This window comes from Butyricimonas faecalis, assembly GCF_003991565.1.
Taxonomy (GTDB): Bacteria; Bacteroidota; Bacteroidia; order Bacteroidales; family Marinifilaceae; genus Butyricimonas; species Butyricimonas faecalis.
Genome location: NZ_CP032819.1, coordinates 346,029 through 403,699, shown reverse-complemented (window position 1 = coordinate 403,699; position 57,671 = coordinate 346,029). Strand labels below are relative to the sequence as shown.

48 protein-coding genes and 1 pseudogene (2 of these 49 cut by a window edge) are annotated in these 57,671 nt (G+C 39.6%); 32 read left to right on the top strand and 17 right to left on the bottom strand.

Annotated elements, in window-relative coordinates; all coding sequences use genetic code 11:
- The 6 genes from D8S85_RS01685 to D8S85_RS01660 form a co-directional block, all read left to right on the top strand.
- Nucleotides 1–367: the end of a hypothetical protein gene (locus D8S85_RS01685; RefSeq protein WP_127074742.1), read on the top strand. It extends 407 nt beyond the left edge of the window; the window shows 367 of its 774 coding nt (coding positions 408–774); its start codon lies off the left edge, out of view; the stop codon is at nucleotides 365–367.
- A gap of 99 nt (nucleotides 368–466) precedes the next feature.
- Nucleotides 467–841 (top strand): helix-turn-helix domain-containing protein, encoded by a 375-nt coding sequence (locus D8S85_RS01680; RefSeq protein WP_025867785.1) that lies wholly within the window; start codon nucleotides 467–469, stop codon nucleotides 839–841.
- 2 nt (nucleotides 842–843) lie between these two features.
- Nucleotides 844–1,914 (top strand): AAA family ATPase, encoded by a 1,071-nt coding sequence (locus tag D8S85_RS01675; RefSeq protein ID WP_025867786.1) that lies wholly within the window; start codon nucleotides 844–846, stop codon nucleotides 1,912–1,914.
- A gap of 314 nt (nucleotides 1,915–2,228) precedes the next feature.
- Nucleotides 2,229–2,648, top strand: a complete 420-nt coding sequence (locus tag D8S85_RS01670) for a plasmid mobilization protein (protein WP_025867787.1) — start codon at nucleotides 2,229–2,231, stop codon at nucleotides 2,646–2,648.
- A complete protein-coding gene (locus tag D8S85_RS01665) occupies nucleotides 2,645–3,856 on the top strand; it encodes a relaxase (RefSeq protein WP_127074741.1) in 1,212 nt (403 codons plus the stop codon). Before D8S85_RS01670 ends, D8S85_RS01665 begins: the two co-directional genes overlap by 4 nt.
- 4 nt (nucleotides 3,857–3,860) lie before the next feature.
- Complete coding sequence (locus tag D8S85_RS01660; RefSeq protein WP_025867789.1) at nucleotides 3,861–4,388, top strand: membrane protein; 528 nt, start codon at nucleotides 3,861–3,863, stop codon at nucleotides 4,386–4,388.
- Between the two features lie 97 nt (nucleotides 4,389–4,485).
- Here D8S85_RS01660 and D8S85_RS01655 read toward each other — a convergent pair whose 3' ends face one another.
- Complete coding sequence (locus D8S85_RS01655) at nucleotides 4,486–5,727, bottom strand: hypothetical protein (RefSeq protein ID WP_025867790.1); 1,242 nt, start codon at nucleotides 5,725–5,727, stop codon at nucleotides 4,486–4,488.
- Nucleotides 5,728–5,920: 193 nt separating this feature from the next.
- Here D8S85_RS01655 and D8S85_RS01650 point away from each other — a divergent pair, with 193 nt between their 5' ends.
- The 9 genes from D8S85_RS01650 to D8S85_RS01610 all read left to right on the top strand — a co-directional run bounded on the left by D8S85_RS01650 (nucleotide 5,921) and on the right by D8S85_RS01610 (nucleotide 19,531).
- Nucleotides 5,921–6,163 carry a helix-turn-helix transcriptional regulator gene (locus D8S85_RS01650; protein WP_025867791.1) on the top strand — a complete coding sequence of 81 codons (243 nt, stop codon included), beginning with the start codon at nucleotides 5,921–5,923 and terminating at the stop codon, nucleotides 6,161–6,163.
- Between the two features lie 27 nt (nucleotides 6,164–6,190).
- Entirely contained in the window at nucleotides 6,191–8,059 is a 1,869-nt protein-coding gene (locus D8S85_RS01645) for a site-specific DNA-methyltransferase (RefSeq protein WP_025867792.1), read from the top strand.
- The gene (locus D8S85_RS01640) at nucleotides 8,059–9,141 is read left to right on the top strand and encodes a virulence RhuM family protein (protein ID WP_025867793.1); all 1,083 of its coding nucleotides are present in this window, start codon (nucleotides 8,059–8,061) and stop codon (nucleotides 9,139–9,141) included. Before D8S85_RS01645 ends, D8S85_RS01640 begins: the two co-directional genes overlap by 1 nt.
- Nucleotides 9,138–11,501 carry a DEAD/DEAH box helicase gene (locus D8S85_RS01635; RefSeq protein WP_127074740.1) on the top strand — a complete coding sequence of 788 codons (2,364 nt, stop codon included), beginning with the start codon at nucleotides 9,138–9,140 and terminating at the stop codon, nucleotides 11,499–11,501. The genes D8S85_RS01640 and D8S85_RS01635 overlap by 4 nt, the downstream gene beginning before the upstream one ends.
- A 5-nt stretch (nucleotides 11,502–11,506) precedes the next feature.
- Entirely contained in the window at nucleotides 11,507–11,725 is a 219-nt protein-coding gene (locus D8S85_RS01630; protein WP_025867795.1) for a DNA modification system-associated small protein, read from the top strand.
- A 13-nt stretch (nucleotides 11,726–11,738) separates the two neighbouring features.
- Entirely contained in the window at nucleotides 11,739–13,739 is a 2,001-nt protein-coding gene (locus D8S85_RS01625; RefSeq protein ID WP_127074739.1) for an AAA family ATPase, read from the top strand.
- Between the two features lie 6 nt (nucleotides 13,740–13,745).
- Nucleotides 13,746–15,332: an ATP-binding protein gene (locus D8S85_RS01620; protein WP_025867796.1), complete on the top strand. Its 1,587-nt coding sequence runs from the start codon at nucleotides 13,746–13,748 to the stop codon at nucleotides 15,330–15,332.
- 14 nt (nucleotides 15,333–15,346) lie between these two features.
- A complete protein-coding gene (locus D8S85_RS01615) occupies nucleotides 15,347–18,595 on the top strand; it encodes a DEAD/DEAH box helicase (RefSeq protein WP_127074738.1) in 3,249 nt (1,082 codons plus the stop codon).
- Nucleotides 18,596–18,799: 204 nt separating this feature from the next.
- Nucleotides 18,800–19,531: a hypothetical protein gene (locus D8S85_RS01610; RefSeq protein ID WP_127074737.1), complete on the top strand. Its 732-nt coding sequence runs from the start codon at nucleotides 18,800–18,802 to the stop codon at nucleotides 19,529–19,531.
- A gap of 193 nt (nucleotides 19,532–19,724) precedes the next feature.
- Here the strand turns inward: D8S85_RS01610 and D8S85_RS01605 are convergent, their stop codons facing one another.
- The 7 genes from D8S85_RS01605 to D8S85_RS01575 form a co-directional block, all read right to left on the bottom strand.
- Complete coding sequence (locus tag D8S85_RS01605) at nucleotides 19,725–20,324, bottom strand: hypothetical protein (RefSeq protein ID WP_025867798.1); 600 nt, start codon at nucleotides 20,322–20,324, stop codon at nucleotides 19,725–19,727.
- 22 nt (nucleotides 20,325–20,346) lie between these two features.
- Nucleotides 20,347–21,609: a type II toxin-antitoxin system HipA family toxin gene (locus D8S85_RS01600; RefSeq protein ID WP_127074736.1), complete on the bottom strand. Its 1,263-nt coding sequence runs from the start codon at nucleotides 21,607–21,609 to the stop codon at nucleotides 20,347–20,349.
- 3 nt (nucleotides 21,610–21,612) lie between these two features.
- Complete coding sequence (locus tag D8S85_RS01595; protein ID WP_025867800.1) at nucleotides 21,613–21,933, bottom strand: helix-turn-helix domain-containing protein; 321 nt, start codon at nucleotides 21,931–21,933, stop codon at nucleotides 21,613–21,615.
- A gap of 145 nt (nucleotides 21,934–22,078) precedes the next feature.
- On the bottom strand, nucleotides 22,079–22,354 hold the full coding sequence (locus tag D8S85_RS01590) for a hypothetical protein (protein ID WP_081768148.1): 276 nt from the start codon (nucleotides 22,352–22,354) through the stop codon (nucleotides 22,079–22,081).
- 87 nt (nucleotides 22,355–22,441) lie between these two features.
- Entirely contained in the window at nucleotides 22,442–23,332 is an 891-nt protein-coding gene (locus D8S85_RS01585) for a HipA domain-containing protein (RefSeq protein ID WP_044158396.1), read from the bottom strand.
- Between the two features lie 46 nt (nucleotides 23,333–23,378).
- A complete protein-coding gene (locus tag D8S85_RS01580; protein WP_127074735.1) occupies nucleotides 23,379–23,717 on the bottom strand; it encodes a HipA N-terminal domain-containing protein in 339 nt (112 codons plus the stop codon).
- An 87-nt stretch (nucleotides 23,718–23,804) separates the two neighbouring features.
- Nucleotides 23,805–24,008 carry a helix-turn-helix transcriptional regulator gene (locus tag D8S85_RS01575; RefSeq protein WP_025867804.1) on the bottom strand — a complete coding sequence of 68 codons (204 nt, stop codon included), beginning with the start codon at nucleotides 24,006–24,008 and terminating at the stop codon, nucleotides 23,805–23,807.
- Nucleotides 24,009–25,191: 1,183 nt separating this feature from the next.
- Here D8S85_RS01575 and D8S85_RS01565 point away from each other — a divergent pair.
- Both D8S85_RS01565 and D8S85_RS01560 read left to right on the top strand, forming a co-directional pair.
- Nucleotides 25,192–25,586: pseudogene (locus D8S85_RS01565) on the top strand (hypothetical protein).
- Nucleotides 25,587–25,640: 54 nt separating this feature from the next.
- Complete coding sequence (locus D8S85_RS01560) at nucleotides 25,641–26,825, top strand: restriction endonuclease subunit S (RefSeq protein WP_127074733.1); 1,185 nt, start codon at nucleotides 25,641–25,643, stop codon at nucleotides 26,823–26,825.
- Here D8S85_RS01560 and D8S85_RS01555 read toward each other — a convergent pair.
- Nucleotides 26,809–27,429 carry a restriction endonuclease subunit S gene (locus D8S85_RS01555; RefSeq protein WP_127074732.1) on the bottom strand — a complete coding sequence of 207 codons (621 nt, stop codon included), beginning with the start codon at nucleotides 27,427–27,429 and terminating at the stop codon, nucleotides 26,809–26,811. The two genes, D8S85_RS01560 and D8S85_RS01555, sit on opposite strands and share 17 nt — an antisense overlap.
- On the opposite strand from D8S85_RS01555, the gene D8S85_RS01550 reads away from it, so the two are divergent.
- Complete coding sequence (locus D8S85_RS01550) at nucleotides 27,406–28,209, top strand: tyrosine-type recombinase/integrase (protein WP_106625282.1); 804 nt, start codon at nucleotides 27,406–27,408, stop codon at nucleotides 28,207–28,209. The two genes, D8S85_RS01555 and D8S85_RS01550, sit on opposite strands and share 24 nt — an antisense overlap.
- Before the next feature lie 30 nt (nucleotides 28,210–28,239).
- On the opposite strand, the gene D8S85_RS01545 is transcribed toward D8S85_RS01550, so the two are convergent.
- From D8S85_RS01545 to D8S85_RS01525, 5 genes are all read right to left on the bottom strand, one after another.
- Nucleotides 28,240–29,655 carry a restriction endonuclease subunit S gene (locus D8S85_RS01545; protein ID WP_127074731.1) on the bottom strand — a complete coding sequence of 472 codons (1,416 nt, stop codon included), beginning with the start codon at nucleotides 29,653–29,655 and terminating at the stop codon, nucleotides 28,240–28,242.
- 46 nt (nucleotides 29,656–29,701) lie between these two features.
- A complete protein-coding gene (locus D8S85_RS01540; protein WP_106624502.1) occupies nucleotides 29,702–30,835 on the bottom strand; it encodes a PDDEXK nuclease domain-containing protein in 1,134 nt (377 codons plus the stop codon).
- 3 nt (nucleotides 30,836–30,838) lie between these two features.
- A complete protein-coding gene (locus D8S85_RS01535) occupies nucleotides 30,839–32,257 on the bottom strand; it encodes a type I restriction-modification system subunit M (RefSeq protein ID WP_106624501.1) in 1,419 nt (472 codons plus the stop codon).
- A 4-nt stretch (nucleotides 32,258–32,261) separates the two neighbouring features.
- Nucleotides 32,262–34,967 carry a type I restriction endonuclease subunit R gene (locus D8S85_RS01530; protein ID WP_106624500.1) on the bottom strand — a complete coding sequence of 902 codons (2,706 nt, stop codon included), beginning with the start codon at nucleotides 34,965–34,967 and terminating at the stop codon, nucleotides 32,262–32,264.
- Nucleotides 34,968–35,056: 89 nt separating this feature from the next.
- Nucleotides 35,057–35,266: a helix-turn-helix domain-containing protein gene (locus D8S85_RS01525; protein ID WP_106624499.1), complete on the bottom strand. Its 210-nt coding sequence runs from the start codon at nucleotides 35,264–35,266 to the stop codon at nucleotides 35,057–35,059.
- Nucleotides 35,267–35,368: 102 nt separating this feature from the next.
- Here D8S85_RS01525 and D8S85_RS01520 point away from each other — a divergent pair, with 102 nt between their 5' ends.
- The 6 genes from D8S85_RS01520 to rhuM all read left to right on the top strand — a co-directional run bounded on the left by D8S85_RS01520 (nucleotide 35,369) and on the right by rhuM (nucleotide 40,418).
- Entirely contained in the window at nucleotides 35,369–35,938 is a 570-nt protein-coding gene (locus D8S85_RS01520) for a TIR domain-containing protein (RefSeq protein WP_106624498.1), read from the top strand.
- 25 nt (nucleotides 35,939–35,963) lie between these two features.
- Entirely contained in the window at nucleotides 35,964–37,040 is a 1,077-nt protein-coding gene (locus D8S85_RS01515; RefSeq protein WP_240648787.1) for a toll/interleukin-1 receptor domain-containing protein, read from the top strand.
- A 68-nt stretch (nucleotides 37,041–37,108) separates the two neighbouring features.
- Complete coding sequence (locus D8S85_RS01510) at nucleotides 37,109–37,690, top strand: SLOG domain-containing protein (protein ID WP_106624496.1); 582 nt, start codon at nucleotides 37,109–37,111, stop codon at nucleotides 37,688–37,690.
- Between the two features lie 6 nt (nucleotides 37,691–37,696).
- A complete protein-coding gene (locus D8S85_RS01505; RefSeq protein WP_106624495.1) occupies nucleotides 37,697–38,371 on the top strand; it encodes a TIR domain-containing protein in 675 nt (224 codons plus the stop codon).
- Nucleotides 38,372–38,646: 275 nt separating this feature from the next.
- Nucleotides 38,647–39,072: a YdeI/OmpD-associated family protein gene (locus D8S85_RS01500; RefSeq protein ID WP_106624494.1), complete on the top strand. Its 426-nt coding sequence runs from the start codon at nucleotides 38,647–38,649 to the stop codon at nucleotides 39,070–39,072.
- 29 nt (nucleotides 39,073–39,101) lie between these two features.
- Nucleotides 39,102–40,418 (top strand): RhuM family protein, encoded by a 1,317-nt coding sequence (rhuM, locus tag D8S85_RS01495; RefSeq protein ID WP_394345035.1) that lies wholly within the window; start codon nucleotides 39,102–39,104, stop codon nucleotides 40,416–40,418.
- Between the two features lie 1,004 nt (nucleotides 40,419–41,422).
- On the opposite strand, the gene D8S85_RS01480 is transcribed toward rhuM, so the two are convergent.
- Entirely contained in the window at nucleotides 41,423–43,261 is a 1,839-nt protein-coding gene (locus D8S85_RS01480) for a DUF262 domain-containing protein (RefSeq protein ID WP_106624492.1), read from the bottom strand.
- A gap of 1,010 nt (nucleotides 43,262–44,271) precedes the next feature.
- Between D8S85_RS01480 and D8S85_RS01475 the strand changes: the two genes are divergently transcribed.
- Nucleotides 44,272–44,622, top strand: a complete 351-nt coding sequence (locus D8S85_RS01475; RefSeq protein ID WP_106624491.1) for a carboxypeptidase-like regulatory domain-containing protein — start codon at nucleotides 44,272–44,274, stop codon at nucleotides 44,620–44,622.
- Nucleotides 44,623–45,270: 648 nt separating this feature from the next.
- Here the strand turns inward: D8S85_RS01475 and D8S85_RS01470 are convergent.
- A complete protein-coding gene (locus tag D8S85_RS01470) occupies nucleotides 45,271–45,492 on the bottom strand; it encodes a helix-turn-helix domain-containing protein (RefSeq protein WP_106624490.1) in 222 nt (73 codons plus the stop codon).
- A gap of 309 nt (nucleotides 45,493–45,801) precedes the next feature.
- Here D8S85_RS01470 and D8S85_RS01465 point away from each other — a divergent pair, with 309 nt between their 5' ends.
- Genes D8S85_RS01465 through D8S85_RS01450 form a run of 4 tightly spaced genes read left to right on the top strand, consistent with a single transcriptional unit; the run spans nucleotide 45,802 to nucleotide 51,708 of the window.
- Entirely contained in the window at nucleotides 45,802–49,122 is a 3,321-nt protein-coding gene (locus D8S85_RS01465) for a SusC/RagA family TonB-linked outer membrane protein (RefSeq protein ID WP_106624489.1), read from the top strand.
- A 4-nt stretch (nucleotides 49,123–49,126) separates the two neighbouring features.
- A complete protein-coding gene (locus tag D8S85_RS01460) occupies nucleotides 49,127–50,650 on the top strand; it encodes a RagB/SusD family nutrient uptake outer membrane protein (protein WP_106624488.1) in 1,524 nt (507 codons plus the stop codon).
- Between the two features lie 10 nt (nucleotides 50,651–50,660).
- A complete protein-coding gene (locus D8S85_RS01455) occupies nucleotides 50,661–51,275 on the top strand; it encodes a fasciclin domain-containing protein (protein WP_106625225.1) in 615 nt (204 codons plus the stop codon).
- Between the two features lie 10 nt (nucleotides 51,276–51,285).
- Complete coding sequence (locus D8S85_RS01450) at nucleotides 51,286–51,708, top strand: hypothetical protein (protein ID WP_228423312.1); 423 nt, start codon at nucleotides 51,286–51,288, stop codon at nucleotides 51,706–51,708.
- A 98-nt stretch (nucleotides 51,709–51,806) separates the two neighbouring features.
- Here the strand turns inward: D8S85_RS01450 and D8S85_RS01445 are convergent, their stop codons facing one another.
- Nucleotides 51,807–53,717 carry a RecQ family ATP-dependent DNA helicase gene (locus tag D8S85_RS01445; protein WP_106624487.1) on the bottom strand — a complete coding sequence of 637 codons (1,911 nt, stop codon included), beginning with the start codon at nucleotides 53,715–53,717 and terminating at the stop codon, nucleotides 51,807–51,809.
- 107 nt (nucleotides 53,718–53,824) lie between these two features.
- Between D8S85_RS01445 and D8S85_RS01440 the strand changes: the two genes are divergently transcribed.
- From D8S85_RS01440 to D8S85_RS01430, 3 genes are all read left to right on the top strand, one after another.
- Complete coding sequence (locus tag D8S85_RS01440) at nucleotides 53,825–54,664, top strand: peptidylprolyl isomerase (protein WP_106624486.1); 840 nt, start codon at nucleotides 53,825–53,827, stop codon at nucleotides 54,662–54,664.
- 112 nt (nucleotides 54,665–54,776) lie between these two features.
- The gene (locus D8S85_RS01435; RefSeq protein ID WP_106624485.1) at nucleotides 54,777–56,114 is read left to right on the top strand and encodes a peptidylprolyl isomerase; all 1,338 of its coding nucleotides are present in this window, start codon (nucleotides 54,777–54,779) and stop codon (nucleotides 56,112–56,114) included.
- 45 nt (nucleotides 56,115–56,159) lie between these two features.
- Nucleotides 56,160–57,671, top strand: partial view of an OstA-like protein gene (locus tag D8S85_RS01430; protein ID WP_106624484.1) — the 5' portion only. It continues 54 nt past the right edge of the window; only the first 1,512 of its 1,566 coding nucleotides appear in the window; its start codon is at nucleotides 56,160–56,162; its stop codon lies beyond the right edge, outside the window.

Sequence of the window (57,671 nt, the reverse complement as noted above, 5' to 3'; positions counted from 1 at the left end):
ATATGTAACTATTAAAACCGCACCTTATCTGTCCAAAGAAGCTATTGTAATCCTCATTTCTAATATTGAGTATATGGCCTGTGATAGATCCGATTTATACAAGCCCATTCGCTCCAATATAGATAATCCGCTGAGATCACCGGGACTTCGCCATCTGGCATGGAATGTAGGTGAACGCTTGGGAGTATCATTGGCAAAAAGAGCCGTTTTTATCAAGTCTTCATTTCCTCACGAACTCGAAAATGCGACTCTTGAATATCTCAAACTTAATTTGCGGGATCAAGTTCCTAGTCAGATTCCTATTGACGTGCCCGATAAAGGCGATTATCGCTTCCATTTAGAAACAAATAATAGTAACTCAGACTAAAAAAACGCATGCAGACGAAATAATTAATCCGGTCTGTATTGTTCTGCAAGGTTTCATTGAGTTGATTCGCAGCATATTAAACGATTAAAAGAGTATAATATGGAAAAAGACCAACTGACATTCAACGACCTGCCGACTGTGGTGGGCGAACTATGCGACAGAATCGCAAGTATGGAAAATCTGCTAACGGAGAAACTTTCCAAGCAGTACGAAACCAAAGAGAACACGCACGTCCCCATGACCGTACAGGAGGCTTGTGCCTATCTTAAAATGCCGTTGTCAACCTTTTATTACAAGGTCAAAAAGGACGATATTCCGGTTATAAAACAAGGAAAACATCTCTACATCTATCGTGATGAGCTGGACAGATGGTTGGAATCCTCCCGAAAAAATCCGGCTCCGCAAAGTTTCGAAGAAGAGAATAAGTCCATGCTCGCATCCCATCGTCGTAAACCGAACCTGAAAAACTGGTAACTATGGAGAAGGCGGACAATACGACTCCTTCACGTGAGGAATTAGCGGTTTATGTGGAGGAATCAATCGTGAGCGTAACAAATACCTACGAGCAGTCGCCAGTGGTGCTGATGGTAGACGATGCTGTTATCGGTACATTGGGAAACTTCAGTGCGTCCATCGGAAAAGCCAAAAGCAAGAAAACCTTTAACGTATCTGCCATTGTCGCATCGGCATTGAGAAACAGCACAGTTCTTCATTATCGATCCACTTTCCCCGAGAATAAGCGGAATATTCTGTACATAGACACGGAGCAAGGACGACATCATTGCCAGCAGATATTGAAACGAATCCTACGTTTGGCTGAATTGCCGGAAGACAAGAAGCCGGATAATCTGCTCATGCTGGCTCTGCGTAAGTTCTCACCTAAAATACGGCTATTGATAGTCGAACAGGCCATTGGCACAATACCGGATTTGGGACTGGTGGTAATTGATGGCATCCGTGATTTCCTGTATGACATCAATTCTCCTGGTGAATCTACCGATATTATCTCCAAATTCATGCAGTGGACGGACGACAGACAGATTCACATCCATACCGTACTGCATCAGAACAAGAATGACGAACATGCTCGTGGTCACATCGGCACTGAACTCAACAATAAAGCGGAAACCATTATGCAGATCGAGGTGGATAAAGAGGACAAGACTATAAGCGTGGTCGAAGCCGTGCATATCCGCGACCGTGAGTTTGAACCTTTCGCTTTCCGCATAAACGAGGAAGCCATGCCCGAACCGGTAGAGTCCTATCTGCCAAAAGAGAAGAAGACCGGACGACCAACCAAAGGACCGTTCGATCCGGACAAGGAGATTCCAAAGAATGTACATCGTCCAGCATTGGATGCCGTTTTTGCCAATGGCAACATCAACAATTACGATGATTATATAGTACGCTTGCAAGAGGGTTACGGATTACAGGGTATAAAACTCGGTTATAACAAGGCGGTAAAGGTCGCAACATTGCTCAGTGACAAACAAATGGTTATAAAAGAAGGGAAAGATTATGCCTTCAATCCAGAATACCATTATTGAGTTCAACTTTACTTTATTATTGGGGCGTATATATAAGAATAAAGCAAAGTCGGAGGAAGACATCATGTGAGATATTCATATTCTCCCCTCTTTTAGAGGCTAGTATCATCCTATGTTTCCTATCCGAGTGCCAGTTCACTATACGCAACCGATATGGCTTGCCGTGAAGCATCAACAGGTAACTGTTGCGAGATATGCCAATGTATAACCTCACTACGTTACGGTTTTACATTGGCGCTCTCGCCTGCTCAGTTCCTTTGCCGGTGCGGTACTCGCAAGCTCGCACCTATTCAACCATTATAAAAACGATTCAAATGAAAGAAGATATTGAAAAAACATTGGATTCCTCGAAAGAAACAAGAGACGTCTTCATCGGGGCGAAAGTAACTCCTACCCAGAAGGAGTATATAAAATCACTAGCTACAAAATGCGGCATGACCGTAAGCGATTACCTATTGTCGTGCGCCTATAACTTCAAGCCCAAAGCGAGGCTTACAAAAGAAGAAGCGGCACTGTTGCAGAATCTGGACGATTGTCGGTCAGACCTCGTAAAATACACCTCCGCACTGCACGGAATGTCCACAAAGCAACGTGTAGCAATGTTCAATCAGATTCCGTTCATGGTCAGCTGGCTCAAGGAACTTGGCAATGTGGCCGAAAGTGTCTGCCAGTTCCTGAATGCAGTAAAAGAGAAGAACAAGATTCCGTCTAACCCCAAAATCGAAGAAGAATGATTGCAAAAGCCAAAGCCATATCGCACGGAATAAACGACATCCGTTACATTACCGGCGAATCACAGCACAAGAAACATCCGGAGAAAATCTATCGGGTATTGGACAATCTGTTGCCTTCAGAACCGGATGCTATGGGGATATGGAACTCCATGCAATTGCCCATATCCCAACACCGGCCGATAAAGAACTCGGTAATCAGAATCGAGTTGAGTCCGTCTCCCGAACATACTCAGTTCTATGACATGGAGGACTGGCAAAAACTTTGGCACGACTTCGCAGAGGAGTTCGACAAACAAGTGATTACCGGCAAGGACGGAAAAGTCCGTTCTTGCCAGACTAATTTGGCTAACAGCAAATACTCGGTCTGGCTGCATACGGAATCCAAAGGCGAAGTTCCCCACCTCCATGCTGCGGTCTGCCGTTTGGATGAAAATGGCAATATCAACAATGACCACAACATTCATCTTCGGGCGCAACGTGCAGCGGAGCGAGTGGCAAAGAAACGTGGCTGGACGACTGCGGCACAAATCCGAAATCGCAACATCCCACAAGTGAATCGGGACTGCATGGAGGTGTTGAGGGCAATGCCATCGTGGTCATGGGATGAGTACAAGAATGCTCTTATACGGAAAGGTTATACCGTCCATGAAAGAGAGGACAAGCAAGGTATTCTCCATGGTTATGCACTCGTGCAAGGGAATACCAAATACAAAGCTTCCGAATTGGGAGTAGGCAGAAATCTGATGGTCTCGAAACTTCCTGCGACATGGGAGAAGCTGCATCATCAGCCGACCACAACCATTAGGAACAATACTACCCAAGTCATCCAGCTGCCAACAGAACATAAGGCTGCTCCTATTGACTATACCCAATATCTCGCAGACCGTTCAGACATGATTCCCTATACCCTTACCCATGAAGGCAAGGAACACAAGGTCTATATTCCGGAAAAAGTTCTCGACTGCTTCAATGACGAGTTCGATTACAGGTTTGTTGCCAACTGTCAGGAACTTACCGATATGGCGGTGGCTATTTTTGTAGGACTGCTTGAAACGCCGAATGTGGCAACTGGAGGTGGTGGCGGAGGTTCACAAAGCGACCTTCCGTGGAGAGACAAGGAAGACGACGATTTGCAATGGGCTCGCAGATGCGCTCGTGCCGCCAGCCGTTCATTAGGAAAGAAAACAAAAACAGGATTAAAACGATAAGCCTATGAAAAAGAAATTTGATTTTTCCGCTGAAATGAATGAAGCGGAATCCATAAAAGCCACTCCCAAGAATGAATATCTGGAGGAAGAAAAACGGCTACTCAATGTGAACATCAAGGAACTTGCCAGCCTGAATGACAATGTGCATTACATGATTACAAATCTGGTAAATCTGCTCGAATTCCTCCGGGAGTACAAAGTGGCTATTGCACAAGGAACACAGGAGCAAGCCGAGAAATTTGGGCAAACTGTCCTTGATAAGTTCCTTCATCAAATTCAAGACAAATGTAATGAAACTGAGCGAAAAATTCGCAAGATAGACAGCCATATTTTCATACCGCACACGATATTCTATATCTTGATTATCATACTGGTTGTACTATTCTCTTTTTTCGCCAGCATCATAGTAGCGAATGTGGAGATTTTGCACTCGGCATTGATTTGGAAAGCTGCTATTGGTTGCATTCTTATGGCTACTTTGGGAATTGGCATTGCGGTAGCAATACAGAAGTTTTTGGATAAGGGTAAATAAACGATAAAACTGAAAAACAACATATGGGGCTATCCTCAAAAAGAGGATACCCGACTTTGGGGACAGCCCCATTTGGAACTACTTATTTTTGTGCTTTTCAAATTCTTTTTTTATGCTCTTCCAACCAATTCTTTAACTCTTTCTCTTGCTTAATATATGATTCTTCAAATATCTTGGCGATATAGTTCAATATGGCTATTTCTGAATCATCAAGAAATGTATTGGTTTCTATGTAAGAGAATTTATCGCAAATTTTAATTCTCGAAATATACGAGCCATCTTTGAATGGAACATTAAAATTGTTATTACCTCTATTCGCGAAGAAATCTTCATAATATGAAGTACCAATAACCGTATCCGAATGTGTCGCCTTAACATCAGAAGTGTAATGGAAGCAACCTTCAATATACACTTGCAGAATTTTTGTAGATGTCATCATAATAACTACTGCTAATCTATCCGTATATGACAGTAAATGCATTTGTTTGGTTATATCTTCGAATTTGCATCTGTCTATTATTTGCCAATGAATAATATTAAAAACTGCTTCATTTTGTTTTTCATGAGACATTATACTTTCTTTAAATTCCTGATAGATATTAGTTTGTTTATATAATTCGATATTTTCCAAGCCGATATATTTATCTACAAATTCTTCTGAATATGGTCTCGTTAGAAAATCTCCGGAACGCATCATCAACTCTTCATCCATTAATATAATGGGTAAAGGGTCTATAGCCAAACGATACATGGCAACGGCACCAATCGCCACATTCAAAATTTCTTCAAAATCTGAAACTATATTAAGATAAACTTTATCTTCACGGTGATCCGACCATGAATATCTTTGTGTGGTATAAAAGGATGAATAGCCTTGTTTATGCACATATTTATTTGTCTTTCTCTGAACAGTACGTATATTGTCAAAGAAAGCAGGGATTTTGGCTCTTATTTCTTTGAAGACCGGTTCATGTTTTCGTAGAAAGTCAGCCATTTTACCAGATTCAAAGCCGGGCTCTAATTTCTTCCACTCTATCATCTTTTCCGGATTCGCTGTTAGATATAGTGTGCCAATTGAAAGCTCAATGGATTGGCGTAGTGAATAAAATGCTGTATCAAAAAATCCTTTCTGAAAAAGGTATATTGAATTAGCTATCATTTGAGAAGCTTCATCAAAAAATCTATTTGCCCCAAAAGCATCAATTAATACTGTTTGAGCCCATGTGATATTCTCTATGTCCCAAAGGTAATCGGATGCATTTGGTAATATAAATTTTCGAACCATCCAACGGCCTGTTTCAAAGTCATCATGAAAATTGTCCAATGTATGCACTTCCATATTTATCAATAAACCAAGTTCTTGTTTGTGATTTGTCAGTTACAAAGATACTGAAAACAATTGTTGTAAACTCCTATTTGTGATTATTCTTGAACTAATTCGCAATTTTAATGGAAAATCATATTATTTGAATGATGCTGGAATGGAGTAAAATCATTACTTTTGCAGTATAAGAGAAATAATATAATCCAAAATGGAAACTATAAAGGATATAAATCGAATTAAGGTGGTTCTTGTGGAGAAGAAACGAACCAACAAGTGGTTGGCTGAACAATTAGGAAAAGATCCTGCAACGGTGTCAAAATGGTGTACCAATACTTCGCAACCGGGACTGGAAACATTATTACAGATTGCCAATGTACTTGAAGTTGATGTCAAGGAGTTGCTGAACTCCTCTTTGGACGAAAGTATTCAAATTGTCAGACTTGTCAAATAACAACATCAATCTTTAATCTTAAAGATAATGAACAAAAAAGAATTATACAACAGGATATTGCAGCTTGATGGTTTGACCAACGAAGAGAAATCTGAGTTGTTAGGACTGTTGCGCAAGCAGAAGAGATACGGATTGGTGTGGGAAGATAAGCCGGAAGATGTGGAGGAACGTCTACGCGAAGAATTGCCCGTATTGGTTGAAGATGCATCAAAAGCCATCATCAGTCCCGATGGCGATGCACCAAACCATATCCTTATCGAAGGCGATAATCTCGAAGCCCTCACCACCCTTGCCTACACGCACGAGGGCAAGATTGATGTCATCTATATCGATCCTCCGTACAATACCGGCAATAACGACTTCGTCTATAACGACCGCTTCGTAGACAAAGAAGATTCTTATCGCCACTCCAAATGGCTGTCATTCATAAACAAGCGTTTGCGTATTGCCAAACAGCTGCTTTCAGATAAAGGAGTGATATTCATCTCGATTGACGATAACGAACAGGCGCAATTGAAGTTATTATGTGATGAAATATTGGGGGTTGAAAATTTTATAGCAATACTTCCAAGAATAACCAAAGCGTCAGGAAAAACCACTGATAAAATAGCTCAAAATCATGATTACTTAATGATATATGCTAAAAGTGAGTCCCAGTGTACTATTGCTGGTATTCCCCATAATGACGAAGGCTTTAAGAATATAGATGAATACTATAAACAACGAGGAAAATACAAGTTGAATCAAACATTGGATTATGACAGTTTGTCTTATAGTTCAAGTCTAGATTATCCCATAACCATCAATGGTGAAACATTCTATCCAGGAGGGAATTACGCTCAATATTTGGAACGTCTGAAAGGTAAGCATAAAAGAGCAGACTGGGCATGGCGATGGAGTGAAGATTTATTCAATTTTGGATATAACAATGGGTTTATTGTTGTTAAAAACGGGAAAAACGGAAAACGAATTTACACAAAAACCTACCAAAGGGTATCTATTGAAAAAGCAGGAAACAATTATGTTGTAATTGAAAAAGAACGAGTTAAACCAGTTCAATCAATTCAATTAGTAAATAATATTTTTTCAAACGACAATGCTAAAAAAGAACTAGGAAGTATATTTGAAGATATTCCGTTTGATTATCCCAAACCAACTTCCATCCTGCGTTATATGTTACAAACTATACCAGATTGTAAAACCATCCTCGACTTCTTTGCCGGCAGCGGCACCACTCTTCACGCTACCATGCAACTGAATGCCGAAGATGGCGGTCATCGTAAATGTATTCTTGTAACCAATAACGAGAATAACATCTGCGAAGAAGTAACCTACGAACGCAACAAACGTGTAATCAATGGCTACACCACTCCGAAAGGGGAAGAAGTTCCGGGCTTGACAGGTAACACATTGCGCTACTATCGCACAAGTTTTGTCGGCAGAGGCCGAAGCATGAAAAATATGCGTCAGCTGATGAGTCTCTCCACCGATATGCTTTGCATCAAAGAAGATCTTTATACCGAGCAGCAGAAATTTGGCGAGCAACAGACCTACAAAAATGTATTCCGCTACTTCGACAACGGCAAAAAGCGTATGATGATTATCTACCGCGAAGAAGCTGTGCAGCAGTTGGTAGACTTGATTCAGAATACAGATTACGAGGACAGGATGCTCGTGTATGTGTTCTCTCCAAGCGAAGACCCATGGGAAGGCGAATTTGAAGAAGTTCAAGACAAGGTGCAACTTTGTGCCCTGCCACAAGCCATATACAATGCCTACCGTCGCATACTACCTAAGAAAAAAGACGAGCTTATTATCTCTGACGATACAAAAACAACCGTTCAGGAGAATATGCCGAATGGAATGTTGAACTTTGATGAAGAGGAGGATTTGTAATGAGCGAGCAGGAGAAGCACAAAAAGAAAAAAGAACAAGTGACGGTACGCAGCAGTGCAGCCGAATACCTGAACTATGTGGCATCTGTCGGTAATGACGAGCAGCAGATAGAGATACGTTATGAAGATGAAAACATCTGGCTCACGCAGAAACTGATGGCGATGCTATACGGTGTGGAAGTACACACCATCAACTATCACATCAAGAAAATATTCTCGGACAGCGAGTTGCAGGAAACGGCAGTTATTCGAAAATTTCGAATAACTGCTCCTGACGGCAAACAATACACTACGAACCACTATTCATTGGAAATGATTATTGCTGTCGGCTTCAAAGTCAATTCCGAGAAAGCCGTACAATTCAGAAAATGGGTAAATGGCATTGCCAAGGAATACACCATCAAAGGCTGGGTAATGGATTCGGAAAGGCTGAAACGCGGAACTTTTCTGACAGATAAGTATTTCGAGGAGCAACTGGAACGCATCCGTGAGATACGCATCAGCGAACGCCTGTTCTATCAAAAGATAACCGATTTATACGCTACCGCCATAGACTACGACAAGACAGCATTGGCCACCCACCGTTTTTATGCTACCGTACAGAACAAGATGCACTTTGCCGTCCATGGTCATACAGCAGCCGAACTCATAGTGCAACGGGCTGATGCAGCCAAAGAACACATGGGACTGACAACTTGGGCAGATGCCCCCTATGGCAAAATCAAGAAAAGCGATGTGACAATAGCAAAGAATTACCTTTCTGATGTCGAAATGGGACAATTGGAACGTATGGTTACGGCTTATCTTGATTTTGCTGAAACAATGACCCTGCGCCACATTCCGTTGACAATGGCAGACTGGGAGCAACGTCTGAATAATTTTATCAATCTCTTTGAATACGGTCTGCTGAAAGATGCCGGGCGTGTAAGTGCAGAAATAGCACGATTGCACGCGGAAACGGAATTTGAAAAATACAGAATCATACAAGACCAACTGTTTTTATCGGACTACGACCGTTTCCTGTTGGAAATGAAAGAGATTGAAAACAAGAGTCATGGGAACAAAAAGGACAAGAAGCAATGAAGAATTTAGTATATCAGCAGAGAGCAGTAGCCGAATTGATTGACAAGACTATCCGTCTACTGAATGCAGGCGGACAACGTAATAAACTGGTGTTTGAAGCAACGACTGGTGCCGGAAAAACTGTAATGGCTTGTCAGATGCTTGCCGGTCTGATGGATGAACTGCACGACCGTGGTGACAGTCGTTATCAAGAAGTCGCATTTATATGGTTTGCCCCACGCAAGTTGCACATACAGAGTTACGAAAAACTGAAAGAGGCTTTTGAGGAGACACGTACACTGCGCCCGGTGATGTTTGACGAGCTTGACCAAAACGAGGGAGTCCGCCCCGGTGAAATACTTTTCGTAAACTGGGAAAGTGTGAACAAAGAGAGTAATGTAATGGTGCGTGAGGGTGATTGTTCGCTCTCGCTCTACGAAATAACCTATAAAACGAAAGAAGACTTCGGCCTGCCCATTGTAGCTATCATTGACGAGGAGCACATGTTCTGGTCGAAGACAGCCGACAAGTCTGCTGCCGTGCTTGACAGAATCAATCCTATGGTGGAAATCCGCATCTCCGCCACACCTAAAACCGCCAACCCAAAGGAAAAAGTAACGGTGTATCGTCAGGATGTGATAGCCGCCGAAATGATTAAGAAAGAGGTGGTACTCAACCCGGAGATAGAACTGAATTTCAGCGATGAGCTGGAACTTAATGCCAACCTTATCAAAGCGGCTTCGGATAAACGTAACCAAATAGCAGAAGCATATAAGTCAGTAGGTTCAGACATCAACCCTTTGCTACTCATTCAGCTGCCTAACGATACAAAAGAAAATATGACGACGGAAGATGCTGCCATAGCCGATCAGGTAAAGAAGTATCTTGAAGTGATGTGTGGTATTACCACCGACAACCACCGTCTGGCGATATGGCTTGCAAATGAGAAAGAGAATCTGACCGATTTAGAAAAGCCTGACAACTTGACTGAGGTACTGCTTTTCAAAGAAGCTATCGCCTTGGGTTGGGACTGTCCTCGCGCTGCCGTGCTACTTATATTCCGCAAGCTGCAAAGCGACCAGTTTACTATTCAGACTGTTGGTCGTATTATGCGTATGCCGGAACAGAAGCATTATCCCAAAGAGATGCTCAATGTGGGTTATGTGTTTACTGATATAGCTAAAGACAAGATACAAATCGTCACAGCCGATGCCGACTATATCCTGAACAACACTGTTACAGCCTACCGCCGTGAGAATTTGAAAAATGTATGGTTACCAGCCTGCTATGCGGAACGTCCCAATATAGAACGTAACTATTTGGGACCTGACTTTCGCAAAGTGCTCTATGATGAAGCGCGACATTTCTGGGACTTTGCAGAAGGCAATTTACTGTTCTCGTTAGAGGAATTGGCCAAGCTGGATAATACTAATGACGAAAGCGGTCCATTACCTGAGACTGATGACCTAAAAATCAATGAAAACAGGAAAAAGGTAACCAACTCTTTGCGCCTTGATGTCAAGAACATCAACATTGAGATACCGCAAGACGTACATTTCCAGAACGAGGAACAGATATTAGAAGTTGATACCGTAAAATACGCAAGAAAAGCTACTGAGATTGACCGCGTGTTTATGGCATACATCGCCACAAAAGGGCATCAATTCGAGAGTAAAGGTCGCGCTGACAAAATTGCAAGTTATCTGCTTGAAATATTGGCCGACTTCTTCGGTATCTTCGACACAGACGCAAAAAAGGTGGTGTTATATCATTTGAACAAGCCTAAGTTTGACCGCATTATAGACTCGGCGCTGGAAAAATATGCCAGACAGCGCGATAGAGCCAAGAAAGCATCTGCAGCCAAGAGAGTATTCAAAAAATACGATTGGGAGGTGCCTGAAGAACGTACTTACGACAATGACACCAATCATATAGAAGAAAGTCGGAATCACGCACTTCTGCCATTTGTACAACTCAATCAAGCATCAAATCCGGAAAAGAACTTCATAGCTTATTTGGAGCAAAATGAACAATATATAGATTGGTGGTACAAGAATGGAGACAATGGCAAACAGCATTACGCCATAGAATACAGCACCGACAATGAAAATGGTAAGTCGTTGTTTTACGTGGACTTTATCATCCGCATGAAAAACGGTCATATTTATCTGTTCGACACCAAAAGTGCAGGCAGTGACGCATTTGCGCACAACAAGCATAACGCATTGTTGCAATACATCAAAGAAAACACATCAGACGAAACACCATTGTCGGGCGGTGTGATCTTACAACAAGGCGAGAACTGGCTGTACTCTCCCCTTCCTATTGAGAATACCACAGATACATTGAACTGGAACTGTTTTTATCCACAAAACGCATAAGTATTATGGCAAAAGGAATAGACCCTAAATTTGTGCATTACGGCATCCGCAAGGATGATCTTGCAATGATAGAAGCTATCTGCGCTACCGAAGATATTGATTTTGATTGGCTGAGTGAGGACATTTTGAAAGCCTACCATGCCAAGAAAGTAGATGTAATAGAGATGAATGATGGCGATACGGAAGAGATAATCCGCAACGCCATACAGAAAATACGTCAATAAATGAATTTACGCCATGCTCATACAAAGAATAAAGATTAGCAACTTCAAGACCTACCTGTCGCTCGACCTCGACTTGACGGTAGATGACGACCGCCCGATTATACTCATCGGTGGTTCAAACGGTGGCGGTAAAACCACCCTGTTCGAAGCTATAAGCGGTGCATTGTATGGATTGAAAATAGAGAACAAGGAACACTTTATGGAATTGCTCAATCAAGGGGCAGTCAATCGGGTGAAGCCAGAAATCAGTCTGCAAATCACCTTTGTTGGCAAAGTGCTTGGTCAGCAACAGAAGTATATCCTAAAACGCATATACCAGCTTAATCCACAAGGTCGTCCGCTTGAAAGTGTATCGCTGAACATGAACGGCAATATGTATGTGTATGGCACAATGACTGCACCCAAAGAGAGGGTGCGGGCTGAACAGGAAATCAGCAAGATAATCAAGGCCAACCTGCCGCAGGAATTGAGCCAGTATTTTCTGTTTGATGCGATGCAGTCAAGCGAGTTACTGAAAAAGAATGTCTTTCAGCAGACCATACGCGACAACTTTGAGAATGTGCTTGGCTTCAAAAAGTATCTGCAACTGAAACGTGCAGCAGAGAAATTACAACAGGAGTGGGCAGAGCAACGATTAGAAGCAGAAAAAGAAGCCAAAGAATACAACTCGTTATGCAATCAGAAAGAGCAGTTGGTAATTGATTTGAACACTTGCCTTGCAGAGCAAGACAGGTTGTATAAATATATGTCATCGGTGGAAGATGAATACCAGCGAGCTAAAGATGGTGCACAACAGGCTGCCAACCTAAGCAAACGTATACAGGACGTTGACGGTAAGATACGAGCCATAACTGAGGAAGCTGCCACTTATGCAGAAAACTTAAAGGCATTTATAGACAACATAGAAATCAATGTGTTCCTTCCCAAATTGGCCTCCAACCTTTCTCAGGAAATCAACAATATATTACGAATAAAGGAACAACTCCAAAAACAGAGCACCGGTGCCTATCCGATTGAGACACTTCGTGATGTAACGTCAAAAATTATAGATTATTTAAAAGAACTGTCGCTATGCAGTCAAGCGGTGGATGAAGAAAACGTGGTTTCACATATTGTAGCCATGCAGAATACAACCAATGCAACAGACCCATACGACTACCTGAACACTACGGAGGTAGATGTACTCCGAGAACTGCCGAAAAAGGGTAATGGAAACCAATTTGTTTCCATCGACCGCAAAAGACAGGATATGGAAATAAAACTTGCCAATCTGGATAATCTCAGAACAGAGAAGCGCACACTTGAACAGACACAGGCAGGTGGCAACAATATGCTAATTGCCAATTATGAAGAATCCAAACGTACTCTGGAAAAGTTGAAAACGCAAGAGGATAATCTCAAAAACGAAATTCAGCGTTTGGAAAAACGAATCCACCAATACGATGTACAAATACAGCAAGAACCGGATGTAAAATTTGACACACTTGTTAAATTGCGTCCATTCTTTGATAAGGTTGCCGACAATCTGTTGAAGAAGAAAAAAGCACAGATAGAAACAGAGATGCAGTCGCAGCTCAACCGTTTGCTTGTATCTTACAAAGGACACGTTGGACGTGTGGAATTGTCGGACAGCATGGAGAATTTCAACATCAAGCTATATCATAGTGCCGGTAATGAAATATCGTTAAACCAACTGAATGCCGCATCCAAACAGATATTCATACAGGTGTTGCTAAAAGTGCTGCGCAACCTTGGCGACTACAATCCGCCTGTTATGATTGATACCGTGATGGGTGTGTTGGATAATGAAAGCCGTGACGCTTTGATGGAAGAATATTTCCCACAGTTGGCTGAACAGACTATTCTGCTCTGTACCACATCTGAAATACGTACGGATAGCGACTACATCAAACTAGAGCCATTCATATCGAAGACATATACTCTGCATCGTAATGTTGAGGAACAAAATACAACCATAGATGAAGGCTATTTTGGAATATCCCTTAATCAGTAGACAGTTATGAGCATAATAAATTTTTCAAATACCCGTCAGATGGAGGGGATTCTTGACGAAATCAGTCAAGTAAAGGAACTTATTGAAAGTAAGATAAACTTGTCGCGCACTGCAGACAGAGAGAAACGTGCTAGTCTAACCACAAACAAAGTAATGCGTATTTGCTTTATAGTCGGTTTGAGTTTGACTACAGAACGCAAGGAGGAAGATTACAAGGATATACAGCTCTCTGCTACATCGGCACGTATCGTTCCGAGTTTCTTTACGATGCACGATTTATCTACCTTGTACTCTGCGTTACTAAAATTGCGCTACGCCAGTCTGAATATAGATTGGTCGCAAAATGCCGTGTTATCTCGCATCATTGCCGCTGAAATGCTGCGTGGTAGAAACTACCTATTGGCTGATAACAATTTGGATTCCATCTTATATGCAGTAAACAATAAGGTGGCAATGGTAAAAGATATTCCTGCGCTGAACTTGATTATCGGCAACTATGGTGATGTTGAGATGGAAGCCACTCTCGACATCAACAGCCGAGACATTACCAACTCACAAATCATTATTGCCGGTGCTACGGGTTCAGGAAAAACGAATCTGCTTGCAGTGTTGATGCAACAGTTCAGAACATTATCGTCAGAATCGCAATATCCGGTAAACTTCCTGCTTTTCGACTACAAAGGAGAGTTCAGCGACATTCAGAACAATCACTGGCTTTCACATTTTGATGTAGATCGCAGCTGTATCATAGACCCGATTGAGCATCCTCTACCATTCACTCCGTTCAAGGACCTCACAGACCGCCCTATCAATGAGATAAACCTATATTCATCCGAGATGGCTTCGGCTCTATGCTCAATCGACCGAGTATCAGCCAGTGCAAATATGAATAACCGATTGAGCGAAGCCATTGTAGAGGCATACAAGAAAACAGAAGGTGCACCCATAACATTCAACATGATGTTGGAAGAATATCAAGCCAAGATGACAGACGCCGGAAAGGATGACAGCATTTCATCTGTACTGAAACAGTTGGTGCGTGCTAATATCTTCGAAGAGGAAGATAAAGCCAGCCTTATCGATGACTGTTACATCATAAAAATGGACGGCTACCCCAAAGACGGCCCGATAGCAAAGGCTATTGTCTATTTCATTATCTCAAAGCTCAACAACATATATGAACAGATTGAAAAACAGGCAACAAACGAGGATGTGGTGCAGATTCGTCATTTCTCTATCATAGATGAAGCCCACTATATGCTAGACTTTGATAACCGCCCGTTGCGAAACCTTATTGCTGTAGGCCGAAATAAGGGATTAAGTATCATTCTCGCCACTCAAAATATGAGTAGCTTCAAAAGTAAAGGGTTTGATTTCTATGCTAATGCCCAATATCCACTTATAATGAAGCAACAGACTATTGACGATAAAGTTATCAAAGACCTATATGGTGTCAGTGGGCAAGAATTGCAAGAAGTACGAACTGCCATAGCTGGACTCCAAAAAGGCGAACTGATTATCAAAGACCAAATGGCATTCGCACTTGGTATGGGCAAGAAGTATAAGAAAATTAATGTGACACATTTAATATAACTACTTGATCGATTATGATAAAGTTACCTATTAAAATAGTTCAACTTTTATGGAGTTGTGGAAATAACAAAGTCGAACATCTGAACGGATATGATAAAGAGCTTAGTAAAGCTACATTTGATATTGTTTCCACATCACCCTTTGTTATACAGACAGATAGCGTCAGCATCCTTCTAACGAGAGATGAGAATGACCCTAATATTGAAAATTATCAATATGCTGTACTAACAAACAAAAAACCTCGTAAAAGTGAATTTCTAAAAGGGAATATTTTGTCAATCAGATGGATAAAACATCCAACGTTCACAACTTTGCATCCAAATGAAATAGCGGCTTCATGGAAAGAAAGATTTCTTTACAGAAAGGAAGATATTCCAAATTCTATCTTTGGGCTTCGAGCTCCGCAACTTGGAGCTATATATGCTTTTATGTCTAAGGCTCAAATTCACCATGGCAGAAATATAATAGTAATGCCAACCGGAACAGGAAAGACAGAAACAATGCTAAGTATTCTCATTGCGAATCAATGTCCCAAAGTACTCATAACTGTTCCATCTGATGCATTGAGAGACCAATTGGCAAATAAATTTATCACATTAGGAATACTTCCAAAGTATGAGATAGTTGCTAGCGATTGCATCTATCCTAATGTGGGAATTGTCAAAGAAGGCATGGATTATAATGGATGGCATTCTTTAATCGAAAAATCTAATGTTATAATTACAACCATGCCACTTATTACAAATAGTGAATCAACGATCATAGATTTATTACGGGCAAATATAAGCCATCTATTCATTGATGAAGCACATCATTCTGAAGCTAAAACATGGAGCGAATTTATTGATTCTTTCGATGACGAGAAAGTCACACTATTTACTGCTACCCCATTCAGAAATGATAGTCGAAGATTAAGAGGAGATTTTATTTACAATTTTTCTTTAAAAGATGCGCAGTCACAAGGATATTATAAGCCAATAAAATTTATTCCGATAAGGGAGTATGATCTGATTCAAGCAGATAGACATATTGCAGAAGTGGCGGTCAATCAACTTCGTTCTGACATAGAGAACGGATACGATCATATTCTTATGGCTCGATGTAGTACAAAACAAAGAGCCAAGGAAGTAATGGAAATTTATCAGCAATACTCTGATTTGAATCCAGTGGTAGTATTTAGTTCAATGCCTAATCAAAAATCAATTCTAAACGGCATAAAAGATAAAAAGCACAAAATTATTGTTTGTGTTAATATGCTGGGAGAAGGATTTGATATGCCAGAATTAAAAATTGCAGCAATTCACGATGCCAAACAGAGTTTGCCAATTACATTACAATTTATAGGTCGATTTACACGTACCTCATATGACTCCAATCTTGGAAATGCAAGTTTTATTACGAATATAGCTTATCCTCCTATATTGGAAGAACTTGAAGAATTATATGCAAAAGATGCAGATTGGAATAGCTTGTTGCCACTTCTAAATGATGGGACTACTGAACAAGAAAAAGATTTTAATCAATTCATTCAATCATTTGGAAATTTAGAATTATCAAAAATTCCATTTCAGGGTATAAATATTCCATTAAGTGCCACAATTTATAGAACTTCTAACACATGGAATCCGAAAGCATGGGAAGATATACTATCTCCTGAAATTTATGACTATCGGTTTGGAAGTAGTACTGCAGAGGGGGACACATTAGTTGTAATTGGTGGAAGCATTGAAAATGTTGATTGGGGTAACGTTGAATGTGTACAGAATTTGCTATGGAATATCCTTGTCATTCACAGATATTGTACGCCCAATTATAACCATGCCTATGTCTACAGCACTTTGAGTGAGACTGACGAGATTGTTAAGGCTATTTTTGGAGAAGATGACACCAGTAAAATTTCAGGACATTGCGTATTTCGTGTCTTTCATGATGTAAGGCGTTTTGCTATTGCTAATTTTGGCGGCAGAAAAGCTCGTATAGGAAACGTTTCTTTTAAGTCCTATTATGGTAAAGATGTTCAAGAAGGCATTTCTATGACCGAACAAAAGCAATTAACGGCAAACAATTTATTCGGGAACGGCTATAGAAATGGTGAACGAACTAGTGTGGGATGTTCTGTAAAAGGAAAAATTTGGAGTCACACAAGAGGTAATCTACTTGAATATACGAAATGGGCTAGAATGATTGGAAAATTAGTCGAAGATGAAAGTATTGATCCAAATTATTTTATAAAAAATACTTTAAGAGTTTGTACAATCTCTGAATTACCTCAAATTGCGCCTATTGCAATTGACTGGGATCCAGAACTATATAGGGATTATCCAGAGCATGGCATTTACTTAACACATAATGCTATTGACTATCAATTATGGTATGCTACTATCGAATTGGCAAGTTGTGAAATAAAAAATACAATCACATTTAATATCCTTATAGAGGATTCTAAATTCACTTACATGATTGAATACTACGAAAGGGATAATCACAAAACATATCATGTTAAGCAAGTAAGTGGAGATAAGCTAAAAATGAGATATGGGACTCGTCTTTATAATGATATTTGCGATTATTTTAATAATAATGATGCAGTTCCTGTAATTTATTTTGCTGATGGTTCGTGCCTTTATGCCAATAATTTAGTGGGTACAAATTCTGATATAGCCCCATTCCCACAAGAAAAATTAATAGGTATTGATTGGGCTGATACTAAAATTGAGAATGAATCACAACATGTAGTACCTTATGAAACAGATTCAATTCAATATTTCTTCTCTAAATATATTTGGGATCAATTTGACTTGATTTACGATGATGACGGTAGTGGAGAAATTGCAGACTTGATTGGATTCAAAAATGAAGATAATGCAATACACATGCATCTATTTCATCTTAAATATGCACATGGCGGAAAAGTAAGTAATATGATATCTAATTTTTATGAAGTTTGTGGACAAGCTCAGAAATGTCTAAAATGGAATGATAGAGATAAAAGTCGCCAATTGTTCAATCGCCTTTTTGCGCGTAAAATAAAAAAATATCAAGGAAGAGAATGTTCAAGAATACTCAAAGGTTCCGAAGAAGAGCTCGAACAATTGAGTTCACAAATTAATTGGAAAAAAGATTTGATTATGCACATCAACATTGTTCAGCCAGGATTAAGCTGTTCAAATCCAAGTTCAGATATACTTAATCTATTAGGTTGTGTCGCCTCATATATTAAAGATGTCTCGAATATTGATTTAAACGTATATTGCAATCAGTAATTCGTGGATCTTATTTAACCCCACAAATATAATACTGCACCAACATTAATGCTCGTGCAGCATTATTAAATCATTTTACATCAATTGGGAGGATGGCAATAGTTGTACAAATTTCAAAAATTGAGGAGAAGTACAAACCAAACAGCGAAACAATAGATATAGTATCAAAATGGTCATAACTGTTACGATAAAAGACATATTATTATGAACGGAGACTTTGCAGATATTCAATACGCACAAATCAGAGAATACAAGTATGCTCAATGGTTTAAAGAGGTACAATACAACGGAAAAACACTTTCGGAATCAGAGCGTAAAGAATTTATTTCTGTCATAGATAGCACCATCACCCAATACTCCGAGGGACTTCCGTTAATGACAAATATTCTAGAAGATACGAAAGAAAAACACGATGAATACCACAAAATAGACCGAATTGTTGTCTCCGTCTACCTATTTGTCCTTATTACAATGATTGACAGTATGGTAGCCGGGAAATACTTCATTCTTGCTGACCGCGACTATGACCGAAGGTTTATGCGCGGAAAATTGTTTGTAATCCTTAATGAAGGCTTCAAAAAACTTTATGGTTTTAATGAGAAATCCCATAAGAAATCAGAATGGGACACACTTCTGCCCATAATGAAGTACTTTCCGGAAGTAATCAATCGTCAATATCAGGAATTAACATATCTCCTCGAAAACCAATCACATACCTCTTCTTGGTGGAAAGATGAACGTAACTTTGAAACCCATCTTGACTCAGAGAATTTATATAAATCACGACAGGAAGAGATTGTTGAAAGCAAAGTTATGATGGATTCCCTAAAACTTTTTAATACGCTGATGGCTGTAAGCAATTTTCTAGGTAATGTTCACACTTGCCTTTTCAACTTCCTTGTTAGAAAATATCACAAAGGTGAATTGTCTGAATGAAACGTATTGCGGTCTTTTATAACATATTGTCAGCATATCATTTAAAACAAATACAATCCACTGAGTGCTTATGAATCTTTGATTCGCGATGGCTATCACTATGACAGAGTAGCTGCGACACGAATGCATTCCCCCCATCCGGACGAAAAATACTATACCTAAAATAATTATTCGCAGAGAGTTTTTCTATATGTTATTCATCATCTTCATCAAGATATGTCCAGTCTTTAGTAGCATATTCCTTTTCAAACTCCGCCAAATCTCCCTTAATGCGTTCTCGGAAGCTCTCTTCGCTATCATCGCCACTCATCATCCAATCTACGCGAGTTGCATATATTTCTGCTATGCGCATTTGCCGATATGCCTCCTTCATTGCATTTATCGTCTCATCTGACAGTTCCAATACATCAGCATCATCCGGATAACGATCATAACAACAATGATAGATTGAGTATAATACTGGAATTTGTTCACCATCAGGAGTATCAGACATATTATGCGTTGTTGACTGGAATATTATGTCATCTGCGATAAAAAGGTCTGCATATTTTTGTTCTGCCTTGACGATAGTTTTATCTCTCAGGAGAAAAGATTCTGCATCTTCATAACTAGCAAACTTCATATAGCTGTTATAGTTATGGAATGAGCTAAAGCTATCTTTCTCATAAATTACCCAATAATCCATATGCTCTTTCTCTGGCTTTGGCTGTAAAGCTCTCGCAATATCACGCTCCATAGTATCTGCAATTTCACGTATTGCATATGTGCTCCTATCAAAATATCCTCCACTCATAGTTATTTTTCTCCTTATCAAATTAAAGACTATCATATCGTTTATCCAACACTCCGGCAAACATATCCATCTCTCTCTTGGAAATACTCAATCGTGTTGCCAATTCGCGCCATCCTTTTACCGCTTCAATCACCTCCGAAATAATCTTTTTTGCCGTTTTTCGATTAAGCATATAATCTTCGCAAGCATCCAGCAAAATACTCAGTTCAGCCTTATTGGAGCCTGATGAGACAAGCAGACTCTGATACTCATTCAAAGTAGGATTCATATCGTATGCAGGAGAAAGCGTCCAACCTTTTGCCGTTAAAAGAAAACCATGATTGCGGAAATGGTCATCGCTATTACCAATGCAGATATTGAAAGCTACACGGCGATAGAGTTCCTGCAGATTCTCTTCCACATTCGTACAGTTCTGGATTATGAAATCGACTATATCCAGATAGCCGTGTCCTGTAGTTGCATTATCGCCGTCATTAAGTCCCAATAAGGTCATGGCAGAAGCAAAGTGAATTCGTTTTCTCTCTTGGGTTCTATCGAAGCGTTGAGAAAGCAAAATGTGATATTTCTCTCCCGCTGCCAGTATTTTGGTTTTCGCAGCATTAATACCGGCTTTTGCAGCAAGAAGATGACTGAAATGCTCCCAAAGCCCTGCATCGTAATCATCTTTGCGAGAAGGAAACTTGGCTATATAAAGCGTTTTATCCGTGTCTATCACACTGGCTTTAGGCCTTGCACCTCCCAATGAAGAACCGGGCTGCACGAGTTGTGCAACCCATTTCCTGTCAGGCAGGACATTCCCCTCTTCGCTTTTCTCAATTTCCGCACTGGCTGCAATCAACTCCCTTATATCCGTCAGAGGTGGGATTTTCAACGACTCACTTACATTTATAAATCCTCCGTCTTTTGATTCCTTAAAACGGAAAGCACCCATTCGGGAAAAGTCATCAATACCGGTCAAAAAGTCGAAAGAAGACAGTCTCCGTACCGGTCGTTTCTCTTCCATCGCAGCAATCTGTTCACGTCGCAACAGCAGCGTTCGTCCCCAACGATCCGGCAAAGCATCCGAGAAACATCCGAATATATCTTTCTCTGGTTGCGTATATTGCTGTCCGGGATAATTATTGAGGTCATCACTCAGGAACAAATCCCCGTGTTTCTTCAACCATTCATCGCTGAAGGTAAAGCAATAGCTGTCCGAGCCACGAAGAGATTCATAACCTAACTCGCCAATGAGTTCTGTCTCCTTGAGCCAATCAAAATCGGCATAAACATATAGCGTCTTCATCGTTTACTCCTTTTTTGAGGCACGTTCCCTTGTCTTCAGACTCAAATCCTGCAAGGCTTTTCCCAATTTATCTTCTTTGGCCAGCCACAGAATATCATCGTCAAGCTGTAAAGCATACAGTACACGCAAGTAGATTCCGATTGCTACCGTCGGTGCGCCTTTCTCTATTCGGGACACAGTCAATGAAGAGCAGGTGGCACGTTCAGCCACCTGAGCCACACTCAGATTCCTACGCAAGCGAGCCAGTTTAATCTGCTCTCCCACAACTGACATCTTCTGCTCCAATTTTCGGGGCAACTTAGTCCCCATTGTATTCTTTACCATATTAACTCATCATATAATATGCAAAGATATTGCTTTTTATCTATTTAATGATATATTGCGGACAAAAAATCACAAGATTAAAAGACACATAATAAAAACTGAACCTATGCAATTAATGCACAGATTCGGTTCCTTATCATTTAGCTCATTCCATTGATTCCCGAATAATCCGCCGAGTCTCTTTCTTATACTCCTTGCGATCATATTCAAATCCCCTGCACATCCAACAGCTACACGGAGTACCTGTAGTTTTGTAAACTTGCGCCCATCTGTCTTTTGCCAATTCAAACCAACGAGGATGTTCATAATAGCTTCCATCCTCTCGAATGATGCAATGACCATAAGCAGCATAAAGAATCATGCGAGCCTCAAACACACGAGCCATCTGTTGGCGTTTCCAAAATTTGTTTCTTTTGTCCATCGTCTCTTTCTATTAAAGTTAGGATGAACAATGATGTTATTTGGGTGAGATTTAATATATCCATATAGCATTGTGTATTTTACCGTTTTATAGTCTTTGTGCAAGCCTCGCAAGCCGTTCCTTCAACAATTCGTCATACCTTTCCTTTAATTCAGTGCAAAGGAAAGAGTTTTGAATGACGGTCTCAAATTTCGGCAATAGTTTGATATACTTATTTATCAGTCGTTCTACAATCACATTCTCTATCCCCAACGTGGCTGCCGACCTAATAAAATCCTCTCTTTGAAGCTTTTTCTTCCGACCATTCAAAGTTAATGCTAACTCTTCGTCATCCTTGGGATTGATGATAACCGCATTTAGCAAATCATAAGCAGGGGTTAGACGTATCTTATCAGCAGCTTCATACAAAGAGAAGTTTTTCAAGTGCATATCGTTATTCCCTGTCAGCCAAGAGAACAAGACCAACTCGAAGAAATTAGTGACATCCATTTTGGGCAAGGAAGAGTATTTCAATATAGTCTTGCCGATACGTTCATAACTACTTTTGTATTTATGTTCCGTTTGCCTTTCGGTCAGTTGACACATATCTTCCATCGCAATCTTCTCTCCGGTAGAAGTTCTGTCAATCCGGCGGGTAAGATAGCATAGCGTATCATCTGCCATCCGCATCAGCGTATGAGAAACTACCTCAATATGTGCCACCTCTGCAAGGTGCATGGTTAAATCCTCGACTTCAGGCATCATTTCATATTGCGAGGTCTGAGGCTTACAGATATAAGCGCCCCATAGACCGACAATAGTCAATCGTTTGCTGCCCTCATGTTCCTTCAAATGCAAGGATAATTTTGGCTGAACACCGGTTAAAGAGGTTTGGTCTTGAATGATTTGCAGAGCAAGCTGGTCAAGTTGTTCTGTCGTATAATCAAGAATAGGCAATGTTGCTGTCCCGAAAAACTTCTTTATGCAAGCTGTGTGCATATCCTTTTCCCCCTTTAAGAGCGGGCGATAACAATATAAGCAATTATTACACATGGCTTTCCTCCTTTTCTTCCATTGGAATGACGCTTACTGCTCCGATACAATCCTTGCAGCATGTCAGCAACAACGACATCCGGTCAAGAATGCTGATGTCTGTATTCCGCAATGCAACATCCAACAGCCATCCTTCAGGAATCAAACCGTCGAAAAATGGGAATAGCGCAGGACTTGTATATGCTTCCTCCTGTAAAGGCAATGTCAGGCTAACAGCCTTTGCCGTTTCTGAAGAGAGATATTCCGGCAAATAGCGAAACTCATATCCGGCATCGTTTTCTGTCAGAATACCAGCCAATTGGTCTTTGTAAAATATATGGGCTTGTCTCATTGATTATTAGGTTGAAATTTCTCTTCGTTCATTTACAATCACTCTCGCTTCGGCATAGTCAAAACAAGTTTTGCCTCTACTCTCGACTTAACCGTTTATTTTTTGAGTGGCAACCATTTCATAATTGAAAAAGTCAAGAAGCTGATTTACCTTATCAAGGCGTAGCGTTTCCTTTCCTTGCTCAAGGTCTCGCACAAAACGCAATCCCACTCCCGACTTCAACGAAAGTTCTTCTTGCGTCAGATTATATTGCTTTCGCAACATTTTGACCGTAGTAGAAAGATTATTCATAGCATTCAATGTTTAAAATCCAAGATTTTACAATAAAGGCTGCACCTCGGAATAAATCAAACAAGTTTGATTCTTCACTCAGTTTGCATTTTATTTATACCTTTTCGGGTACAAAGATAACATAAATATTCAACATTATATCAGTATGGGTATAATTTATTGTTTTATCTACGTGAATATATCAGATAAGGTATAAGTTACAGAGGTTTTGAGTTGCAAATTATGAAGGCTAAGACAAACATAACACAATGGTTATACACTTTTTCAAGCGAATTACAGCATAAATCACCGAAACCAACTTTACTTTATCCCCGTATTCATATATACGTGCATTAAAGTAAAACTAAAAGAGGGAGAAAAAGAGATGGCTTCTCCAAAACTGAGCCGAACCAGACCCTAACAGACTTTCTCTTTTGGCTGCTAAATAATCCGACACCATAACCCAAAAGTACAGCAAGATTCGTCCCTTGCCAAGCCACAAAAGGCAACCCCAAAATCCGTTGAAGAATCCGTAAATCCATCTCTGATTTTGCAGCCCCAATCGGCGAAATTATCCCCGATATGCCTTATCTTTGTGAAGCGGAGGTTTCGGGGCGAAAGAGAACGATTTTCCCCATTTTCCCTCTGTTTTGAGGTGGGCAACGAAGAAAAGTGTTAAATCTGCGATTTTTGGCGAAAAAACAAGTAATTTTTTGAGTAGTCTATCTTTTAAGCTGTAAACCACTGATAATCAACTGGCATAATATGCTGCATCGGAAAATGAGCCTCAAAAATCGACTTTTGCAGGAATTGACGAAAATTTGTTGTTATTCTGTTACTCAAAATCAAGAAACAAAGTTTTATAAATTGATTTATAAATAGTTACACTTGTAAACTGAGTTACTGCGTCGGAAAATAAGTGATGATTACCAACGATTCGCATATATCATCAACGATTATTAAGGCGTTCTTTTGAGCGCCTTTCTCTTTAGCCTTATAAGCAATGGTTATCGTTTATAGGGCTTTTTCAGCTCATTTTTGTACCGCATTTGTTGCTCGTTTGTTGAAACCTTGTTTCTCTCCAACAAGGTAGCACTGCCGCAGAAGAAGCAGTGTTCAATTGTCTGATGAAAAAAAAAGGCTAAGCGCAAGCGAGGCTTTCATTTATAACCAATTTTTATTAACATCTTAAATTCAATTATTTATGGTACAAAAAGATTTAATTCTTGATTTCAATCTCTATTTGTGTGAGAAGTTCGGCTACAGAAACAGTTGTAGTGTGATACAAAATGCCAATGGTTTTTGTGTGAACATCAGTGAGCGTGATTTGGACTGCTACATTCGCTTTTGGGAGTATAGCGAAGGAAGAGGTAACTTCCCCGACTGGTCTATCATCATTGTGCGCAGTAACTTCAAGAAGAAAGCCTGAAAGATTTGGCTCGGTTCTTCAAGGAGTACATGCCACGCTACGATTACAAATACCTCTGCACCGAAGGCGATGACTACAAGTATTATCAGACACTTGGTTTGAAGTTCATCCACAAAGGACTTTTCGGGCAATACAATTATGGATTGCCGATAAAAGACTTGAATGTCTAATACTTGGATTAGAGTTAAGGAGGGGATTTTTTCCTCTCCTTTTCTCTTTCTGATATGCCCCATTATCCCTACTTGTTGCCGGAGGGCTGGGAATGGTGTAAATTAGAAGATATTGTTTCTTTTGGTGGAGGTAAAACTCCGTCAATGGATAATAAAGAATATTGGGATAATGGAAGCCATCTGTGGGTAACTTCTAAAGATATGAAGTATAGCCATATAACAAACTCTCTGATGAAAATCACAGATAAGGCTTTGGAAGTAATGACAACATATAAGAAAGGTACATTACTCGTAGTAACACGTAGTGGTATATTGAGGCATACTCTTCCTCTTTCTATATTAGAAAAGCCTGCTACAGTTAACCAAGATTTAAAAACAATTTCACCTCATCTACTGGAACTATCTGAATATCTTTATGTTGTCATTAAAGCTAACGAGCAATTTATCTTAAAAGAATACCATAAAGATGGAACAACAGTAGATAGTATTGATTTTGATAAGTTCAAATGCTTACCAATTCCTTTAGCCCCTATCGCAGAGCAAAGACGTATAATTGTTGAAACAAAGCATTGGTTTGCTTTGATTGACCAAATAGAGCAGGGCAAAACTGATTTACAAGCCGTCATTAAGCAAACTAAATCAAAAATCCTTGACCTTGCCATGCATGGAAAACTCGTACCACAAGATCCGAATGATAAACCAGCATTCGAGTTGTTGAAACGCATAAATCCTGACTTCACACCTTGTGATAACGGGCATTATACGCAGTTGCCTGATGGATGGACAGTTGCACCCATGCAAATACTATGTTCGTTGATTGATGGTGATAAGCAAAATGGTATAGAAAGGATAAATCTTGATGTTAAATATTTGCGTGGTGAACGTGATGCCAAAACTTTAACTTCCGGCAAATATGTAGCTGCAAAATCTCTTTTAATTTTAGTTGATGGAGAGAATTCAGGTGAAGTATTCAGAACTCCGATTGATGGCTATCAAGGTAGTACTTTTAAGCAGTTGTTTATCAATAAAAATATAAATGCGGAATATGTGTTACAAGTTATCAACTTGCACAGAAAGATATTACGAGAAAATAAGGTTGGCTCTGCTATTCCCCACTTGAATAAAAAACTATTCAAAGCAATAGAAGTGCCAATACCTCCTTATGATGAGCAGAAAAGAATTGTGGAGGCAGTAAATCTTGCCTTTAAGCAACTGGATGTAATCACGGAGAGCCTATAAACTCTCGGTGGATTACATCTAATTGATCAAAAATTCTTTGAACAGTTTCTACAATCCGTATCTGCTCTTTATATGGTGGTAAGGGAAAATCAAAATTACCAATAACAGAAGCACTGATATTTGGTTGTGCTCCTCCATATGCAATTTTTAGTATTTCATCAACTTTTGATTGCATATAAGTATTTCGATAAACAGGAGACAATGAGGACTTGTTTAAGATTTTGATATTTCCTACACGTTGATTTAGGTATGCTGTTTCATCAAACGGATATACCCCCATTTTTCCTGTTGTTGCGCCAGACATGGCAATAAGCAAATCTCCTTTTGAAATCTTAAACTTATTGTCCGTAATACCCTCAATATAAACACAGTCAGTTATATCTATCGTATTATGAATGACATTTGATATACGAACTAATGGTATTCCTTGTGGCTTATAATCATTGCTGCTGAAAGCAAAACCATTCTCAATTCTACACAAATCAGATAACTTGCACATAGCCCATCCTGCTGGTAAGTTCTGATAATGCCCGATACGTTTTGCTATATTGTTACTGTATTCATTATAAATCAATGTAATATGGTAACAAAATTCAAAAATCATTTGGCAAAGACTAATCTTGCCAAGAACACCGTCACTTCCTATGTGTGGACGGTGCAGTATTTCCTCAATCATTATGGAGAAGTAAACAAAAAGAACCTTTTGGCATACAAGGGGTATTTGGTGGAGAACTTCAAACCACAGACGGTTAACCTGCGATTGCAAGGAATTAACAAGTATCTGGAGTTTACGAAACAAGAAAAACTAAAAGTGAAGTTCGTAAAAGTACAGCAAAAGAACTTCTTGGAAAATGTAATCAGCGATGCCGATTATAAATTTCTCAAAGCCCAGCTTAAAGTAGATGGTTATGATGAATGGTATTTTATCGTGTGGTTCATGGCTGCCACCGGAGCACGTGTTAGTGAATTGCTCCACATCAAAGCGGAGCATATCAAAGTGGGGTATCTTGATCTGTATAGCAAAGGTGGAAAGATTCGACGGCTATACATCCCCAAGAACCTACGGACGGAAGCAGAGAAATGGTTGAAGAATCAAGGTTTAACATCCGGCTATATCTTTTTGAACCGTTTCGGACAGCGTATTACTACTCGTGGAATCGCTTCCCAACTCAAACATTTTGCCGAAAAATACGGAATGAACAAGGAGGTTGTTTATCCTCATTCATTCCGTCACCGTTTTGCCAAAAACTTCCTTGACCGCTTTAATGACCTTGCTCTACTAGCCGACCTAATGGGGCATGAAAGCATAGAAACTACACGCATCTATCTACGTCGCACTGCCAGCGAACAGCAGAAGATTGTGGATAAAGTGGTTAACTGGTAAAGTCGCATCAGCCTTTAGAAGTGTATTCATTTACACTTCTAAGGCATTTTGAACGTTATCAAGAACAGAGAATAGTTCTTCTATCTTTTGAACAATGCGTTGTTGTTCTGTCAATGGAGGCAATGGAAATAACCATTCATCAATATGCCCTTTATTAATAGAGGGAGAATTATCTCCTTTCATAAATTGGTTTAATCCATTTACCACATAGTCTGAAACCATAAGATAATAGCAATAATTAGAATTTAGAATTTGTGGAATAGCACTACACACGTAAAATCCTGTCGATGCTATACAATTATTAGTAACAACCTTTGCTATATTGCGCAAATAAGGACGAACCATCGAAAATATAACGTCATTCTTTTGAGTGTAACGGCTGGCTCTACTTGGTGCGTTGGGAGTTTTTATTGTTTTAATTTCGTTTATTATTTGCTGTTTATTATCAATGGAATCAATATCGATATATTGAAATTCGTTGTTCTTGGGTTTTGTCGATTTCATAGGGAAAAAGATATTCTTTCCTTTTACCCAAACCCAATTTTGAGGCAACTTCTCACTATGCCCGTTATCACAAGGTGTGAAGTCAGGATTTATGCGTTTCAACAACTCGAATGCTGGTTTATCATTCGGATCTTGTGGTACGAGTTTTCCATGCATGGCAAGGTCAAGGATTTTTGATTTAGTTTGCTTAATGACGGCTTGTAAATCAGTTTTGCCCTGCTCTATTTGGTCAATCAAAGCAAACCAATGCTTTGTTTCAACAATTATACGTCTTTGCTCTGCGATAGGGGCTAAAGGAATTGGTAAGCATTTGAACTTATCAAAATCAATACTATCTACTGTTGTTCCATCTTTATGGTATTCTTTTAAGATAAATTGCTCGTTAGCTTTAATGACAACATAAAGATATTCAGATAGTTCCAGTAGATGAGGTGAAATTGTTTTTAAATCTTGGTTAACTGTAGCAGGCTTTTCTAATATAGAAAGAGGAAGAGTATGCCTCAATATACCACTACGTGTTACTACGAGTAATGTACCTTTCTTATATGTTGTCATTACTTCCAAAGCCTTATCTGTGATTTTCATCAGAGAGTTTGTTATATGGCTATACTTCATATCTTTAGAAGTTACCCACAGATGGCTTCCATTATCCCAATATTCTTTATTATCCATTGACGGAGTTTTACCTCCACCAAAAGAAACAATATCTTCTAATTTACACCATTCCCAGCCCTCCGGCAACAAGTAGGGATAATGGGGCGTATCGGAAGTCTTTGCAGACTTCTTGCTCCGCTTGATTTTGCCTTCCTTTATCAGTCGTTCTTTTTCAGCCTTGATTCGTTCGAGCAGAACTGATGCAGGTTCATCGTTTGGATCTTGCGGTACAAGTTTTCCATGTATCGCAAGATCGAGTATCTTTTGACGTAATGCTTTTGTATCCATCGTTGTATATCTGTTTGTAATTGAACAGCCAAAAACTGCACAATTACTATTCATTTTCTTCCAGTTTCTTTAATTCCTCATTCTCTTCAAACTCTTCAATCCACTCCTTCACCTTGGCTTGCAATAAAGCCTTGTTGGGAAGATAGAGTTGATAAGCAGAAGCATAGATGTTAGCATCTTTAGGCAAGGTGAGTTCCACAAGTGCATCGTTCTTCTCCCTGCACAGCAGAATGCCAATTGTCGACTTTTCAAAGTTTTGTTTGACATAGCGGTCATAGTAGTTGACATACATCTGCATCTGTCCGAGGTCTTGATGAGTAAGTTTGTCTATCTTCAGATCTATAAGCACATAGCATTGCAGTAAACGATTGTAAAATACCAAGTCAACAAAGAAATGCTGCTCATCAAACGTGAACCTTTTCTGCCTTGCTTCAAAGAGGAACCCTTTGCCAAGTTCTAATAGGAACTGCTGCATCTTGTTGATAATGGCATTCTCCAATTTAGACTCGGAGTAAACTGCATCAGGTTTCAGACCAAGAAACTCTAATGTTATGGGATTCTTGATAATGTCCGATGGTTTCCCAATAGTTTGCCCTTCTTTAGCCAACCGCATTACTTCATCTTTGTTACGGCTCAAAGCCAATCTCTCATAAAGACAGCTTCCTACTTGACGGCTGAGTTGTCTTTTAGACCATTGTTGTTGGGTACATTCTATTTCATAGAAACTGCGGGCATCTGGATTTTCAACCCTCATCAGTATAAGATAATGAGACCATGAGAGAGCGAATGTCGGTTCAGAGATATATTCCTCTGCCTTCGGATAATCTGCTAACCACTGGTTAGCCTTTTGGACATCTTCAAATTGATAACCACTGGTTGTCAAATTACCGTAAACCAAATAAAACTGTCGAATTTGACGTAAATTAGAATATGACCATCCATCGCCCAGTCTATCAGTCAGACGTTTGGAAAGTTCTTTCAGCACAGACTTTCCATATTCGGCTCTTCTCTCTCCCTTTTGCTCATATTCTACTATATATTGTCCGATATGGAACTTAGTATAGACCTCTGCTATATTGACAGCTGTTGCCACACGTCTCCTTGCCTGCGTGACGAGGTCAACAACCTTCAAGAACAGGTCGTTTATATCTTTATCATTTGTGATAATGTCTTTTCCCATAACTCAATTTTCTTCAATACTTGCGAGCAGTTTTTCAAGTTCAGCAACAGCCGCACTTATTGTTTGGCTTTTATCTTTTATGTCAGCCATTAGTTCTGCCAATGAACGGTCGTCCATCTCACCACCCTGCTTTATCCAAGTAATGTCAAGACTTGTTTTGTCTCGGGCAAAAATTTCATCTATAGGGTATTTCCGCCAGCGACCTTGCGGATTATTTTCAGCATCATAAGTTTCCACCCGATTATTGTAGCAAGAAACAAAATCATCCAAATGATGACGTTCCAGTTTGTTGGTAGCAAGCGTGTGCTTTATGTCTGTACGGTAATCGTAAAACCATATTTCTTTGGTTGATTGTCCTTTGCTGAAAAACAACACGTTTGCTTTTACGCCTTGAGCATAGAAGATACCTGTAGGCAAGCGCAAGATTGTATGCAGATTAAAATCCTGCAATAGGCGTTTACGAATAGTCTCACCTGCTCCTGCTTCAAAAAGAACATTGTCAGGAAGTACCACTGCTGCACGTCCTCCTGTTTTGAGCATAAGCATCATGTGTTGGAGGAAGTTCAACTGGTTATTCTTGGTCTCCACATAGAAATCCGGGCGATTGATGTCCACAGAGCCAGCCGGACGAGTACCAAAAGGAGGATTGGCAAGTATCACATCAACAAGCGTTGACGGTTCTTTTTCCAAAGAATCTTCACACACAATCGGACTGCGGTCTGTACCTATACCATGCAAATATAGATTCATGGAAGCGAGCGTCACCACTAAAGGCGTATTATCCACACCATGCAAAGCTTTATCACGCAAGAAATCACGCTTTTCTTTACTTGCAGACTGCTCTTTCATGTAGTCGTAAGCCGTAAGCAAGAATCCACCCGTACCACAAGCAGGGTCACAAACGGTTTCCCCCATTTGCGGATTAATACAATCTACCATTGCCTGAATAAGAGGACGAGGTGTAAAATACTGCCCTGCGCCACTTTTCTTATCCTGCCCGTTCTTTTCAAGAATACTTTCGTAGATAGCACCTTTCACATCACCGTCCATAATGAGCCATTGCTCCTCATCAATCATAGTAATGACCTTTTTCAGATAAACAGGCTTGTCTATCTTGTTTTGTGCTTTGGTATAAATTGTACCAATCAGATTATCCTGCTCGCTAAGTTGTTTAAGCGTTTCTTCGTATTGCTTGACCAAATCCAAACCATCAAGAGAAATCAAATCGTTCCATTGATACCCTGTCGGTATTGCCGATTCCTCTCCAAACATTTCTACATTCTCGGCATCCATCTTCAAAAATAAAAGATAGGTCAGTTGAGTGATGTAATCGGTGAAACCTATACCTTGTCCGGCAAGAGTTGTTGCCAGATTCCATACTTTTTTGGTAAGCGATTGCTCTGTTGCATTATTTGTTGCCATTTTCTTATGCTGCTTTTCTTAATACTACAAATGTGTAAAGTGAATGAAGTGCCTCGTCTGCTTTCTGCATATTGCCAAACGTCTTAATCATTTGGGCTGCATGAGTCGCATCATCTTTACGAATATCTTTGACCGTACAAGCCCCATTAGAAGCTATGTAATCCACAATACGACTGATAACTTCACGTTGTTTGTCGGTTATTTCACGCTGGGCTTGTCCCAACCACAAGTTGAAATATTGCTTGGATGTAGCAACCACACTATCCAATCTCTCTATTTGGTGGTAAGCAAAGCGTACCAGTTGTATGATGTTCGTTAAGGCATCGCTTTCTTCTTTAGTCGTAGAACGCTTTACTTTATTAGGAGAAAGAATGGCATACGAATTCCATATTTGTTTTGGGGTAAAATGATTGTTTGCCATTTTCAGTTTATTTTCCAGATCTTTCAACATTAAATAAGTTATCGGTTCGCCTTCATTGTTATAGATAATACGGAGAGCTTCTATTTCATCCGCATTCTCTTTACAAAATTCCTCAAATGCCTCCGTTGTGGTTTTTGCATCTTCAATTGAGAACCCTTTTGAGATAAGTGTATCTTCTCCGGGCATTAACGTATTAACGAATCCGGCTGCAAGTATAAGGAGGTATTTCCGAGCATCTGCATGATTGGCAAGCGGAGACACCAATCCTTTGCGTTCGTTATTGGATTCATTCGTACTAATAAACGGTGGAAGAATGCCTTTTTCAAGCGCATCATATATTCTGGCAGAGAGTTCTTTCATATCATCATGAGATAAACGAGCGAACTCTGCCCGTTGCGAATCATCCGCTTTATTGAATATTCGGGCAAGCGTAGCTGCAAGTCGTTTGAGATATTCATCTGGAATATAACCGTGACTGATACGTTCTAACAGCTCCTTCAGCGTGATAGTTTTAGTCGTAGGCTCATCTGTTGCTGTTGGAATTGTCTTTTCATGTTCTGTCACGCCTACCGCATCAACCAAATAAAAACAATCCTTACTGAATGCGTTTGGAGTGACATTGCGCAATTGTTCATCACCAATAGTACGCACTCCACGCCCTTTCATCTGAATATAAAGTGGAAGGGATTCTACATCACGCATAAACATTACTACTTCCAGCGATTTTACATCCGTTCCGGTAGCAACCAACGTACAAGTAACTGCAATACGGAAATCCTTATCGTTGCGGAATTGGCGTATCAGTTCGTTACTATCACCTGCTGAATAGGTGATTTTCTGAACAAATCGGTCATCTGTTCTTCCAAACACCTCTTTGGCTATCTGTACAATATTGGTAGCGTGTGCTTCATTGAGAGCAAAAATCAATGTCTTAGGCAAATAATCCATATTTGGCTCACGCTGAGGGTCATTGAAAAGTTCTGTATAAACCACATCCCGATAAGTAGAAAGAATCAACTTTATTTGCGCCGGATTGATAACGCTTCGATTAAGTTCTTTATTGGTGTAGGTTTTGGTCTCCTTGTTACTCACAGTCTTAACCTCACCCGTATATCTTGTTTCTTCCTTTACTTTCTCTCCCTCTAATATAGCTCCACCTGTTTCTGTAACTTGCGTTTTTATTCGATACACTCTACAATCCACATTCACACCATCAACGATACTCTTTTCCAATGTATAGTTAACAATGCGATTGTTATCGAAAAATGCCATTGTTTCGGGAATAGGTGTCGCTGTCAAACCTACTAATCTTGCCGTATCAAAATACTCCAGCACCTTGCGCCAGTTTCCATAAATGGAGCGATGGCACTCATCTATAATAATCATATCAAAGTAATCGTGCGGCAAATTGGGATTGGGAGGCAAAGTTACTTCTTCTATAGGTTCGCTCTCATCATCGTCATCATTATCCTCAATAGCTTCTCCTTTCAAGAATGAGAACAGACGTTGTATTGTAGAGATAACCACATTGCTATCAGAAGGGATAGAAGACGAGCGAAGACGATTGACCGTAAAGATAGTATTGAATGCGTCTCCATTCTCTGTCAGACGGAAAGTTCCAAATTCTCCTTCTGCCTGTTTCCCAAGATTATTTCTGTCGACAAGAAACAACACCCTACGCATTGGTGTATAAGAAAGCATTCGGTAAGCAGCAAGACAAGCCGTATAAGTTTTACCGGCACCAGTGGCAAGAACCATCAATGCCCGTTTTTGACCAGCACGGAAACTCTTTTCAAGTTCTGTTACTGCTTCATATTGACAATCACGAAGCCCATTCTTTTTCAATGTTGGAAGTCCGGCAAATGTATCCTCAATCCCCAGTTTCTTGACCAATTCATGTGGCGTAGGGATAGCCATTATCGGCTTGAAATAAGAATCCGGTTCACGAAAATCACAGAAATATAGTTCCTTGCCATTCGAGGTAAAGATAAAAGGCAATGGCTTTTGGTATGTCTGATAGATATTCGGAACACTTCTCGCGTATAAGGCTACTTGCTCGCATACTTTTGAAGCAAAAGCATCCGTTTCTTCACGTTTAGCTTCAAGCACACCCACTGCTTTCCCATTAATAAAAAGGAAATAATCTGCTTCAAGATTTCCTTTCAATAAACCTTCTCTTATAGCTACGGCCGTACAAGTAGGTTCATAATCATCCCTATTGACAACTTCCCAACCTGCATCAGTAAACCACTGGTCTATCTTTATTCTTGCTTTTTCTTCAGGAGTCATGTTCTTAACATTGTATATTATCGGAAGTTCATAGACACATCTGCAATAGGTAGCAGAATAACCCAGAACCTCCTAACCTAATTTAATACTTATTGTAACCTTTCCTTTTTATCGGTTATCAAATCTTTCAAATCAACTTGTAATATCTCCGCAATCTGTTGCAAGGTTTCCAAATTAGGCTGAATTCGATTACAGGCATAGGCATTGACCATACTGAAACTCTTATCTAGCTGTTTAGCTAACCACGTTTGAGAAATACCTTTTTCGGATAAAACAGTCTTTATTCTATTCAGTTTCATTCTTTGATATGATTTCATAGTGCAAATATAGTGAATTATATTCGATAGCTGGGATTATTTTTGTACTTTTGTGCTATCATATGACAAACATTAAGAAGAACCATGATTCTAACAGAAAATAAGCTAAAGGAACTTACTCTTGCTGCCGATGTCCTCTCCGAAGCTCATCAGCAAACTAGATTTTTTTCAATCGGTCAACATGCATCCGTATTTCTTTCCCATAAACACGATGAAATTAGCCAACTCAAACGAGTTGCCTACATTTTAGAAGAATTACATGCCAGTATCTATGTTGATTGGCTTGACAATTCTATGCCTAAAAAAACATCTGGAACCACAGCAACCATAATCAAACAGCAAATTCAAAAATACGATAAATTTATACTAGTCGCCACAGACGGGGCTATTGATTCAAAATGGTGTAATTGGGAGTTAGGTTACGGAGATGCGCAAAAATTTGATTTAGGGAAAATAGCTTTATTCCCGATAGCTCAAAACGATGGTAGCTGGAAAGGTTCTGAATATATGCAAATATATCCGACTATTCAATATTATTCTGGAACAGAAAAATATTCAAACGGGAATTTAATACCTAGAGGATACTACTATTGTTACAATGATAAAGATGGGAATTATCGTATCAAGAAATTATACGATTGGATTGTATCATAGGTACCTATAACGAATAACAATTATTATGGCATATAAATACCAACTTATTTTCCTGGGAGATATTAAGAATAATGCTTGCGATACAATAAAAGCTTGCTTTTTCGACAAGATTCATAGCATAGGTTTAAAAAACAATATGTTTGAGGTAATCTATAATGAAACTTTTTATAAAAAGTATTTGAACAAACAGCCATCTTTCGTATTCTATTTTGGCAATATAAATCATTCAGAAAAAGATATCGAAGTATTAAAGGTTCTCCTTGATAATGGGGATGCTATTTTGCCAATATATTTTGGTGAGAATTTTGAAGCAGAAGTTCCTAAAGTCATTCATATAATGAATGGAAGACAATATTTTGCAGATGATATTGAAAAATATATCAACTATGCATTTGAATCAATGAGGTTATTGAGAGAAAACCGGAAACTATTCATTAGTTATCGCCGGACGGACTCTTCTGCTGTAGCCAACCAATTGTTTGATGCTTTTGTCCGCAACAATTACGATGTATTTCTGGATACATATTCTATCAATCCTGCTAAAAATTTTCAAGAAGAATTACACCATCGAATGACGGATTGCGATGTATTAGTCCAACTTTACACCAATGATTTTAAGAACAGCAAGTGGTGCAATGAGGAAATTGTATCAGCAAATCAAAAACAAATTGGAGTAGTTGAAATTATTTGGCCTGATTGCACCCCTGACATACACAATTTATTATGCGCACCTATTCAATTAACACAAAAAATGTTTATGAACGAGGACTTCCATAATGGATCTTGTCGCATTACTGAAGAATGTATTGAGAACATTGTAAATACAGTAGAATCCGTTAGAGCTAGAAACCTCGCTGCTAGACAAGACAATCTTGTGGGAGAATTTGTCAAAGAAGCTCGCAAACAAGGGAGACAACTTATACAAGAGTATCGCTATCTTGTAGAGACTTTAAAAGATGGCAGAATTAGATTGTTTATCCCGGCAATAGGAATTCCACAATCTTATGACTGTTTCGATTCTCTACGTTTTAGAAAATTGCTTGATAATGAGAAAATCGAATTATTCCTTATATATGATGACTTGCGCATTCGTAAGAAATGAATAGAACATCTAGAATGGTTAAATGAATCATTAGAGGTTAAAACTATCAAGAAAAAAGATTTTGAATTATGGCTCAAAAACAATTAAATATATTCTTGTCAGCAAGTATTCCTATGCTAGGAAGAGATGAAAGATATTTCAAAACAGCGGATACAATCGCAATACGTGATTCCGTATTAGCTTTAGCTAGTGTGGCATTGCCTAAATATAAACTGATTTGGGGAGGTCATCCTTCAATAACGCCACTTATAGCTAGTATTTTGCAGCATTCGGGATTAGATATACATAGCAGCGTAATTTTGTATCAATCTACGTATTTTGAACAGTTCTTTCCTTTAGAGAATGAAAGTGTTGCTCATATTATAAAGACCAATGATATGGGAGATAAAGATTTGAGTATAGAAGAGATGAGAAAACATATGCTTGGCGATAATGAATTTTACGCTGGAATCTTTATTGGAGGTATGGAAGGTGTAGAAGATGAATATACAATGTTTACTCAGTTACATCCAGAAGCAAAAGTATTTCCTTTGGCTAGCACTGGAGGTGCTGCCAAAATCATTTATGACAAATATTTTGCTGGTAAAGAACCTGAATTATGTATTAACTTGGCATATTCTTCATTGTTTAAAGATTTACTTAATTTATAAATAGTTATGGGACATAAGATTTTTATATCATATAAATATGGTGATACTTCTGTGAAGCATCTTGAAAGAACACCTTGGTACGAATCAACTAAAGTTCGTCACTATGTTGATGAACTACAAGATAAGCTTGAAGATGATGATCATATTAATAAAGGAGAACTAGACGGTGAAGACCTATCCAATTTTAAAGACTCCACTGTGGAGTCAAAACTAAGAAATAAAATTTTTGATAGTAGCATCTCTATTGTACTCATCTCTCCTAATATGAAAGAGTTAAACAAAAGCGAAGATGAACAATGGATTCCTTGGGAAGTGTCTTATTCACTAAGAGAGACAGCTCGAAATGACAGAACTAGCAGAAGAAATGGTATACTAGCAGTTGTTCTTCCTGATATTAATGGTAGGTATGATTATATGCTCGAACCGAAGATGTGTTGTCAGTCAGGGTGTACGTTATGGCATACAAATAAACTATTCAAAGTCTTACGTGCGAATATGTTTAATCAAATAAAGAAAACATATTCAAATTGTAATATTGGTGACAATGTTTACCGTGGTTATGTCAGTTATATACATATGGTTAGATGGGATAGTTTCATTAACAATATTAGCTTTTGGATTAATGAAGTTAAAAAGATTCAAGACAAAAAAGACGAATACGATATTCACATTAATGTTTAATGTTGCAGTATAAAATCTATTCCACTAAGCAATAAAAAAACGGAGGTTCATTATTCCTATTCTTAGACTATGATTATTCCTATGAACTACCTTAATTGTATTTGAATATTGCAATAGCGGAAACATTATGGTATCAATTTGCAGATAAAACATCATACATAATTTGAGTATCAGGTTCATATACAATCAATTTCGGTTCAAGGATGGAAATACTTTGGAGTCTGTTTACAGAAAACAATTAGAGTAATCATATTTCAATTGAACTACGGGCATATATGGAAATTATCAATCTACTGGACTTCGTAGACCGCATTGAATTGAGAAACTGGTTAGAGGTTAATCATAACCATGCGAAATCGTGTTGGGTTGTAACTTCACGCTCTAAACAGCCCACATATGAATGTATTCCATACATTGAGGTTGTTGAAGAAGCATTGTGTTTCGGGTGGATTGATTCAACTCTAAAGAAATTGCCAGACGGACGCCTTGCCCAGCGGCTTTCACCTCGTCGTAAAGGAAGTCATTGGACTGAGTTAAACAAAGAACGTTGTATTAATCTTGAAGATCGAGGACTTATGACAGATGCCGGACGCCAAGCCTTTGAGAAAGCCTATTCTTACGAAATAGTCCCTAATGGTTCTCTTATGGAAGAAAGAATCATGAAGCATAATAAGGAATTAAGACCGGGATTATACAAGTAATTCTTATCATTATAAGATATATCAAGACAATGAATGAGAACAATATACCCTCTATTCAATCCAACTTTGAACAAATTAAAAAGCGAGACGCAAAAGGTTTAGAGTATTGGACTTCTCGTGAATTGTGCACCGCATTAGGCTATAGCACATACCAAAAATTCAATCGTACTCTAAACAAAGCTATCGCCATTGCCAATAAGAAAGGTTGTAACACTACCGAGCATTTTAATCCTACGTTTGAGATGGTCAAACTAAGTTCCGGTTCCTTTCGTAAGGTCGAGAATATATATTTATCACGAATCGCTTGTTTGATGATTGTTGAAAATGCCGATAGCAAGAAGCCGCAAGTGCAGATGGCAAGAGAATATTTCAAACAAGAGATATCAACTCCTGAATTAATCGACAATAGTCTATCATCCAATATATTGCTATATAAGACGAAACAAGGAGAAAGCCGTATAGAGGTTATCTTCAATAATGAAACATTTTGGATGTCGCAAAAGCGAATGGCCGATTTGTTTGGTGTTGAAACGAATACGATCAACAACCATCTGAAAGAGATATTCAAAAGCGGAGAATTGGAGGAGAGTTCAGTTATTCGAAAAATTCGAACAACTGAACTTGATGGCAAGAACGATGATACTTTGTTCTACAATTTAGATGCGGTTGTTGCCGTTGGTTTTCGTGTGAGCAGTTATCAAGCGGACCAATTCCGGATGTGGGCCACATCGGTTCTAAAAGAAATGATCATAAAAGGATTTGTATTGGATGATGAACGCTTGAAACAGGGTAAACATTTTGGCAAAGATTATTTTGACGACCTATTAGAACGTATCCGAGAGATACGAGCTTCAAAACGTCGGTATTATCAAAAAATCACCGATGTCTATGCCGAATGTAGTGCCGATTATGATCCTAAGGCTGAGACTACCCTACAATTCTTCAAAATGGTGCAAGATATGATGTATTGGGCCGCTTCCCATCAAACGGCAACCGAAATCATCTATTCAAGAGCAGATGCCCAAAAGCCCCACATGGGACTTACCACTTGGAAAAACGCTCCTGACGGCAGGGGCCAAAAGTCGGATACAATTATCGCCCAGAATTACTTGTCCGACAAAGAAGTCTCAGCTTTCAATCGTCTATCAACCGCATTCCTTGATTTGGCCGAACTTCGTGCTGAACGGCAAATCATTTCCACAATGGCAAATTGGAAAAAGCAATTGGATGATTTCCTGACTCTATATGAGTATGATAAATATAATGATGCTGACATCATTTCCACCGAGCAAGCGAAAGAAAAGGCATACACTGAATATGATAAATTCCGCTTGATATCTGTCTGATTTTGATAAAGAAGTCAAGATTTGGAAAGAAAGAGGGTTATTTGGTAAGGATTAATTCTATCTATAAACACTATTAACAGGAACATAAGATGAATCATAACGGCATATTCTCACTATCTTTTTCCGAAACTAAGACAATTATTGTTTCTGGTGATATTCATGGAGACTTTAATCAGTTGGTGTTCAAACTCTGTATCCAATATCAGAAGCTCAATATCATGGAGTTCTGTCAAATATATTGATTTATACCATTTCGGGTATAATATTGATATAATAAGCAGGATTATACCCGATAGGGCATAATAGTTGTTGCCTGAATAGAAGCGTACCTGTTAGGGTATACAGACATTTTTCATAATAAACAAACGGAAGCAATTACACTTTCCCAAGCGAATAAATCTGATTCATTACACTTTTCCCAACGAATACAACGCATAGCCCTACACTTTTTCAAGCGAATCGAATGTGTATCCTACAAAAGTTCCCTGGTTCTATGACCGATTTTCTACTGTTAAGCATCTTCTGGAAAATAAAAACCACACCGCAAACCACAGAAATCCCAAGAAAACCACTACCTTTGTATTCAACAAGCGTTCTGTAACATATCTGCGGAAATGCCCTATCACTCAATACCTTGTATCTGATAGCAGACATTCCACAAAAGGGCTGAAAAGAGGCGGTACAACAGGTATATGCAAGGCGATGAAATACAACGGTTTGCATTTGTCCCTACATTCTGTGTATTTCTCAAAACAGAGGTTGTACCGATTAAAATGAATAGTCACTAATAATCAGTGATGTAAATATGCTGCATCGAGAGCTATTTTTCACTTTTAATCTTCGTTTGAAGGCAAACTAAGATTAAAAAAGTTAAATCTTCGATTTTTGACGAAAAAACAAGTAAATTTTGAAGCGTCTATCTTTTAATCCATAAATTATTGATAATCAACAATAATAATATACCTTATCAAACTATCGTTTACACAAAATTATGGACACTACTATTATTCATTCCATATATGTTTAATTATTTCAAACAATAGTTTCTGTCTTTCCTCTAATTCTTCTGGCCCAAATTTATCCATAGGCCTAAAATTTAACTTAGATGATTGAATCCAATTTGTAAAATCAAGGTGAGATTTGTAAGAATCCTGCCGTAGTGTTTCATTCCAATATAGTGTATTAGCATATGATTCTAATTTTTTTCCATACGTTTCGTTATTACTTGAAATGTTGTCCTTTCCTTTTAGCAACAACAAACCGCCAAGTCTATTCCTTTCACTTTTGAACCGTTCTTCATCATTTCCAAACAATTCATAATTTTCTTCATTTTCAGCAAGGATATGTTCGATGTGAAATCCATTTGTACTACCTGTATTTACGACAAGGTTATATAAATTATGCCTCATATCCATTTTTGTGTTTTTGGCTATAAACTCTTCAACTCTCGCAAAAAAGTATCGCTTAAATCGCTTGTCAAGATCGATGCCAGTTTCTTTAAAATAGCCATAACTAAATACAACGTTAAGGTCATTATTACTGTATTTGTATTTAAGCATCTCTAATAGCGCAGAATCAAATATAGCAGGAATTTCTAATATATCAACTTCTCTTATTCTGCTACTGATATCATACATTTTCTCATTGAACTTATTGCTATCATAAGCTCTCTGTAATTGCAGGAGACAGAACAACCTGTCTATATGATATGATACACATTGGATTTTCTCTTTTTCTTGCACATCATCAACATTACATGCCGACATTATTAACAAAAATTGTTGACCCCTATCAGTTAGCGAATTATAATACACATGTTCAAATTCATGATTGAGTTCTGTAGTATATTTAACTAATTTAACGTATAAAGAAGAATAATACAAGAAGTCATTTTGAAGGAATTTTTTTACATTATTGGGATTATGATCAAGATTCAAAGAAGTTTCAGCAAATAATGCTCTATGATATTCCCTATCAAATTTTCTACTTTCTCCAATTGTATTAGAGAACTTGGCTTTTAATAAATAGATAAAGAAACTATCTATTGCATCTGGATTGTTTCGATTGATTTTACTAACTTGACCATCCCATAATTCATTGAATTTTAACACATTTAACTCCTCTTTATCAATTTGACCCAAGAGCTTACCTTTTAGTATTTCATATGGTTTCAGTCTAACACCTCTATCATTAATCACTTCGAAAACCATTGGCACATCGGTTTGTTCCACTTTTAAATTAATGATAACCAGACGATACATGAAATAGAACACAAATCGCTCGAACACTGTTTTATTTGTTAATTCTTTGTCGAGTCGTTTAGAAATCACTTTGTAGTTCTTTTCCAAATTTTCAGCTGTAATACCTGTATTCGTTGGAACATCTTCATCACCATCAAAAAGAGCTTTGAGCGTTGGTTCATGGATTTCATGGTTAAGCCAAAAAGTCTTTTTATATCCAGATCGACCTACTATTTTGTCAGCTATCCAATCTTTTAGATCTGATGCAAAAGTTTCTGCCTGATGGTATAACTTAACCAAAATCAGGGTCAGTGTGGTGAGACGTTGCTGTCCGTCAACAATATATAATCTATTAGTTTCTGCATCAAGATTTGTTACATAAGTATTCATGTAATACCATGCGTATTTATTGATTATTTGATCGCTTGGTAACATACTATTGGCATATCGCTTATGTTCTTCAGTGAATTTATAGAAAATATCATCTAATAAACGAACAACCGGAACAGAATCCCATTTGTATTGTCGCTGATAAAAATCTATATAATATGTTGTATTTGCAAACAAGGTGTCAATATTCTGATTTAAAGGAGATACATCCATAAGTAATTTAAGTTTCTTAAGTATAAAATGATGCAATTAAAAGTCAAGACACATTGATAATACATTTATTATCACCACATTATAGTTATAAACATATAACATGAGACACTTTGACTACACACAAAAATATGCATATTATCAATAAACTGCAAAAATTCTTCAGAAATAATTCCCCAAAAGTGGGCCAAAGAAAATTATATTTAGAAACTTCTGCTAGACGAGTATATTATAAAATGTAGAAAAGATTCTCTTTTCTCGAGTATAAGCAAGAATTACATCCTAAATTCTTGACAACAATGAGTTTACAAATAATTAACTATAAAATATAATCCACAAAAAGTAACGAATAAAACTTGCCAATCATTGCCATTTTCTAACTTAAATTCCTACCTCTGCCTATGAAGTCATTTTTTAATACACGTGTGATAAAAATCAGACAATCAATTACATCAAGTTAACCCTCGCCAGTTTGAAAATGAGCTAAAAGAATTGCAGTACAAAGAATATATAGAAAGTACTGATAGTCAACAAAGTGCGCTTATGCGTACTTTTCGTGTAGTTGTAAAAATTTGATTTATACCGATTAAAAGACTAAAAACGTTTGTAATCAATAGTATAAATGGGTTGCATCGAAAAAATAGCACATCTCTAATCCACCATGAAAGTTATTTATAATCTATATAAACTACCAAAACTAAATAACAAAGTGAAAGCATTTTTTATAGGTCTTTTATAATCTTCGTGTAAATATTAGTTGCTCGTAATACATACATCAATAATCACATGGTTTATTTATATATTTGCCAATAATTACGTAAGTAATAAGCATGAAAATTGAAATATTAATATATCCTACAAGTAACGGATTTCAAAAAAAACATATACATCGCAACATAGAAATATTTACATCACAATTTTGTTTTACAGATTAATTATCCTAAATTTGATATGCATGCATTAAAGAAAGAAAACGCCAGGTGTTTGTTAGTAAAAATTTAAAACTTATTATCATGAAAACAAAATCATTAATTGTATTAGCAACAATCGTTGTAATCGCAATGATCACGTGTAGTTTCACAATGAAAAGTGATGTAAAATGGATAACTGTTTCCGGTTATGTTGACAATACTAATGGAGATGTTATAAGTCAGGTTGATGTAACCTGTACTTTAAACAGTAACAACGCCCTGTTAAGCAAAACTCAAACTGATTCAGAAGGGTATTACTCTATCCAAGTAAGACAATCTGAGTCCTGTACATTAAGTTTTAGCCACGCTAACTATGTTCCACAAGACAAAATAGTATCTTCTAGCACTGACATAGATGATATGAATGTGACCTTACGTTCCCAAGAGGAATAAACCTACCCTTTAAACTTTTACCTTCCTCTAGAAATTCTAGAGGAAGTTTTACTTTTGTGGAATTCATACACAAATACACCCCAAATAAAGTACAGAAGAGTACCAAATAATACCCCTCATTCGAAGGTCAAACGTTACTCATTCATGTTCGTATGAACTCTGTGATGTATTGATCGGTTTGCAATTTTTTGTTCAGAGATGGTCTACACTTTCGCTAAAGTTGAACTATCCTTTCCTTTGATCATGAACATACCAAGTACATAGCATAGACACTGACGTATGTATATGATATGTTAGTGCCGTGTCTGTATTCCTTTATGTCTTAGTGTAAGGATAGAGAAAGGTAGGCTGAAAATTAAGTTTGCTATAAGCTAGGAAAAGAATCAGCTATAAAATGGCAGAATATTTGATTTTTGTAAAAAATATTATATATTTGCAGAAGTTGAGAAACTAAGTGTGGAAGAGTCCGCATAATATATTTGAAGTTATTGTATCGACCTAGTAAGTAAAATCGGCAAAATAATACTTTTCAGCGGGTTGTAACAGTAGTTTCATACTTAGGTATGAACTGTTGTATTCAAACTGCTGGAAAGGGTCTGCCGATACCTACTTACAGAATGGTATAACAGTTCTTTTTTTATTGACAAATTACAACGGGTCTTGTGGCAGAAAATCTTTAGGAGAACATTTAAGAACTTTAGCAATCTTATTCAGTTGATTCATATTATATTTTTTAGGACCATTTTCAAAATTACTAATAAATGTTCGAGTATACCCTAAAGTATAAGAAAGAGATTCTTGGGTATGTTTAGCCTTTAATCTGTATTCACGCACCTTAGCAATTACGTATAAATCTATCTCTGTTTTCATATTTTGAAATTAACGTACGAATAAAGGGATATTTCAGGCTTCATCCACCCAGCTATTAGGGAGTATTATCAATTAAATTAAGAAGCAACAAGATATTATATAGAAGTTTTAATTTAATACAAATTAATTATTTATCAAAACATTACATAGAATGCAGTATCAACACAAATTGTCAAACGCTTTAAAAATTCGCCCACCACCAAGCGTGGCTAAGATCTCACTCTAAATTAAAAAAGGGGATGCTGCAAACATCCCCCTAGATAATAAAAACAAGCATGAATGCTTGTCATTTAACTTAAATACAAAAGTATGAAAAAAATGGATTGTCAGCGCAAATCTATTCTGAATTTGCGTGTAGTCAGTATTATGTTTTTCGCATTCTTCGCTTACGTCCCTTTGATGGTAAAAAGCGAGCCTTTACAAGCGAATTCGATCCAACAGGATTCTATTGTCAGACATCTTATAAAGGGGAAAATCCTGAACAAGAAAAAAGGGCCATTGCCCGGTGTCACCGCGCGACTGGATAGCACTCTGATAGGAACGTCCTCGGATAATAACGGGAATTTCCGGATGTTTCTCCCGATCAACAAGGGGCGTCTTGTTTTTTCTTTTATCGGGTATAAAACAAAAACGATTCCTTTTAGTAAGGCAGACACGTTACTGAATGTCATTCTGGAAGAGGAAGTATCCGAGCTAGATGAAGTACAAGTCATCGCCTACGGGGAACAATCACGTCGGAATCGTGTCGGTTCCATGTCAGTCGTGAAGGCTGACGAGATCAAGGATCTCCCCTCCTCTTCTATCAATAACCTTTTACAAGGCCGGGCGGCCGGGGTGGATGTCACGAACATGACAGGGGCACCCGGGGGTGGCGGTTCTCCCATCGTTATCCGGGGTTATAACTCGCTGGCAGTAGAGAAAGAACGTATCACCTCGGACCCGTTATGGATCATTGACGGGGTTCCCATGTTCAGTTACACCTCCGAGCTTACCGGGCTAAACACGATTGCCGAGATTGACACCAAGGATATCGAGTCCATCCAAATACTAAAGGATGCGGCCTCAGCGGCGATTTACGGTTCCCGTGCGGCAAACGGCGTGATCATCGTGACCACCAAAAAAGGACACCGGAATCAAGCTCCCACGTTCACGGTAAATATATCGCAGACATGGGTTACTCGCCCCTCTTTACCGGATATTACCACGGGGAATAGGGAACGAAGACACAGGATGCAAGCCATGGAAAATTACCGGGAGTCCGTTTATGACGAAGAAACGAACATGTACCGCCCGGTTCAATCCTATGAAGATTCTTACAAAAACAACAAGAACTACAATTTATTCTGGAACAACGGTGACGGACTGGATATTCCTATCGTGCAAGATAGTCTGAACAAATTCTATAACAATTCCACGAATCTGTTCGACTATTATTTCCGAACCGGGAAAGTAACCGATGCCAATATCCAAATATCGGGAGGATCCAACACAATCGCTTATCATGTCGGACTGGGATATTACTCGGAAACGGGCGTGCTACGCAACACGGGATTTAACAGGGTTAAACTCATCACCAACTTGTTTATCAAACCCTCCGAAAGCATCGAAAGCAACATTCGTTTTTACTTGGCCCGTACCGGACGGAACAGGGCAGGCAAAGGGCATGATGCCTATAATTTCTCCAACGACCGAAGTGACTTGGAAACCATTCCGGATGAATTACTCTCGACCTCTACCCTCATGCCCGGCCCGGGAACGAAGGCTTTTGATGAAACAGTCCGACGTTTCAACGAGATTAAAGAGAAAAACGAATCTTACAGGCTAAGATCATCATTCGATTTGGCGTACACGATCGTGGAAGGCTTGAAACTGAAATCGTCTCTCGCTGTCGATTTCTCCATGCAAGACCAAAACATATTCATCCCTTCCGATCTAAACGTGGATCTCAACAGTTACTCGGCAGGCAACAACACGATCAAGATGATGTGGTTAAACGAGAATCTACTCTCTTACAACAAGATTTTTACTGACAATCATAGCATTGATTTCCTTCTCGGGCTCTCGTTCCAAGGAGACATCGCCAAGAGTAAGGGCGGGTATGGCAAAGGTGCGCCAAGTAACCTGATACAATACGTCACGTGGAGCGGTAACGTGTATGACACCGAGAAAGACTTACAATTAAAGGATTTCAACTCCAGTCTGGAAAGAAGCACGATGGTTGGTATGTTCGGACGGGTAGCCTACAACTACAAGCAGAAGTATTTCCTCTCCGTCACGCTCAGAAGGGATGCCAGCTCAAAGTTCGGGGAGAACACTCGCTGGGGGACATTCCCGTCATACGCTATTGCCTACACGTTCACCGAAGAACCATACATGGATTGGGCCCGAGATTTTCTGGACTTCGGGAAAATTCGATTGAGTTACGGGAAGTCCGGAAAACAGTTTGAATATCCTTATTTCGCTTTCGGAGTGCTAATAGTCAATAACATCCCTTTCCACGGCAACCAAACCATAACCCCTTACTGGCCGAACGGGTTAATAAATCCCAAACTAAGCTGGGAGGAAACCAAACAATTCGATGCGGGACTGGATTTGGAGTTTTTCGGTAACAGGCTGAGTTTAGAGCTTGACTATTATTATCGATACACGGATAAATTATTGGCACAAGTCACTCTGCCGGGAGATTATAATGCCTACACAGCCCAATGGCAAAATGCTTATGCGATCTCGAATCAAGGAATTGAACTACAAATCAAGGCAGACTTGATTCGATCGGAGAAACTGCACTGGGATTTCAGTTTTAATATCGCCCGTAACTGGAACCGATTGGAAAAAAGTAACAATGGCATGGACTTCAACAACTTGGCAAGCAAACATAATTTAAATATTATAGGGAAGCCACTGAATGGAATTTATGTCTTTAACGACAAAGGGTACTATAATTCACAAGACGAAGTGCCACTCTACTATGTTAATGGCAGACGGAAATATTTATCGTCCTTGGGAAACCAGATTTACTCTCCCGGAGACCGACGGATACAGGATGTCGATGGGAACGGACAGGTTGCAACCATCATACCGCTTTTGGAAGACCGGGTGTACGGGGGCTCTCCCCTCCCACTCGCGTTTGGAGGGATTGCCTCCACGCTGAAATGGAAAGGGATTGATGTAAACCTATTGTTCTCTTACAAGCTGGGAAGACACGTTTTGAACGCGGGAAGAGGTGCTTCGGTCGGTACTATTCTGAGAGCAAATACAGCCGAAATGATGGTCCCGATTCTAGCCGATCTTGACAAGGTTTCTTTCTGGCAGAAACCCGGTGACAATGCCGACTTTCCAATCAACGAGCTGGAAAACGGGAAGAATAATTTCGCCACGAATTTGAAAAGTAACGTGGAGAAAATCAATTATTTGAAACTAAAAAGTATCTCGATCGGGTACATACTACCCGTGTTCCCAAAACAATCAAAACATTACGCCCGTGTATTCATGTCCGTGGAGAACGTGTTCACCATCACCAACTCTTCGAGTCCCGATCCGGAGTCCATCGACATCGTGACCGGGGTTGACTCGAACAACAACTACCCGTTGGCGACAAGATTCACACTAGGATTAACTTTAAATTTATAAGCACATGAAAAAACGAATCTATCTAATTTTGCTGTTACTCCCGTTAGTAAGCTGCAATGATATGTTCAAGAATTTTTTGAATGAAGAACCCGAAACTCTCGTCACGAACACGAATTTCTGGAAAACGGAAAAAGACGTCGAGTCTGCCGTGTATGAACTTCACGTCATGTTCAGGTCTTGGGGCGGATACGTTGAAACACGACTTTACCGGGACAGGGGTCTCCCGTTCGATTATCTCGGTTTGACCTGGAAAAACATATCGGACAACGAGTTACGGAAGGATATGGACATAACAAGAGCTCCAAGTTGGCACGACGAGTACCAAGCGATCGGGATGTGCAACTTTATTTTAGGCAACATTCACCGGGCGAAGATACCCGAAGAACGCATAAATTACTACAAAGGACAAGCGCTGACAATACGGGCTTACTTGTATTTCTATGTTTTACGCACGTGGGGCGATGCCGTGTTAATTACGGCAGAAGGTGACGTTGGGGAAAAAGCTGTTACCCCGTGGCGAGAAATCATGAAGGTCGTGATAGATGATCTCGTTGAGGCCACGAAATTATTGCCCCCGGTGAACGAGATGAAAGATGCCAATAACATCCCGGTAACAAGCAAACAAATACCTTCAAGGGGAACGGCATTTGCCATTCTCGCCCATGCATACGCTTGGCAGGCCGGGTACGGGGAGGAACCTGAATATTACCAGAAAGGCATTGATGCTGCCACCGAAGTAATCCAATCCGGTGACTACTCGCTAGTGAATAATCCCCACGAAATTTGCGAGATCGTGTTACCAGGCAACAGCCAAGAAGGCATTCTTGAAATAGATTTTCTGAACCCTGAAGCGATCAATCGGTCTGGGAGTGGTTTACCGGGAGTCACTCAAAAATGGCCGGCAGATCCAAACGCCACCCCCTCGACAAGGAGAACCTTACTCCGCTTGAACAACGAGAGCGCCATGGCCATGTTTCCGGATATAAATGACAAGAGACGAGAAGAATATTTTTACAAACTGGATTCCATGGCAGGAATTTCAACCTCAATTACGCAAGGAGCCGCCTATATTTACAAATTCAGGAGACCACTGTTGCACACAAGTGGCAGTCAACTCGGTAAACTTTTGGGATATGACCTGAATGAAATACTGATTCGTCTTGCGGATATATACCTGCTCCGGGCTGAAATGAGAGCGAAATCCGGTGATACTCCGGGAGCGATAGCCGACTTGAACGTGATCAGGAAACGAGCTGGGGCAAAGGAATATACCCCGTATGAAAATTTGGAAGAAGCGATTGCACTAGAAAGAGAGAAAGAATTATTTCTCGAAGGAATATGCACGAGATACTTTGATATTGTCCGTAACGGGACCTACCGTGAAAAACTCAGGGATAAATTCAAGACTCTCTCCGACCAAGACGTGAAAGACGGGGCTTTATTCTTTCCGATTTCTTTTGACGCCTTTCAAAATAATACCAAAATGACACAGAATATTTACTGGAAAAGAAATGGATTCGCAATTTAAACCGTACAAGATGAAAACAATACTATTTATATGCATTACCGTCACCCTTCTTGCAAGCTGTGAAAAAGATTACCAGCATGACACCGGGCTGGCAGACGCTTATCACGATTGCTCGATGATGGACTACCTGAGAAGTGACCATAACAACTGGGATTCCATTGTCGTCGCCATTGAATACGCGGGATTAACCGGAATTTTCGAGGGGACAAATCCCGATTACAAGGAAATCACGTTTTTCGGCCCCACGAACATGAGTATCCGAAAATTTTTTCTCGAACAGACCGGAGAAAAAATCTACCAATCAATCCGGGAAATACCCGTGGAACTCGTCAGGAATATGATCCTCGCTTATCTGGTCGAAGGGAAAAAGATGAAAGAGTCTTTTGACTACGAAATAAAAGGAACACTCACGGGAGGAACGGAAGTGTATTCCCTGAATAACGTCAAGCTCCGGGTATATCGCACGCAATCCGAGTTTAACGGAATCCCCGACATCGGAGCGGAGGGGCTAAAAATTCACGCCGAAATCAGCGGGCAGATGGCAGACATCGCTTCCGCCGACATCGAAACAAATAACGGGGTGGTACATTCCCTTTCAAACAGGTTTACATGGGTTGAATTATAAAATGAATCGTATGAAATATATATGGATGATGATATTACTTTCCACCCTGCTATACGGTGGATGTAAAGATGTAAAAGTCGGGTACCTTTTCACACATAACGCAAAATACAACCCCGATTCAGTGGTATTCAAGGCAAATCTTGATGATGCCAATAACGATGACGTCCACAGGAAAAAGTTCGAGATTCCCTGGCAAAGCCACTCTCTTGAAGGAGTACAAGGCACGAATCCGATCAATTATTCGATTGAACGTATCGACTCGGATCATAACAGCCCGGAAATCCTAAAGCAGTTTTCTGCGGTCCAGAAAGGAATCGTTGAATTACCATGGAATCATACCGTTCCTCAAGGCAAGTATGCCATATCCCTACGAATCAGCAACGAGGGGTATAGTGTTGTGCTAGACTCTATGATTATGGTCATTATTGAATAAAATATCTGTTATCAAGTTTACGAGAAAGGGAAACTGTTGTATAAATTTTATGCAGCAGTTCTCCTTCGTTTTCCTAACAACATAGCCGAAATTAATCTCTAAGATTTCCCCGTCACCCCCAGTTCCAAAGTTGAAACATACTGAATTTTCCCCTCATCCAATAGCTTTCGGATTTGCCCGATCACGACTTCCTTGTCCTCACCTAATTCACGCACCAACTCCCGAATATTCGTATTCTGCTTTGCAAGCACCTGCAAGATTTGTTCCTCTAGTTTTTTCCGCTCTCCCCGCTGCAAGCGTTTTTTCTTCCCGATGCAAACATCGCATATCCCGCAAGGCTTATCTTCCTTCTGCCCGAAATACTCCATAAGCAAAAGCTGACGACACGTCTCATTATCTTGAATATAACGGGCCATGGCTCCGATTTTCGTAACAAACAATTCCTTCCGGTTCTCGTAAGCCTCCCGCCCGATCGTTATATAGGACAACGGCAACCGGGGCTGGTAGTACACGATGTAAGGCTTAGCGTCTCCCGGTACGTAGCGGATAATCTTACGCTTTGCCAGTGAAACAAAGGCATCATACAACTCCTTACGTGTCACGTCAAGCTGATCAGCTAGAAAAACCTCGTCCACGTAAGCGTCTTGCACGAAAATACCAGCATAATTTCTCATCAAAAGTACCATGAGTTTTTCCAGCAAGGGATCACCCGTCTCGAACTCGTACAACCGATCCCGTAGCACGGTAAACATCACCCGGGAACGAGAATTTATATCCGTTGTGTAACCCAAGAAGCCGGCAACTTCCAAAATACTGATAGCAGCCATCACCCTCGCCTCGTTGAGTTTAAAATTACGGGCAAACAATTTCAAATTGAACTCGAACGTCCGTCCCTGTCCTTCCCCTTCACCCAACTGACAATAATTCGCCAAAGACTCATAAACCTTTAATATATAATCTTTCGGTGGAAAAGCATCATCAATTCGTTTTTTCAAACCGCCCAAAGCCGCCCGACTGGAAAGTAATACAGCGTATGCCCGTTTTCCATCCCGCCCGGCACGTCCCGCTTCCTGAAAATAGGCTTCCGGGCTGTCCGGCACATCATAATGCACTACCACCCGCACGTCCGCCTTATCAATTCCCATCCCAAAAGCATTCGTCGCCACTACCACGGGAACCTTTCCACTTTTCCATGCTTCCTGTCGACGAGACCGCTGTGCCGAAGATAATCCGGCATGATAAAAATTGGACTTGATACCCGATTTATTTAGAAAAGCGGCAATCGAAGAAGCTTTCAACCGGGTTCGCACGTACACGATCGCTCCTCCCTGCACCTTGGATAAAATATGGTATAATTCCAACGGTTTGGCTTCCGTCTCCCGGATCACGTAGGAAATATTTTCTCGCCGGAAACTTTTAGAGAGAACGTTCGGGGTTGAAAAATGCAGTTGTTTCTGAATATCTGCCACTACCTCCGGAGTAGCCGTTGCCGTGAGCGCCAATGTGGGCACCCCGGGAAAGAATTCACGAACCTCTGCTATTCGTAAGTATGGAGGGCGAAAATCATACCCCCATTGAGAAATACAATGAGCCTCGTCCACGGTAATCAGACACACGTTCATCAACCTCAATTTCTCCCGAAAACGTTCCGAGTACAATCGCTCGGGCGACACGTACAGGAACTTAACCGTGTCATATATACATTTATTAATGATCGACTCCACCCGGTCACGCCTCATACCCGTGTATATCGCCTCAGCCGGAATCTGCCTGTTCTTCAAATCCTCCACCTGATCCTTCATCAAAGCAATCAAGGGTGTCACCACCAGACAAAGTCCCTCCATGGCTAACCCGGACACTTGGTACGTAAGCGACTTTCCCCCACCCGTTGGCATAAGGGCAAGCGTGTCCTTCCCGTCCAACACGGAACGGATAATTTCTTCCTGCAGGGATCGAAAATCATCATATCCCCAGTAAGTCTTTAATATCTCTTTTATATCACGGATCATTTTTCGAATTCTATTGCAAAAATACAAAATAGACGAAAAAACTCTTACAAACTCGTATATTTAAATCGCTTTTATTATTTTCGCCCAAATATTAATCACATAAAATCATGAAACTACAACATATACTGATTTTTATCCCTTTCTTATGGGCTTGTAACGATAAGTTTACAAAAAACGAGCAACCCGTGGCAAAGGTTTTTGACAAATACCTGTTGAAATCAGAAGTTTCCAGCTTTATTCCTCAAGGAACACCCTCAAAGGATAGTCTCATCATGGCACAGAGTTACGTGCGAAATTGGATTACCAAAGAATTGCTGTTGCACAAGGCAACCCAAAACTTAAGTGACGAAGAAAAAAATATCAGAAAACAAGTGGAAGACTACTCCTCTTCTATCTTGATCCACAAATACAAGGAGAAACTGATCTCCCAAAAACTTAGCCGAGAAATAAGCGAGCGCGAAATCTCGCAATATTACGATGCGAATAAATTCAATTTCGTGCTGAACACCCCGGTCGTGAGAGCCTTGTTCGTGGTGATTCCTAAATCCGCCCCGAAAATTGAGGATGCCAGAAAGTGGTTCCGCTCCAAGGAAGCCAAAGACCAAGAAGCATTGGAAGAATACTGTATTACATCGGCCAAAAAATTCGACAGTTTCAACGACCAATGGATTGAACTGCGCAACTTGTTAAACCTCCTGCCTATCACGTCGGCAGAATGGGAAAGCAAGTATAAAAACAAAGAATCCATCGAAATCGAAGATGACGAGAACTATTATTTTCTTAAAATCAACGAAATCCGCCAAGCCCATGAAACAGCACCTCTCAACTACGTGAAAAAAGAGATTGAAATATTATTGCTAAACAAACGTAAAATCTCCTTCGAGGAGAATCTGGAAAAAGACATAAACGCGGAAGGTCTACGGAAAGATTATGTCAAAATATATTAACAGGATTAGAAAAATGAAAATAAAAATGCGAAAACAAGCGGATTATTCGCGGATTTGAAGAAAAAGTATTAGTTTAGAGCGTTTTTATTGAGTATAACCTTATTCATAAATTATGAAATATTTATCACTGCTTGTACTATTATTTTTAGCTAGTTACGCCTCGGCACAAAAAAACGTGATCGACAAAATTATCGCTGTCGTGGGTGAAGAAATCGTGTTGAAATCGGATATTGAAAACCAATTTTTACATGAACAATCCCAAGGATTAGTAAATTCCTCCTCCGACTCACGTACCAGAATATTAGAAAACTTATTGGTTCAAAAACTATTAGTAGCTCAAGCTAAGATAGACAGTATCGAGGTAACCGATACGGAAGTAGAAAACGCTTTGAACTCCCAGTTAGAACAATACGTGCAACATATCGGCTCCCGGGAACGTCTAGAAACCTATTTCGGTAAATCATACGAGGATATCAAGAACGAGATGCGCACTCCGCTTCGCGAACAGATGATCACGCAAAGAATGCAATCCAAAATCGTGGAAAACGTTCGGGTAACCCCCTCGGAAGTTAGGTATTTCTACAGGAAATTCAACAAAGACAGCCTTCCAGAAGTGCCTGACAAATATGAAATTCAACAGATCGTTATCAAACCGAGAATCAGCGATACCGAAAAGGAGCGTATCCGCAATCGGTTGAGAGAGTTCCGTGAAGAAATTCTTGCCGGCAAACAAACATTCAATACGTTAGCAGTATTGTACTCGGAAGATCCCGGTTCTGCCGCCAAAGGCGGAGAATTAGGCTACCAGACCAAGAGCGCACTAGCCCCAGCATTTGCAGAAGCTGCCTTCAGTTTGAAACCCGGCCGAGTATCTAAAATCGTGGAAACAGAATTTGGTTTCCATATTCTGCAATACATCGACCGTCAAGGAGACAAAGTAAACGTACGACACATCCTACTCCGCCCTCGTATTTCCGATGAAGAACGACAAGAAGCGATTCAACATCTGGACACCGTGTTGACTTATATTCACGACGGGAAAGCCACGTTTGAAGAAGCCGCTGCCTATTTCTCCATGGACAAAAAGACCAGAAATAACGGCGGATTGATTTTCAACGAGGAAGATGCTGACTCCAAACTGCCTAGAGAAACCATCGAAGGAGAAATGGCCCGTCAGGTAAACAAACTGAAAGTGGGAGAAATCTCCTCTCCTTTCTTGGACCAGACCCGTACAGGCGAAGAATACAAGGTGATCAAAATCAAAGCTTACTATCCTTCCCACACGGCCAACCTGGACGATGACTGGATCAGTTTTGAAAATGGTTTAAAAAATAAAAAACAACAGGAAGTACTTGACAAATGGATCAAGGAAAAACAAGAAAACACCTATATTCATATCGACGAAGATTACAAGAACTCCAAATTCCATTACGACGGATGGTTCAAGTAATTGACAAATTAAAATTTACAAGTAAAGATTGATGATTTTTCCGCAATGAGAGCAGGTTTATGGGTTGGGATACTATGTATTGTATGGGGATTACTCCCCTTGCAGACTGTAGTAGCACAGGGAAATAAAAAAGCAAAAGTAAAGATTGTTAATGCAGATAGTTTGCTGGTAGGAACATTGGGTAAACCGTCCAGATTTATCGGTAACGTACACATGACGCATGAAAACACGCTCATGTGGTGTGATAGTCTCTACCAGTACGAACTACCGGACTCTAACTACCTCGAAGCATTCGGTCACGTGCGAGTGATCAAAAATGATAGTATTCGCATGTCCGGCGACTACATGTACTACGATGCCAACAAAAAACTGATTCAAGTCCGCCGAAACGTCACGCTGGAAGATCCCCAGATGGTCTTGACCACCGATTTCCTTGATTACGATGGTCTATTCGATATCGGGTATTATTTCAACTGGGGACAACTGAAAGATAGTCAGAACACGTTGGATAGTAAAAAAGGAAACTATTTTACCCAAACGAAAATAGCTCTCTTCAAGGATAGCGTAAAAGTCAATTCTCCCGAATACCTGATCTTCTCGGACACCTTGAAATACAACACAGAAACCAAACTGGTTTCCATTCTAGGCCCCACGAACATATACGGGAAAGGAGAAGATAATAATACCCTCTACACCGAGGATGGATGGTATGATTCCAATTTAGGACATGCCGAACTATACAAAAACAATCGGGTTACCCACTTAAGTTACGAGGGTGTGGCCGATACCATGGTAATTGATAGTATAACCGGGATGGCCAATCTCTACAAGAACATCACGCTCGTGGACACCGTGAACAACGTAATCGTGAAAGGTGAATACGCCCAGATGGATCGGGAACAAAACAAAGCATTCGTCACCGATAGCGCCCTGTTAATCATGGTAGGAAAGCAAGATTCTCTTTTCGTACACGGTGACACCCTATTCATGGATCAGGACTCTGCCAAGAACCAGATTTTACGAGCTTACTATAAAGTCAAGTTCTTTAGTCAAGATATGCAGGGCTTGTGTGACTCTATGGTTTATCTTTCCGTTGATTCCACCATCACCCTCTACAAAGACCCGGTAACATGGGCCAGTGGTAACCAAATGACGGCAGAAAAGATTTCCTTGCTCACGGGCAATGGAACAATTAAAGAATTCTACCTAAACACGAAGGCCTTTATGGTTGCCCGAAGAGAGGAAACTGAAATGTACGACCAAATCAAAGGGCGTAATATGACCGGTTATTTCCGAGATAATGAGCTATATATGGTATACGTGAACGGTAACGGGGAAACGATCTACTTCCCCGATGATAAAGGGAACGTGATCGGGATCAACACCGCAAACAGTTCCAACATTCGTATCATGATCGACAAACGGAAAGTCACGGACATCATCTTTATCAACAAACCCGACGGGGAACTCAATCCCCTGTTCTTGGCCGATCCCGAAGAAGCCCGATTGAAAGACTTTCGCTGGTTGAAATACATGCAACCATTGAACAAATTCGAC

Coding starts and splice junctions, on each gene's coding strand:
- D8S85_RS01680 (WP_025867785.1), top strand. CDS start 467: ATGGAAAAAGACCAACTGACATTCAACGACCTGCCGACTGTGGTGGGC.
- D8S85_RS01675 (WP_025867786.1), top strand. CDS start 844: ATGGAGAAGGCGGACAATACGACTCCTTCACGTGAGGAATTAGCGGTT.
- D8S85_RS01670 (WP_025867787.1), top strand. CDS start 2,229: ATGAAAGAAGATATTGAAAAAACATTGGATTCCTCGAAAGAAACAAGA.
- D8S85_RS01665 (WP_127074741.1), top strand. CDS start 2,645: ATGATTGCAAAAGCCAAAGCCATATCGCACGGAATAAACGACATCCGT.
- D8S85_RS01660 (WP_025867789.1), top strand. CDS start 3,861: ATGAAAAAGAAATTTGATTTTTCCGCTGAAATGAATGAAGCGGAATCC.
- D8S85_RS01655 (WP_025867790.1), bottom strand. CDS start 5,727: ATGGAAGTGCATACATTGGACAATTTTCATGATGACTTTGAAACAGGC.
- D8S85_RS01650 (WP_025867791.1), top strand. CDS start 5,921: ATGGAAACTATAAAGGATATAAATCGAATTAAGGTGGTTCTTGTGGAG.
- D8S85_RS01645 (WP_025867792.1), top strand. CDS start 6,191: ATGAACAAAAAAGAATTATACAACAGGATATTGCAGCTTGATGGTTTG.
- D8S85_RS01640 (WP_025867793.1), top strand. CDS start 8,059: ATGAGCGAGCAGGAGAAGCACAAAAAGAAAAAAGAACAAGTGACGGTA.
- D8S85_RS01635 (WP_127074740.1), top strand. CDS start 9,138: ATGAAGAATTTAGTATATCAGCAGAGAGCAGTAGCCGAATTGATTGAC.
- D8S85_RS01630 (WP_025867795.1), top strand. CDS start 11,507: ATGGCAAAAGGAATAGACCCTAAATTTGTGCATTACGGCATCCGCAAG.
- D8S85_RS01625 (WP_127074739.1), top strand. CDS start 11,739: ATGCTCATACAAAGAATAAAGATTAGCAACTTCAAGACCTACCTGTCG.
- D8S85_RS01620 (WP_025867796.1), top strand. CDS start 13,746: ATGAGCATAATAAATTTTTCAAATACCCGTCAGATGGAGGGGATTCTT.
- D8S85_RS01615 (WP_127074738.1), top strand. CDS start 15,347: ATGATAAAGTTACCTATTAAAATAGTTCAACTTTTATGGAGTTGTGGA.
- D8S85_RS01610 (WP_127074737.1), top strand. CDS start 18,800: ATGAACGGAGACTTTGCAGATATTCAATACGCACAAATCAGAGAATAC.
- D8S85_RS01605 (WP_025867798.1), bottom strand. CDS start 20,324: ATGAGTGGAGGATATTTTGATAGGAGCACATATGCAATACGTGAAATT.
- D8S85_RS01600 (WP_127074736.1), bottom strand. CDS start 21,609: ATGAAGACGCTATATGTTTATGCCGATTTTGATTGGCTCAAGGAGACA.
- D8S85_RS01595 (WP_025867800.1), bottom strand. CDS start 21,933: ATGGTAAAGAATACAATGGGGACTAAGTTGCCCCGAAAATTGGAGCAG.
- D8S85_RS01590 (WP_081768148.1), bottom strand. CDS start 22,354: ATGGACAAAAGAAACAAATTTTGGAAACGCCAACAGATGGCTCGTGTG.
- D8S85_RS01585 (WP_044158396.1), bottom strand. CDS start 23,332: ATGCACACAGCTTGCATAAAGAAGTTTTTCGGGACAGCAACATTGCCT.
- D8S85_RS01580 (WP_127074735.1), bottom strand. CDS start 23,717: ATGAGACAAGCCCATATATTTTACAAAGACCAATTGGCTGGTATTCTG.
- D8S85_RS01575 (WP_025867804.1), bottom strand. CDS start 24,008: ATGAATAATCTTTCTACTACGGTCAAAATGTTGCGAAAGCAATATAAT.
- D8S85_RS01560 (WP_127074733.1), top strand. CDS start 25,641: ATGCCCCATTATCCCTACTTGTTGCCGGAGGGCTGGGAATGGTGTAAA.
- D8S85_RS01550 (WP_106625282.1), top strand. CDS start 27,406: ATGGTAACAAAATTCAAAAATCATTTGGCAAAGACTAATCTTGCCAAG.
- D8S85_RS01555 (WP_127074732.1), bottom strand. CDS start 27,429: ATGATTTTTGAATTTTGTTACCATATTACATTGATTTATAATGAATAC.
- D8S85_RS01545 (WP_127074731.1), bottom strand. CDS start 29,655: ATGGATACAAAAGCATTACGTCAAAAGATACTCGATCTTGCGATACAT.
- D8S85_RS01540 (WP_106624502.1), bottom strand. CDS start 30,835: ATGGGAAAAGACATTATCACAAATGATAAAGATATAAACGACCTGTTC.
- D8S85_RS01535 (WP_106624501.1), bottom strand. CDS start 32,257: ATGGCAACAAATAATGCAACAGAGCAATCGCTTACCAAAAAAGTATGG.
- D8S85_RS01530 (WP_106624500.1), bottom strand. CDS start 34,967: ATGACTCCTGAAGAAAAAGCAAGAATAAAGATAGACCAGTGGTTTACT.
- D8S85_RS01525 (WP_106624499.1), bottom strand. CDS start 35,266: ATGAAACTGAATAGAATAAAGACTGTTTTATCCGAAAAAGGTATTTCT.
- D8S85_RS01520 (WP_106624498.1), top strand. CDS start 35,369: ATGATTCTAACAGAAAATAAGCTAAAGGAACTTACTCTTGCTGCCGAT.
- D8S85_RS01515 (WP_240648787.1), top strand. CDS start 35,964: ATGGCATATAAATACCAACTTATTTTCCTGGGAGATATTAAGAATAAT.
- D8S85_RS01510 (WP_106624496.1), top strand. CDS start 37,109: ATGGCTCAAAAACAATTAAATATATTCTTGTCAGCAAGTATTCCTATG.
- D8S85_RS01505 (WP_106624495.1), top strand. CDS start 37,697: ATGGGACATAAGATTTTTATATCATATAAATATGGTGATACTTCTGTG.
- D8S85_RS01500 (WP_106624494.1), top strand. CDS start 38,647: ATGGAAATTATCAATCTACTGGACTTCGTAGACCGCATTGAATTGAGA.
- rhuM (WP_394345035.1), top strand. CDS start 39,102: ATGAATGAGAACAATATACCCTCTATTCAATCCAACTTTGAACAAATT.
- D8S85_RS01480 (WP_106624492.1), bottom strand. CDS start 43,261: ATGGATGTATCTCCTTTAAATCAGAATATTGACACCTTGTTTGCAAAT.
- D8S85_RS01475 (WP_106624491.1), top strand. CDS start 44,272: ATGAAAACAAAATCATTAATTGTATTAGCAACAATCGTTGTAATCGCA.
- D8S85_RS01470 (WP_106624490.1), bottom strand. CDS start 45,492: ATGAAAACAGAGATAGATTTATACGTAATTGCTAAGGTGCGTGAATAC.
- D8S85_RS01465 (WP_106624489.1), top strand. CDS start 45,802: ATGAAAAAAATGGATTGTCAGCGCAAATCTATTCTGAATTTGCGTGTA.
- D8S85_RS01460 (WP_106624488.1), top strand. CDS start 49,127: ATGAAAAAACGAATCTATCTAATTTTGCTGTTACTCCCGTTAGTAAGC.
- D8S85_RS01455 (WP_106625225.1), top strand. CDS start 50,661: ATGAAAACAATACTATTTATATGCATTACCGTCACCCTTCTTGCAAGC.
- D8S85_RS01450 (WP_228423312.1), top strand. CDS start 51,286: ATGAAATATATATGGATGATGATATTACTTTCCACCCTGCTATACGGT.
- D8S85_RS01445 (WP_106624487.1), bottom strand. CDS start 53,717: ATGATCCGTGATATAAAAGAGATATTAAAGACTTACTGGGGATATGAT.
- D8S85_RS01440 (WP_106624486.1), top strand. CDS start 53,825: ATGAAACTACAACATATACTGATTTTTATCCCTTTCTTATGGGCTTGT.
- D8S85_RS01435 (WP_106624485.1), top strand. CDS start 54,777: ATGAAATATTTATCACTGCTTGTACTATTATTTTTAGCTAGTTACGCC.